Source organism: Mesorhizobium sp. B2-2-4 (genome assembly GCF_006442375.1).
In the GTDB taxonomy this organism is placed as follows: Bacteria; Pseudomonadota; Alphaproteobacteria; order Rhizobiales; family Rhizobiaceae; genus Mesorhizobium.
On the sequence record NZ_VFWB01000001.1, the window covers coordinates 280,076 to 336,326 of the forward strand.

The window sequence follows — 56,251 nt, forward strand, 5'->3', positions numbered from 1 at the left end:
CCCGCCGGCGTTCATCGGCGTTCTGGGCGCGGCCTTCGGCGATCTCGGCGATGCCGGAGAATTCGAGGCCGACAGCCGGGCCGCTCTTGGAGAAACGCTCGAAATAGCGGTCGGCGAGTTCTCTCTCGGGGCCGCTTTTCATCCGGCCCACGGCATGAACGGTAATCTTCATCCTCGCCTCAGAGGGCCGCCGATGCGTGTCGCCCGCAAATCGTCATTGGGCCTGGAACCACGGCACGCATCCAACCAACCGGCTCAGTGCAAGGTCTCTTCCTCGAGGTCCGGCGCCTGCCACATCTTTTCGAGATTGTAGAATTCGCGGACTTCGGGGCGGAAGACATGGACGATGATGTCGCCTGAATCGATCAGGACCCAGTCGGCGCCGGACAGCCCCTCGACGCGCGCCGTGCCGAGGCCGGCATCCTTCAACGCCTTGAGGAGATGATCGGCAACAGCCGAGACATGACGGTGCGATCGACCCGACGCGACGACCATGTAGTCGCCGAGGCTCGATTTTCCCTGAATGTCGATTGAGACGATGTTTTCGGCCTTGGAGTCTTCCAGACTGGCAAGGACTGTCTTGATGGCGCGGGACACGGCGTCGTTTACGCTGATCCCGGCCGGCGAAGGCACGATGTCGGCCTTCTTCCGCAGTGCTGTTCTCAGTGTATTTCCTTTCGCAGCAAGAACAACCAAATCACCCTGAAAGCAGGTGACACCGCTTAGATAGGCAGAGTTCCGTTGCAGTTTCAAGACGGAGCCCTACTTCCATGCGAACTCATTGAGCACCCGCTTGTTCCGCGCGACGCGCAAAAGATCGGAACCCAGGCGTTCCGCAGGGGTTATCGGCTGATTGATCAACCGGAATCCCACTATGCCGATCGACCCGCAAAATGCCCTCCTGACCGTCCAGGCGGGGCTCTCTCAGCTCAGCGCGCTCATTGTCTCCTATTCGCTTTCGGCGGTCGGCGCCGTCATCCTTCTGGTTGTCGGCTACATCGTCGCCGGCTTTGCCGAGCGCTCGATCTTTGCCGGCCTGGGCCACATCCACGGCTTTGACCAGACGCTGCGGCACTTCTTTTCCAAGATCGTCCGCTACGCCATTCTCGTTCTCGTCGTCATCATGGTGCTCGGCCAGTTCGGTGTGCAGACGGCCTCGATCATCGCCGCGATCGGCGCCATCGGCCTGGCCATCGGCCTGGCGCTGCAAGGCACGCTGCAGAACATTGCCGCCGGGATCATGCTTTTGGCATTGCGGCCGTTCCGCATCGGCGAATCCGTCGAAGTCGGGTCCATTGCCGGCTCGATCGAGGAAATCGGCCTTTTCGCCACCAAGCTCCGGAGCGCCGAAGGCGTCTACATCCTGGCGCCCAACTCGACGCTGTGGAACCAGCCGGTGCGCAATTTTTCGCGCAACGGCGTGCGGCGTGGCGACATCACCCTCTCGATCGGCTCCTGGAACGACATCGACCGCGCCCAGAAGACGCTGCTTGCGATCGCCGCCGCCGAGCGCCGCATCAGGCGTGAGCCGGCGCCGACCGCCTTTGTCGCGGCATTGGGCGAAAGCACCGTCTCGATCACCTTGCGTTACTGGACATCATCGGCGGATTTCTTCGCCACCCAGGCCGATCTCACCAAGCGGGCCAAGCAGGAATTCGACCGCGAACGCATATCGATCCCGCTGCCGCCACCGCAGGCTCCGGCCCCGGAAACCCGCCGGCAATAGTCAATCGCTCCTGTGCTGGTGCTGTTCGTCCGGCGCGAAGGCCAGTTCCACCGGCAGTGGCGCTTGCGCCGTCATCGGCGCGAAGCTGCCGGTTTCGGTTGCCGGCACCGGCCGCGTGGTGAACACGCGCAAAAGCACGAACAGGCAGAAGACGCAGGCGATGACCACAGTCACATAGATGAAGGCCTGCGTGCCGAAGACGGCCGACAACGCGGTCACGATGCCCGGCACGATGAAGCCGGACAGCGACCAGGCAAATAACAGCGAACTCGACAGCGCCACCATGTCGTCCTTGCCGGCGCGGTCGGCGGCGTGGGCACTGGCCAACGAGTAGATCGATTCCGAGGCGCCGTCCCACATCACATAAATCACCAGCAGCACCGCCAGCGTACCGCCGTCGAAGCCGAGCGCAAACATCCCTGCCGCCGCGGCGATCGCGGATGCCGCGACCAGCACATAGCGGCGATCGGTGCGGTCGGAAATCCAGCCGAGCGGAACCTGCAGGATCAGCGTGCCGAGCGGCATCACCGAAAGCAGCAGCGCCACGTCGGCCTGGCTGTACCCCTTCGCGGTGGCGTGGATCGGCGCGAAGCCGGAAATCGACATCGACAGGCCACCGACCGCCAGCATGCCGGCGACGCCGACCGGCGAAATCCGCCAGGCCCGGCGCAGCGCCACCGACGCCGCCTGCGGCGCCGGCGGCTGGGCCAGCCGGGTCATCCCGACGGGCAGGATGGATAGCGCGGTGAAGGCTATGCCGATCAGCGATGCATCCGCCGTCCTGATGTCGACCAGCGCCAGCGTCGCATAGCCGATGCCGAGCCCGCCGACATAGGCGACGTAGAAGACGGCCATTACCCTGCCGCGTATGGCGTTGGCCACGGCATCGTTGAGCCAGCTCTGCGCGACGATGAAAAGCCCGCATATGGCAAAGCCGTAGAGAGCGCGCGCCGCGATCCACAACAGGGGGTGCGGCCCGGTGCCGATTGCGGCATTCGACAGCGCGATCAGCGCCGACAGCACCATGAAGGCACGGGCATGGCCAACCCTGCGCACCAGCGGTCCGGTCAGGATGCAGCCGGCGAGACCACCCGCCGACAGACCGGTGACGATCAGACCGGCCCAGGTCGGATCGAAGCCTTCCACGCCGAGCCGGACGGGGATGTAGGCGAACATCAGCCCGTTGCCGATGGCGATCAGCGCCATCGACACCACGACGCTGGCAATCGCGATCAGCAGCGTGGGCGTGTCGCCGTGCCTCGGTTCCGTTTCGGTTTGGCTTTTCACGAGAGTGGTCATATCAGCGCAAGATCATCCATTCGATGACGAAAGGCCGCCGCAAAAGCGACATTGCCGGACTTGCCTTCCTCCTTGCGAAGAAAGGGCGCTGTGCGTACCGATCAGCCCTTCGCCTGCTCGCGGATAGCCGTCGACGACAGCGACGAGCGCGGGCCGTGGATGAAGGTCCACGCGGGCGCCTTCATGCGGGCGAGCCTTGGCGCATCGCCTTCGTCGATGCGGGCATAGTCGAAGGTCTTGGCCACGACCGACGACAGGAACGACAGCGTCGCGCCCGGACGATCGATGACCGCGATCGGGAAGGTCATGACGATTTCGCGCCAGCGCTGCCAGCGGTGGAAATCGCGCAAGCTGTCGGCGCCCATGATCCAGACGAAGTCGACGCCGGGATTGCGCGCCTTGACCAGCGCCAGCGCGTCGGCGGTGTAGCGCACATGATGCGCCGCTTCGAAGGCGGTGACCTTGATCTTCGGGTTCTTGGCGATCTTCTCGGACAGGCGCAGCCGTTCGGCCAGCGGCGCCAACTCGTGCGTGTTCTTCAGCGGATTGCCCGGGGTGACCATCCACCACAACTGATCGAGCGCCAGCCGCCTGAGCGCGATCTCGGCGACCAGCGCGTGGCCGGCATGCGGCGGATTGAACGAGCCGCCGAACAGGCCGACGGCAAGGCCTTTGCCGGCATGCGGCATTTTGAGGTAGCTGGACGGGATAGGTTGCTCAAGCAGGGAAAGCATTCGCTAGGCACCCCCCTCTGTCCTGCCGGACATCTCCCCCGCAAGGGGGGAGATTAGCAGCTTCGGTGAAGGCACAAATCTTGCAGCATTGAAGATCGGCGAAACCAAAAATGTCAGCCAATCTCCCCCCTTGCGGGGGAGATGTCCGGCAGGACAGAGGGGGGTGGCTGGGCGCAAGCTTCAGGCCCTTTGGACGAAAAGCGTCAAGGCCTCACCTGTCCCGAGCCGCGCACGCGGTATTTGAACGAGGTCAGTTGCTCGACGCCAACGGGCCCGCGCGCGTGCATCTTGCCGGTGGCGATGCCGATCTCGGCGCCCATGCCGAACTCGCCGCCATCGGCGAACTGCGTTGAGGCGTTGTGCAGCAGGATCGCCGAGTCGATCTCGTTGAAGAACCGTTCCACCGCCTGCGCGTCCTCGGCGACGATCGCCTCGGTGTGATGGGAGGAGAAAGTCTCGATATGCTCGATTGCGCCAGCGACACCGTCGACCAGCTTCACCGCGATGACGGCGTCGAGATATTCGGTGACCCAGTCGGCATCGGTCGCCGGCTTGGCGTCGAAGAACAGCTTCAGCACCTCGGCATCGGCATGGATCTCGCAGCCCGCGGCGCGCAAGGCGTCGAGGATCGGCACCAGGTGGGTGGAGGCAACCGCACGGTCGACCAGCAGCGTTTCGGCCGCGCCGCAGACACCGGTGCGCCGCATCTTGGCGTTGACGGCGATGCCGACTGCCATGTCGAGCTTGGCCGAGCGGTCGACATAGAGATGGCAGATGCCTTCGAGATGCGCGAAGACCGGCACCCGGGCCTCGGTCTGCACCCGCTCGACCAGGCTCTTGCCGCCGCGCGGGATGATGACGTCGAGATTGCCGCCGAGGCCTTTCAGCATTTCGCCGACGGCGGCGCGGTCGGTGGTCGGTACAAGCTGGATGGCGTCCTGCGGCAGGCCGGCTGCCTTCAAGCCGTCGACCAGGCAAGCGTGGATCACCGAAGACGAGTTCAGCGAATCCGAGCCGCCGCGCAGGATCACCGGGTTGCCGGCCTTGAGGCAGAGCGCGCCGGCATCCGCCGTGACGTTCGGCCGGCTCTCATAGATGACGCCGATGACGCCTAGCGGTGTGCGCACGCGTTCGATCCTGAGGCCATTCGGCCGCTCCCAACTGGCGATCACGTCGCCGACGGGATCGCCGAGTTCGGCAATTTCGCGAATGCCGTCGGCCATGGCGCGGATGCGGGCTGGATTGAGCTTCAGCCGGTCCATGGAGGACGCCGACAGGCCGGCTTCATGCCCGTTCGCGATGTCGATGGCATTGGCGTCAAGTATGGCTCGCTCGCGGGCGATGATCGCCTCCGCCATGGCGGCAAGTGCCGCGTTCTTGGCGGCTGTCGTAGCGATGGCCAGCGGTCGTGCGGCGGCGCGGGCACGGCGGCCGAGGTCGGCCATCGTCGCCACTGTATCGTTCCGGGATTTTTCATGCAGCTTCAGCATGGCTCATCCTCCGCTCGTTACTTGGTCGCCCGCGAGGCTGACCACAAGGTCGTCGCGGTGGATCATCGCCGAACGCGCCTCGTAGCCGAGCACGGTCTCGATTTCGGTTGTCTTCAGGCCTGCGATCCTTACGGCATCCGCGGCATCATAGGCAACCAGCCCGCGGGCGATCTCGCGACCCTCGGGCGACAGGATCGCCACCGTATCGCCGCGCGAGAAATTGCCGCTGACCAACTTGACACCGGCCGGCAGCAGCGACTTGCCCGATGTCAGCGCCCCGACGGCGCCGGCATCGACGGTGAGCCTTCCCGCCGGTTCGAGCTGGCCGGCGATCCAGCTCTTGTAGCCTTTCACCGGGTTGGCGCTCGGCCGGAAGAAGGTGGCGCGCTCGCCGCGCTCGATCGCCATCAGCGGCGAAAGCCGCGTGCCGGCGGTAATGATCATGGCCGTGCCGGCCGCAGTGGCGATCTTGCCGGCGTCGAGCTTCGTGCGCATGCCGCCGCGCGACAGTTCGGAAGCCGCGGCACCCGCCATCGCTTCGATCTCAGGCGTGATGCGATCGACCACCGCGACGAATTTGGCCTCCGGGTCACGCGCCGGCGGCGCGGTGTAGAGACCGTCTATATCCGAGAGCAGCACCAAAAGGTCGGCGCCCATCATCGTCGCCACCCGCGCGGCCAGCCGGTCATTGTCGCCATAGCGGATCTCGGAGGTCGCCACGGTGTCGTTCTCGTTGATGACCGGCACCGCCTTCATCTTCAAGAGCGTCGAGATCGTCGCCCGGGCGTTGAGGTAGCGGCGGCGCTCCTCGGTGTCGCCAAGCGTGAGCAGGATCTGGCCCGATTTCAACCCGCCCTTGCCAAGCGCATCCGACCAGGCGCCGGCCAGCGCGATCTGGCCGACGGCTGCGGCCGCCTGGCTCTCCTCGAGCTTCAGCGCCCTTTTTCCAAGATCCAGAATGGTACGGCCCAGCGCGATGGCGCCCGACGACACGACCAGGATTTCCGCGCCGCCTTGAGCCAGCACGGCGATGTCGTCGGCCAGCGACGCCAGCCAGTCGCGCTTCAGCCCAGCGGTGCGGTCGACCAGAAGCGCCGAACCGATCTTGACGGTGATGCGTCGGTATTTCTTCAGCGACTGCACGGTCATGCTATTTTTCCCAGCGCGTGTCGACCGGCGCCGCGATCGCGTCGCGCGCTTCGGCCACCACCGCCATCAGCGCGCGCAGCACCGCTTCGACCCCTTCGCCGGTGACCGCCGACAGAAGCATCGGCGCACGGCCGGCGGCGCGCTTCAGCGACGCGACCTTCTTCTTGCGCTCATCCGCATCAAGCGTGTCGACCTGCGAAAGGGCCAGTATCTCGGCCTTGTCGGTCAAGCCATGGCCATAGGCTTCGAGTTCGGCGCGCACGGTCTTGTAGGCCTTGCCGGGGTTCTCCTCCTGCGCCGACACCAGGTGCAGTAGCACGCGCGTGCGCTCGACATGGCCAAGGAAGCGATCGCCGATGCCGACGCCCTCATGCGCGCCTTCGATGAGGCCGGGAATGTCGGCGATGACGAATTCGCGCGCATCGATGCGTGCCACCCCCAGGCCGGGATGCAGCGTGGTGAAGGGATAGTCGGCGATCTTCGGCTTGGCGGCGGTGACGGAGGCGAGAAAGGTCGATTTGCCGGCATTGGGCAACCCGACCAGCCCGGCATCGGCGATCAGCTTCAGCCTGAGCCAGATGTTGAGCTCCTCGCCGGGCTGACCCGGATTGGCGCGGCGCGGCGCCTGGTTGGTCGAGGTCTTGAAATGCTGGTTGCCGAAGCCGCCATTGCCGCCCTTGGCCAGCAGGAAGCGCTGGCCGACCACGGTGAGGTCGCAGATCAGCGTCTCGTTGTCCTCTTCGAACACCTGCGTTCCAGCCGGCACTTTCAGCGTGACGTCGGCGCCCTTGGCGCCGGTCATGTTGCGGCCCATGCCATGAGTGCCGGTCTTGGCCTTGAAATGCTGCTGGTAGCGGTAGTCGATCAGCGTGTTCAGCCCGTCGACCGCTTCCAGCCAGACGTCGCCGCCGCGGCCGCCATCGCCGCCGTCCGGTCCGCCGAACTCGATGAATTTCTCGCGCCGGAACGACACGGAACCCGCGCCCCCGTCGCCGGAGCGGACATAGACCTTGGCTTGATCGAGAAATTTCATCGGACAGCAGTTTCTTTATTGGCCTTGCGGCATTGCTCTAAACCTTGCGCCTTGCTCTAAACCAAGGCGCGGCGAAGGGCGAGGCCGTTTTGTGACAGTGGCCGCGTGGGGTTGGCCGGAGATGTCGGCATGAAGCTTGTAACCTACAACATCCAGTACGGCATCGGCCTCGATCGGCAGTACGATGTCGGGCGTATCGCCGACGCCGTGCGCGGCGCCGATGTCATCGCACTGCAGGAGGTCACCCGCAACAATCCCAGGAACGGCGGACGCGACATGGTCGCCGAGATCGGCGAAGCGCTGCCCGACTATTTCGCCGTCTATGGCAGCAATTTCGAGGCCAATATCGGCTCGCGCATCGAAAACGGCCGCGCCATCACCACCACCTTCCAGCTCGGCAACATGGTGTTGTCGAAGACGCCCATTCATCTGTCGCGCAACCTGCTCCTGCCGCGCAGCCGCAGCTTCGAGATGATGAACTTCCAGCGCGGCGCGCTGGAGGCGCTGATCGAGACGCCGCTTGGTTTCATCCGCTTCTATTCCATCCATCTCGATCACCGCAGCCCGGTCGAGCGCGCCAGCCAGATCCAGTTCCTGCGCCGGCGCCTGTTGAACTATGCGCTTGAAGGCGGCGCGCTGTCCGGCGTCGCCGAGATCGGCCTGCCGGAACTGCCGCACCCCGAGGCCTTCGTCGGCATGGGCGACTTCAACATGCTGGCCGGATCGCCCGAATATGTCGAACTCGCCGGCCGGCCGGACCACGAATTCGGCATGCCGCTGACCGCTGATTTCGCCGTCGACGCCGCCGTGCGCCTCAATGTCGCCGGCGACGATCTCGTCAGCTGGGTCGACCCCAAGGACCCCGGCAATACCGACCGCCACAAGCGTATCGACTATATCTTCACCAGCGCCTCGCTTGCCCGGTCGCTGAAGCGCCTGTGGGTCGACCGAAAGGCTGTTGGCTCGGACCATCTGCCGGTATGGGCCGAATTGGGCTGAGCCCAAATCGATGCACGATTCTTTCCGAACCTTTGACCAGAGGCCCAGCGCCGATGTGTGCTGAGATTCAGGTCAGGCCGAGCCGAAAACGTTGGTTTTCGAGAACCGGAGCGGAGCGTACTTAAAGTACGCGAGCACCGGAAGCGCAGAAAATCAGCGTTTGCAGGCCGGCCTCACCTGAATATCGGCACACATCAAAAATGCACCCAGTTGCGCAGGCTGGTCCATGTCTTCCGGTCGAGGCGGTAACGCTCGACCGGCACCTGGCCGGCGACGATCGAGTTCAGCATGCCCTGGCCGGCATACTGGAAGCCGCATTTGTGGATCACCCGGCGCGAGGCCGGATTGATGACCCGCGTCGAGGCATGCAGCACCTGGATGTTTGTCCGCTGGAACGCGAGATCGACCAGGGCGTGCGACGCCTCGGTGGCGAAGCCGCGCTTCCAGTAGGGTTCACCGATCCAGTAGCCGAGCTCCAGTCCGCGGTCGGTGGTGTTCAATCCGGCGCAGCCGACGAAAGTTTCGGTGCCTGCCAGCGTCAGCGCATAGGCGATGCCGGCGCGGCGCGACTTGGTCATGGCCAGGAAAGCGCGTGCCTCGGCCTCGCCATAGGGATGCGGCATGCGCGCCAGCATCTCGGCGACATGACGGTTGTCGGCGAGCTCGACCAGTTGCGCGATGTCGCTTTCGCGCGGAGCCCGCATCACCAGCCGCTCGGTGACCAGCACCGGGCAATCGATTGCATAACTTTCGTCTTCTGAGTCTTCCGCTTCGGCAACCATGTCAAAGTCCTCCAGGCACAAGAAAAAAGGGAGATGGAAACCCATCTCCCTTGATCCTTTTCCTGGCTTTGCCAAACCTTCTGGCTTCCAGACACCGGTTCCCGAGATGGGCTGCCGGTGTTGTGGTGCGGAACCGGCTACTCCGCTGCTTTGGTAATCGGGTTGACCGATACGTAGGTTCGGCCGTTGGCTTTTTTGTTGAACGTCACGGCGCCGGCTTCGAGCGCGAAAAGGGTGTGATCCGTGCCCATGCCGACATTGACGCCGGGATGCCAGGTGGTGCCGCGTTGACGAATGATGATGTTGCCCGGGATGACGGCTTCGCCGCCGAACTTCTTCACGCCCAGACGCTTGGAATGCGAGTCGCGACCGTTGCGCGACGAGCCGCCAGCTTTCTTGTGTGCCATCTAACTAACTCCGATGCGCCCAAGGGCGCTTGAATGGTCTTATGAACGCGTTCGCGTTCCGTTTCAAGTCCGATCCGGCGACGTTTCGCGCCGGTTCGCCTTACTTCTTTGCCAGTTCCTTGGCCTGCTCGCGCCAGTCCTTGATCTGCTCGGCGCTGAACGGCATGTTCTCGTCGATCTTGGCCACATCCTTCTCGGTCAGCTTGGCGAGCTGGGCGAAGGTGATGATGCCCTGTTCGTTGAGATCCTTGGCGGCGACCGGGCCGATGCCCTTGATCACGGTCAGATCGTCCGGCTCGCCCTTCGGCGCCTTGAACAGCGGCGCTGCCGCGGTCTCGGCCTTTGCCTCTTCCTTCGGGGCGTCCTTCTTGGCCTTGGCTTCCTTCGGCGCCGCGTCGGCGGCTACCTCGGCCTTGGCTTCCGCCTTGGCAGCGGTCTTCTTGGCCGGCTTGGCGCCGCCCAGCAGGATCTCGGAGATCCTGACCGTGGTCAGCAACTGGCGATGGCCGATCTTGCGGCGCGAATTCTGGCGGCGGCGCTTCTTGAAAGCGATGACCGTGCGGTTCTTGCCCTGCTCGACGACTTCGGCGGTGACGACCGCGCCGTCGACGAACGGCGCGCCGAACGTGACATTCTCGCCCTCGCCATGCGCGAGCACGTGGCCGATCTCGACGATGTCGCCGACATTGGCTTCGACTTTTTCGATCTTCAGGAGATCGTTGGCGGCGACGCGATACTGCTTGCCGCCCGTTTTGATGACTGCGAACATTTTTTGCCTTTCGCTGTTCGGTCGGCCTCGATGAACCGCCTGTGGCGGTTCGGCCGTCTTTTTGTCAGTCTGCGGGTTCAAAAAACAAGCGGCGCGGAAGAACCCTCCACGCCGATTGCGCGCTGTCCCTAACCGAAGGTTTGTCGCGAGTCAAGGCAAACGGCCAGATTCTCAGGGCAACGAATCCGGGCTAACGGGTTCCTTCGGAGCCTTCGTCGGGGCGCTGGTGATGGAGCCTTGAACGGAAAAACCCGCCTGTGCGGCGGGTCCCTGGCGCAACTCAGCACCATGACCAGATATCTACCATAGTTGCCTTCACCCCGTCAAGAAAAAATTCCTATTAGGAGGTCGCCGGCACTGCCGGACTGGCGTCCTCAGGCCTCGTTAACCCGAGTTCGAAATCTTGGCCGGATTGCTGGCCGGCGAAGTGTCCGGCATCGTCTACCGCGGTCGGGACGGCGTCGCTCCGGGCCAGCCTCTGACGCAAGCTGAGTTTCCGGCCGATTTGGCCTTGTAACCTGCCCGTTCAGCCGTTATCTAGTGCGCCGCGCCGGCAACGGCTGACCATGACCGCGGAGAGGTGGCAGAGTGGTCGAATGCACCGCACTCGAAATGCGGCATGGGTGCAAGCCCATCGGGGGTTCGAATCCCTCCCTCTCCGCCATCCTGCTTCTGTATAGCCCGGAGACATGGGTAACAGTTTGCCCGCTGTAGCCAAGGCGTGACGCGCCAACCGGTTCAGCTCAATTCGGATGATGTCCCGCGATTGCGCCCAGAAAAATTTCCCCGAATTCCCTAAGCTTTGCCGCTCCCACGCCATTCACCTCGGCGAACGCGTCGAGATCGCGCGGGCGGCGTTCGGCCATGTCGATCAGCGTGCGGTCGGAGAACACGACATAGGCCGGCACCTGCCGCTCCTTGGCCAGCCGCAGCCGCAGCGCCTTGAGCGCGCCCAGCAGCGATGCATCCACACCCTCGGCGCCGGCGGCGGAGCCTTCCCCGGATCGCTTCCTGCCGCGCGCGAGAGGGTCCCGCATCTCGACGCGATAATGGAACGCAACCTCGCCGCGCCCGAGGGCGCGGCCGCTTTCGGAAATGGCGAGGCCGCCATGGCCGTCCGGATCCGGCACAAGGAATCCGCCGGCGACCAGTTGCCGGATAAGCGACAGCCAGACCGTTTTCCTATGCGCCGCGCCGGCCCGGAAACTGGTCAGCGTTTGATGGCCTCTCGCCAGTACTTTCTCCGTCTCGTGGCCGAGCAGTATGTCGATGATATGGGCGGCGCCGAAGCGCTCGCCGGTCTGCGCGACGGCCGTCAGGATGATCCGCGCTTCCGCTCCGCCATCGGCGCGCGGCGCCTGGTCGAGGCAGTTGTCGCAATTGCCGCAGGGCGCTGCCTGTTCGCCGAAATAGCCGAGCAGGATCTGCCGGCGGCACTGTACCGCCTCGCAATAGCCGATCAACGTATCGAGCCGGCGATGCCCGCGCCTCTTGTGTTCAGGTGATGATTCTTCGTCGTCGATGAACAGGCGCCGCATGCGGATGTCGCCGAGCCCGTAAAGCATATGCGCCTCGGCTGCCCGCCCGTCGCGGCCCGCGCGGCCGATCTCCTGATAATAGGCTTCGAGGCTGCCCGGCAGGTCGGTGTGGAAGACATAGGCGACGTCGGGCTTGTCGATGCCCATGCCGAAGGCGATGGTCGCCACCATGACGACGCCGGAGAGCGTCATGAAGGCGTTTTGGTTCGCCTCTCGCGTCTCCTTGCTCATCCCGGCGTGATAGGCGAGCGCGGTGACGCCGTTCTTCTCGAGGAAGGCCGCCATCTCCTCGGTCTTCTTGCGCGACAGGCAGTAGACGATGCCGCTTTTGCCTGCGTGACGCTCGACGAAGCGCAGCAACTGGCGCTTGCTGTCCTGCTTGGCCTCAAGGGCAAGCTTGATGTTCGGCCGGTCGAAACCCAGCACCACGGTTTCCGCGCGCCCGGCGAACAGACGCGCTTCGATATCGATGCGGGTAGCCTCGTCCGCCGTCGCCGTCAGCGCGATGATCGGCACTTGCGGGAAAATGGAGCGCAGCCGCGACAGATCCTCATATTCGCGCCGGAACGCCGGACCCCATTGCGAGATGCAATGCGCCTCGTCGATGGCGATCAGGCTGACGTCGAGCCTGGCCAGCGCGTCGAGCATCCGCTCCGTCATCAGCCGCTCCGGCGCGAGGTAGAGCAGGCGCGTCTGGCCGGAGGCGACACGGCGCCATGCCGCCACATTGGCCTCGCGCTCGATCGAGGAGTTGATCGTATCGGCTGCCACGCCGGCAAGGCGCAACGCCGCGACCTGATCCTGCATCAGCGCCACCAGCGGCGAGACGACGATCGCAAGGCCGCCCAGGACCAGCGCCGGAACCTGGTAGCAGAGCGATTTGCCCGCACCCGTCGGCATGACGGCCAGCACATGGCGTCCGCCCAGCAGCGCGTCCATGATTTCGGCCTGGCCGGGACGAAAATCGTCGAAGCCGAACACGTCCTTCAGCACGCGTTGCTTGCGGTCTGGTGCATCCGGCGGAACACTTGCCGTCGATGTTGGCATCTCGCAATGGTCCCCGGTTTGGCTGAGGCAACGTTCTTAAAGCGAAGATCGCCGGAACGCTATCCGTGGATGCGCGGGGTGGCATGTCCACCGGCTCCAATTCGCGCCTTCCCCTGCGACATCAGCACCCCTGCTGGATTCCCTCACGTGCTGCGATGTAAGCTTGCCCGGGACGACCAGGGAGAGAGCGATGCTGCAGACCAGACAGGATGCTCTCGGCGAACGCTTCAAGCAGCAGCGCGCCGCATTCGAGGCGCAGCCCTTTCCGGGCCTCGATGTCCGCAAGGATCGCCTCGCCCGGCTGCTGGCGCTCACGGAGAGGCATGAGGCCGACATCTGCGCGGCGATCGACACCGACTTTGGCGGCCGCTCGGCTCATGAGACCCGCCTTGCCGAGCTGTTCGTGGTGCGGGCCGGCATACGCCACGCACTGTCCCACCTGAAAGGCTGGATGCGGGAACGGCGCGTCGCCACCACCTTGCCGTTCCTGCCGGGCAGGAACCGCCTCGTCCCGCAGCCGCTCGGTGTCGTCGGCATCGTATCGCCCTGGAATTACCCTTTCCAGCTCGCCGTCGCGCCGGTCACCGCGGCGCTCGCCGCCGGCAATCGCGTGCTGGTCAAACCCTCCGAATTGACGCCCGCCTTTTCAGCGCTGCTGGCGCGCCTGGCCGCCGAGCATTTCGCACCGGACGAACTCGGCATCATCACCGGCGACGCGGAGGTCGGCAAGGCTTTCGTGTCGATGCCTTTCGATCACCTGCTGTTCACCGGTTCGACGGCCGTCGGCCGCCAGGTCGCATTGGCCGCCGCGGCCAACCTCACTCCAGTCACGTTGGAACTCGGCGGCAAGTCGCCGGCAATCTTCGACCCCTCATGCGACCTCGATGCGGCGGCGGCCAGCGTCGCCTATGGCAAGCTCCTCAATGCCGGGCAGACCTGCATCGCGCCGGACTACCTGCTGGTGCCCAAGGGACAGGCGGAAACGGTCGCCGCCAAGCTCGCAACGGCTATGGCGAAGCTCTACCCCAGCTTGCGCGACAATCCGGACTATACCGCCATCGTCAGCAACCGGCATTATCAGCGCCTGCGGGCCATGATCGCGGAGGCCCGCGACGCCGGCGCCGATGTCATCGAAATCAACCCGGCCGGCGAGGCGTTCGGCGCCGCAGGCCGCAAATTGCCGCCGACCCTGGTCAGGAACGCCGATCCCGACCTGCGGCTGATGCGCGAGGAGATTTTCGGGCCGGTGCTGCCGATCCTCGAATATGCCGGGATCGACGACGCCATCGCCCATGTCAACCGGGCCGACCGGCCGCTGGCGCTCTACTGGTTCGGGAGAGACGGCGGCAACCGGCAACGCATCCTGCACGAGACCATCGCCGGCGGCGTCACCATCAACGATTGCATGCTGCATCTGGTGCAGGAGAACCAACCCTTCGGCGGCGTCGGCGCCAGCGGCATGGGCGCCTATCACGGCGAATGGGGCTTTCGCACCTTCAGCAAGGAGAAGCCGGTTTTCCTGCAGTCGCGCTTGAGCGCGGGAAGCCTTCTGCGTCCGCCCTACGGCAAGACCTTCGAACGGCTTTTCGGCCTGCTCAGGCACATGACTTGAGCGCCGTGCACCGCCCGCCGCCGGCGACGCGATCACATGCCGGCGCAATCACATGGTCCGCGCGTTAAGCCAATCTTCACCATGATTCGGCAGGCTCCATCTCCTGCGGCCACGTTTCGAGTACCGCGGCGCGCAAGCGCCCAGGGAACAGACCCGCGCCTCTCCTGAGGCGCGGGTTTTTTCGTTTGGAAAACAGCGCGCCGAAACGAGCGTCCATCGCTCATCGCATGGCCGGCCCTCAGGCGAGGAAATCGGCGCGGTGCGGCGTAAAGCTGTCGACCAGCCGGCCGGCTTCGAGCGCCTTGACGCCATGCACCAGGCCTGACGGCACGATGAAGCTGCCGCCTGTCTCGATGATTTCGGTCCGGCCGTCGATGGTCACCTCGAAGCGGCCTTCGGCGACGTAGCTTGCCTGTACATGCGGATGCGAATGCAGGGCGCCGACGCCGCCCTTGTCGAAGGCGAACTCGACCATCATCAGTTCATCCGTGTGCAGGAGAACGCGCCGCCTGTTGCCGTCCGGCGTCGCCGTCCAGGCGCCCGCGCCGGCCTGCGAGAAAATTTTCGTTTCGCTCATCGCAATTATCCTCACCGCGCCAGCCAGCCGCCGTCCACCGGCACCACCGCGCCATGCATATAGTCCGACGCCGGCGCCAGCAGGAAGGCCGCCGCATCGCCAATATCTTCCGGCCGGCCCCAGCGGCCGGCCGGAATGCGCGCCAGGATCGAGGCGCTGCGGTCGGGATCGGCGCGCAGCGCCTGCGTATTGTTGGTTTCGATATAGCCCGGCGCGATGCCGTTGACGTTGATGCCTTTCGCTGCCCATTCGCAGGCGAGCAGCCGGGTGATGCCGAGCACGCCGTGCTTCGAGGCGGTGTAGGACGCGACGCGGATGCCGCCCTGGAAACTCAGCACCGAGGCGATGTTGACGATCTTGCCCCTGCGTCCGCCGGCAAGGACGCGCCTGGCGAAGCCTTGGCAGAGCAGAAAAGCCGTCTTCAGGTTGAGGTCGAGCACCTCGTCCCAATCGGCTTCCGAGAGATCGACGGCGTCGGCGCGCCGGATGATGCCGGCATTGTTGACCAGCCCGTCGAGCGGCCCGCTTTCGTCCCAGACGCGCTCCAGCATCGGACCTGCGGCGGATGTGTCGGCAAGGTCGGCCGCGACCGCCTCGAACCGCCCGCCCGCCGCGGCGATCCTTGCGGCCGTCTCATCCATCGAGGAACGGCCGACCCCGACGACCATGCCGCCGGCGCGCGCGATCGAGACGGCAATGCCCTGGCCGATGCCGGTGTTGGCGCCGGTGACGAGGATGCGTCGACCGGTCAGGCTGAAGGCGGAGAGATCGCTCACCGCAGGTCTTCCATCGCCACCGGATCCACATCGGTGTAGTCGACGTTGTCGCCGGCCATCGCCCAGACAAAGGCGTAGTTGGAGGTGCCGGCGCCTGAATGGATAGACCAGCCCGGCGACAGCACGGCCTCCTCGTTGCGCATGACGATGTGTCGGGTCTCGTCCGGCTCGCCCATGAAATGGAAGACGCGCGCCGCCTCCGGCAGGTCGAAATAGAGATAGGCCTCCATGCGCCGGTCGTGCACATGGCATGGCATGGTGTTCCAGATGGAGCCCGGCGCAAGTTGCGTCATGCCGACGACGAGCTGGCAGGTCCTGGCCCCGTCGGCATGGATGAACTGGAAGATGGAGCGTTCGTTGCAGGCCTCCTTGCTGCCGAGATCGAGACGCCTGGCGTCACCGATGCGAATCAGCCGGCTGGGAAAGGTTTGATGCGCCGGCGCGCTGAGCAGATAGAACTTCGCCGGCGCCGCCTTGTCGACTGAGGCAAACGACACATCCTGCGTGCCCATGCCGAGATAGAGCATGTCGCGTGCCTGCAACTCATGGAGCTGGCCGCCGGCTTCGATCGTGCCGTCGCCACCGATATTGACGGCGATCAACTCGCGGCGCTCGAGAAAGCCTTTCGTTCCGGTCGGCTTGATTGCCTCAAGCCGAAGCGGCGCGCCGGCCGGCATCGCGCCGCCCACGATCATGCGGTCGTAATGTGTGTAGGTCAGGCTGACGCGGTCGGGCTGGAACAGGTCTTCGATGTGGAAATTGTGGCGCAACTCGTCGGTCCCCATGGCCGCGGCGGCGGCGGGGTCGATGGCAAAACGCGATGTATAGTCGGTATGGTTCTGGCTCATTGCTGTCCTGACTTGAGATGGATCATTCGCCGCCGGCCGCCTTGACCGAGTCGGAATAATAGACCTGCCGCGCATGCAGGCGCTCGCGATAGCGCTGCTGGCTGGCCGAGAGGTGCGTGCGCATCGCCTCGCGCGCGGCTTCGGCATCGCCCGATGTGATCGCGTTCAGGATCACCAGATGCTCGCGCTGCAGCCCACGCTGATAGCTGTCGGACTGCACAAGCTCGGTCGACCAGGGCGAGGTCACGTCGCACGGAATGGCGCGCCGGCCGAGCACGTCGAGCATCTCGACATAGAACGGGTTATTGGTGGCGCTGGCGATGGCGCGATGGAAGGCGAGATCGGCCGGACCGGTCGGCTCGCTGGCGAGCAACAGCCGCTCGAACTCGAAGAAGGCTTCCTGGATCGCCGCCTCCTGGGCCGCGTTGCGGCGGATGGCGGCAAGCCCGGCCGATTCGATCTCGATGGCGAGCCGCACTTCGAGCACGTTGAGTGCGATCGAATCCTTGCTGCCCATATCGGCCGCGAGCGCCCCGAACATCGTCGAGATGTGCTCTGTGACGAAGACGCCGGCGCCCTGCCGCGGCTCGACCAGGCCGTCGGCGGCGAGCTTGGCCAGGGCTTCGCGGATGACGGTGCGGCTGACGCCGAAGGTTTCGGTCAGCTGGCCCTCGGTCGGCAGTTTGTGGCCGGGCAGGATCTCGCCGGCCTGAAGCTGCCTGCGGATTGCCGCGACGACGGTCTCCGACAGTTTGGGTTTTCTCTCGACCCTGAGGTCGGTTGCGCTATCCAATGCCATGTCGTCCTCTATTTGAACACGCTCGGCAACCAGAGCGAGATGGCCGGAATATACGTCACCAGCCCGAGAACCACGATACCGGCGCCATAGAACGGCCAGATCGAGCGCATCGCTTCCCAGACCGTGATCTTGCCGACGGCGCAGGCGACGAACTGCACCGTGCCGACCGGCGGCGTGTTCAGCCCGATGCCGAGATTGAGAATGGTGATGACGCCGAAATGCACAGGATCCACGCCATAATGCGTGACAAGCGGCAGGAAGATCGGCGTGCAGATGATGATCATCGGCCCCATGTCCATGAAGGTGCCGAGCACCAGCATCAGGACATTGAGCAGCAGCAGCACGACCAGCGGGTCGGTGGAGATCGCATTCATGCCGGCGATCAGCAGCACCGGTACTTTGAGATAGGCCATCAGCCAGCTGAAAGAAGCCGCCGTACCGATGATCAACAGCACCATCGAAGTGGTGCGCACGGCGCCCTTGGTGGCGTGGACGAAATCGCTCCAGCCCATCGAACGATAAACGAGGACGGTAACAAGCAAGGCGTAGAGAATGGCGATGCACGAACTCTCCGTCGCTGTGAAGATTCCGGAGCGGACGCCGCCGAAGATGATGCCGATCAGGAGCAGTCCCGGAATAGCGATGAGCGCCAGCTGCCCGACGCGCGAAAAACCGGGGAAGGCCTCGACCGGATAGCCGCGGCTGCGGGCGACGAAATAGGCGGTGACCATCAGCGAGGCGGCGAACAAAAGGCCCGGTAGTATGCCGGCGGTGAACAGGTCGGCGATCGAAATCTTGCCGCCCCCTGCGATCGAATAGATGATCATGTTCTGCGATGGCGGCAAAAGCAGCGCGATCAGCGCCGCCATCGAGGTGACGTTGACGGCATAGTCGGCGCCATAGCCGCGTGCCTTCATCTGCGGGATCATCAGCCCGCCGACGGCCGCGGCCTCGGCCACGGCCGAGCCGGAAATGCCGCCGAACAGCGTGCCGGCGATGATGTTGACCTGGCCCAGGCCGCCCCGGACATGGCCGACCAGGGAGCCGGCAAAGGAAACGATGCGCTGCGCGATGCCGCCCCGCACCATCAGATCGCCGGCATAGATGAAGAACGGGATCGCCATCAGGGAGAACGCGCTCATGCCCGATTTCATCTGCTGGAACACGACCAGGGGCGGCAGGCCGAGATAGAGGATGGTGGCGAAGGAGGCCGCACCAAGACAGAACGCGATCGGCGTGCCGCCGAACATCAGCAGCGTGAAGACGCCGAACAGGATCCAGAGCTCCATCTAGGCCTCCTGCACCGCCGGCATCTCCGGCACGTCCTCGAGATTGATGTCCTTGTCGATATCGACGCCCGACCAGCGCAGCGCGATGCGCTCGGCCGAGAACAGGCAGATCAGCACGCCGCCGGCGACCAGCGGCAGATAGTCGAAGCCGCCCGGCAGTTCGAGCGCCGGGATGATGGTGTGCCAGGTCAGGCCGACAAGCTTGCAGCCGTACCAGACCATGCCGAATCCGAAGCCGAGCGCGATCAGGTCGGACAGCGTGCGCAACGCTCCCTTGCTGCCTTTCGGCAGGATATAAAGCAGCACGTCGAACCCCATATGGTAGTTCTCCCGCACGCCGACGGCGGCGCCGAGGAAGATGAACCAGTTCATCAGCATGATGGCGCTGGTTTCGGTCCAGCTCGGCGACGAATTGAGCACGAAGCGGAAGAAGACCTGATAGGCGACGAGCGCGGTCATGGCGACCAAGCCGATGCCGGCCAGGTAGAGTGCCCCGTCGCAGATCCTCGAAAGCACGACGCTGAACCGTGGCGGCGCCGCGCTGCTTGTCATTGTCGCCATCTGATCCTCCCGATCGCCGGCCGGTCACGAAGGCGCGGGACGGCGTGCATTGCCCGCCCCGCGGCCGACTTCACTTGGTTGCCTGGACGCGGGCGGCGAGGTCCTTCAGCGCCGGCGTCGACAGGTATTTGTCGTAGACCGGCTTCATCGCGTCGATCAGCGGCTGCTTGTCGATCTCGCTGACCTTGACGCCTGCCTTTTCGACGATGTCGCGGGATTTCTTCTCCTGCGCGTCCCACAGTTCGCGCATCTTGACGACGCTGTCCTTGGCCGCCTGGCGCACGATCGCCTGGTCTTCCGGCGAGAGCTTGTCCCAGCTCGCCTTCGCCATCACCAGCACCTCCGGAACGATCTGGTGCTGGTCGAGCGTGTAGTGCTTGGCGACCTCATAGTGCTTGGCGGATTCGAAGCTCGGCCAGTTGTTTTCCGCGCCGTCGATGACGCCGGTCTCAAGTGCCGAATAGACTTCGCCATAAGCCATTGGCGTGGCGTTGGCGCCCAGTGCGTTGACCATGTCGACGAACACGTCCGACTGGATGACGCGGAATTTCATGCCCTTCAGATCGGCGATCGAGGCGATGTCCTTCTTGGTGTTGTAGAAGGAGCGCGCGCCGGAATCGTAGAAGGCCAGACCGACCAGGTCATGTGCCTCGAAAGCTTTCAGGATGTCGTCGCCGATCGGCCCGTCCATGACATGGCGCATATGTTCGACCGAGCGGAATATGTAGGGCAGCGACGGCACCGCGGTTTCCGGCACGATGCCGTTGAACGGCCCCATCGAGACACGGTTGAGGTCGATGACGCCGGTCTGGGTCTGCTCGATCGTGTCCTTCTCCTCGCCGAGCTGCGCCGAATGATAGACCTCGACCGAATAGCGGCCATCGGTGCGCTGCTTGATCAGCTCGCCCATGTATTTCACCGCCTCGACCGTCGGATAGCCGTCGGGGTGCGTGTCGGCCGACCGCAGCACGGTTTGCGCGTTGGCGATGCCAATCAGCAGCGAGCCGAACGCGAATGTAGCCGCCGTCAATTTCGAAAAATGCAACATGACTTTCCTCCCTTTTTCAAAAATCAAGGCGCCGGCTCAGAGCCGGCGCATCACCAGCCCGTCATCCCTGCTCAATCTTGGCCATTTCGGTCAGCATCCGGTGCGGGCGAGCGAGCGTGGACGCGCGTCGGTGCTAAGCAGCAAATCCGCATCTGTCAGTGCCACGGTGACCCTCCCATGAGGCGTTATCGGTAGGGTCGCAAGGAAATAATGTCAACATACAAAAAATGGATTGTTGTATGATGACTTTGGATCGGCAACCGGCCATTGTGCCGGACGGCACTGGATGTTACGCCGCTGCCGTTTTCCTTCGCCGACCCTACGGGGCGGCTCCCAAAGGCCAATCGGGGACTTCGCACAGCAATGAACAGGCGTCTTTCGAAGGATACGATCGCGACGTTGCCGGCCAGGATCGCCGTGCCGCGTTTTGATCGCGCATCGGTCACGCAAGGCATCGTGCATCTGGGGGTCGGCGCCTTTCATCGCGCCCACCAGGCAGCCTATGTCGACGATTGCCTGGCTGCCGGAGAAACGGATTGGGGCATCGTCGGCGTGTCGCTGCGCAGTGCCGAGACGCGCGATGCGCTGGCGCCGCAGGACGGGCTCTACACGCTGGCGATCCGCAGCGGGGGCGAGGAAAGTCTTCATGTCATCGGCTCCATCGGCGCGATGCTGGTGGCGCCGGAAGATCCCGCTGCCGTGCTGGCCGCGCTGACCGATCCGCGCACCCGCATCGTGACGCTGACCATCACCGAGAAAGCCTATCTGCGGGCCGCCGGCGGCGGGCTCGACGCAGCCCACCCTGATATCGCCCACGATCTGGCGAACCCGCATCTGCCGAAGACCGCGCACGGTTTTCTGGCCGAGGCGCTTGCACGCCGTCGCGCGGCCGGCTTGCAGCCCTTCACCGTGCTCTGCTGCGACAACCTGCCTGCCAACGGGGCGACCTTGCACAGGCTGCTGGTGGAATTCGCCACGCTGCGCGATGCCAGCCTCGGTGAGAAGGGCGCTACCAGGCTTGCCGGCCATATCGCCGACGAGGTCGCGTTTCCCTCGAGCATGATCGATCGCATCGTGCCGGCCACGACCGATGCCGACCGGGCGCGGATCGCTCTCGAGCTCGGCGTCGACGACGCCTGGCCGGTCATGACCGAGCCGTTCCGCCAGTGGGTGGTCGAGGACAATTTTCCGGCAGGCCGCCCGGCCTGGGAAAAGTTCGGCGTCACCATGGTCGGGGATGTCAGGCCCTTCGAGGACATGAAGCTGAGACTGCTCAATGGAGCGCATTCGGCCATTGCCTATCTCGGCCTGCTCAGCGGACACGCCACCGTCGACCGCGCCTTCGCCGATCCGGCGATCAGGCGCTTTGTCGATGCGCTGTGGGCCGAGGCAATCCCGACGCTGCCCACCGATGCCGGGCTGGATACCGCGAGCTATACGGCAGAGCTTGCCCAGCGTTTCTCCAATACAGCACTTGCCCACCGCACCGCGCAGATCGCCAATGACGGCAGCCAGAAACTGCCGCAGCGCATCATGGCCTCCGCGATCGAGCGCCTCCATTCAGGCGCCGCGCCCGGACATCTCATGCTGGCGGTTGCCGCCTGGATCGCCGCCTGCGAAGCGCGCGGCAAATCCCTGCCCGACGGCCATTTTACCGACCCGCTCGACATGCCGATGACGGCGATCATTGACCGGAATCTGCCCGCTGCCGAAACCGTCGCGGCAGTGTTCGATCTCGCCGGCTTCGCGACCGGGGCGCCTGAGCGGCCAGGATTGATGGACCTTGCGGCCGTCCATCTCGAGCAGTTGCGCCGTGGCGGACCGACTCAGGCCTTCGCGGCATTGGGCATTTAAAAACAAAAAGCGAGGCAAGGCCCCGCTTTTCCGTCGAGTACTGGTGCCAGCCTCAAGCCGGCAGGATGGCGCCTTCCAGCGTGGTGAGCTCGCTGAGGAATTGTTCGGCCTTCGTGCGCGACCGGTCGTCCTTGGCGTCGGCGGCGTCTTCCCTGGCTTCCTGGATGCGGCGCGCGAGATCGGCGCGGTCGACATCCTTCACCGCGACAGCCGATTCCGCCAGCAGCGTGCAGCCGGCCGGAACGATGTCGGCGAAACCGCCGAAGACGACGTAACGCTCTTCACCGCCCGATGCAGCCTTCACCGTGACGACGCCCGGCTTGATCGTGGTCATGACCGGTGCGTGATGCGCCATCACGGTCATCTCGCCTTCCGCACCCGGAATAACGACTGCCTCGACCTCTGCGGAAACCAGCAGGCGCTCCGGCGAGACCAGTTCGAACTTGAAAGCTTCTGCCATGATCAATTTAGCGAGTAGGGAATAGTGAGTAGGGAAGTAGGGGAAAGGGCAATTGCGCCCGGTCACCTGCCTGCCATTCACTACCGACTACTGACTACTCCCTATTCCCTTGATTAAGCCGCTTCAGCCGCGAGACGCTGTGCCTTCTCGACCGCTTCCTCGATGCCGCCGACCATGTAGAAGGCGGCTTCCGGCAGGTGGTCGTAGTCACCGTTGCAGAGGCCCTTGAAGCCCTTGATGGTGTCGGCGAGGTCGACCAGCTTGCCCGGCGCGCCGGTGAACACTTCGGCGACGAAGAAGGGTTGCGACAGGAAGCGCTCGATCTTGCGGGCGCGAGCCACCGTCTGCTTGTCCTCTTCCGACAACTCGTCCATGCCCAGGATGGCGATGATGTCCTGCAGCGACTTGTAGCGCTGGAGGATCGACTGCACCTGGCGCGCGACGGCATAATGCTCTTCGCCGACCACCAGCGGGTCGAGCATGCGCGAGGTCGAATCCAGCGGATCGACGGCCGGATAGATGCCCTTTTCGGCGATCGAGCGGTTGAGCGTCGTCGTCGCGTCGAGGTGGGCGAACGAGGTCGCCGGCGCCGGGTCGGTCAAGTCGTCGGCCGGCACGTAGATGGCCTGCACCGAGGTGATCGAGCCCTTGGTGGTGGTGGTGATGCGTTCCTGCAGGGCGCCCATGTCCGTGGCGAGCGTGGGCTGGTAGCCCACGGCCGACGGGATACGGCCAAGCAGCGCCGACACTTCCGAACCGGCCTGCGTGAAGCGGAAGATGTTGTCGACGAAGAACAGCACGTCCTGGCCCTGGTCGCGGAAATATTCGGCGACCGTCAGGCCGGTCAGGCCGACGCGGGCACGCGCGCCCGGCGGTTCGTTCATCTGGCCATAGACCAGCGCCGCCTTGGAGCCTTCGCCGCCGCCCTTCTTGTTGACGCCGGATTCGATGAACTCGTGATAGAGGTCGTTGCCCTCGCGAGTGCGCTCGCCGACGCCGGCGAACACCGAATAGCCGCCGTGCGCCTTGGCGATGTTGTTGATCAGTTCCTGGATCAGCACCGTCTTGCCGACGCCGGCGCCGCCGAACAGGCCGATCTTGCCGCCCTTGGCGTAAGGTGCGAGCAGGTCGAGCACCTTGATACCGGTGATCAGGATCTGTGCTTCCGTCGATTGTTCGATATAGGCCGGGGCCGGCTGGTGGATCGAGCGCAACTCGACCGCGTCGACCGGGCCTGCTTCGTCGACCGGCTCGCCGATGACGTTGATGATGCGGCCGAGCATGCCCGGACCGACCGGCACGGCGATCGGGCCGCCGGTGTCGCGCACTTCCTGGCCGCGCACCAGGCCTTCGGTGGAATCCATGGCGATGCAGCGCACGGTGTTTTCACCCAGATGCTGGGCAACTTCGAGAACCAGGCGGTTGCCGACATTGGTGGTCTCGAGCGCATTCAGGATCGGCGGCAGGTGATCGCCGAACTGCACGTCGACCACGGCGCCGATGACCTGCCGGACCTTGCCGACGATGCCGGTGGCTTTGCTGGCCACGGCCGGGGTTTTTACCGCGGCGGCCCTGGTCGGCGCTGCCGCTTTCTTGGCCGGAGCCGCCTTAGCTGCTGCGGCCGGAGCCTTTGCCGGTGCCGCCTTGGCCGGGGCTGCTGCCTTGGGAGCCGCCGTCTTGGGGGTCGCTGCTTTCGCCATCGTCTTTACCCTTTTCGTCCTTTGTTTCTCGCGCGGTCGGATCGAGGTCGTTGACCCCGGGAAACCGTGCCTAGAGCGCCTCGGCGCCCGAAATGATTTCGATCAGTTCCTTGGTGATCTGCGCCTGGCGCTGGCGGTTGTAGGTGATCGACAGCTTGTTGATCATCTCGCCGGCGTTGCGCGTGGCGTTGTCCATCGCGCTCATCTTGGCGCCCATTTCGCCAGCCGCGTTTTCGAGCAGCGCGCGGAAAATCTGCACCGCGATGTTGCGCGGAATGAGCTCGGACAGGATTTCACCCGGCTCGGGTTCGTATTCGTAGACGGCGCTGGCGCCGTCAGCAGCCTCGGCCGGAGCTGACGAAGCAGCGGCCGGAATGATCTGCTGCGCGGTCGGAACCTGGCTGATCACCGACTTGAACTGCGAATAGAACAGCGTGCAGATGTCGAAGCCGCCCTCGTTGAACAGGTGGATGACCTTGCGGGCGATCGTGTCGGCATTGACGAAGCCGAGCGTCTTGACCTCGCGCAGGTCGATCCGGTCGAGGATCATCGACGCATAGTCGCGGCGCAGGATATCGAAACCCTTCTTGCCGACGCAGATGATCTTGACCTGCTTGCCGTCGGCCAGGAGCCTGCGGATGTGGTCACGGGCAAGACGGGCGATCTGCGAATTGAAGCCGCCGCACAGGCCGCGCTCGGCCGTGCAGACAACAAGCAGGTGCACGTCGTCCTTGCCGGTGCCGGTCATCAGCGCCGGGGCATCGCCGCCACCGCCGATTGCCTGGGTGATGTTGGCCAGCACGGAACCCATGCGCTCCGAATAGGGGCGCGCCGCTTCCGCGGCCTCCTGTGCACGGCGCAGCTTCGCCGCGGCGACCATCTGCATCGCCTTGGTGATCTTCTGCGTCGCCTTGACCGAGGCGATACGGTTACGAAGGTCTTTTAATGAAGGCATGCTTCAAACCTGATCCCGTCTTGTCTCATCCGGACTGGCGCTTCGCTCAGGCGAAGGTCTTGGCGAAAGCGTCGATCTCGGCCTTCAGCTTGCCGCGCAGATCGTCCGACAGCGCCTTTTCCTTGCGGATGGCGTCGAGGACGTCCTTGCCGGCCGAACGCATGTGGCTGAGCAGGCCATGCTCGAACTTGCCGACCTGGTTGACCGGCAGCTTGTCAAGATAGCCGTTGACGCCGGCGAAGATCACCGCGACCTGCTCTTCCGTCTTCAGTGGCGAGAACTGCGGCTGCTTCAGGAGCTCGGTCAGGCGCGAACCGCGGTTGAGCAGGCGCTGCGTGGCGGCATCGAGATCCGAGCCGAACTGCGCGAAGGCCGCCATTTCGCGGTACTGCGCGAGCTCGCCCTTGATCGAGCCGGCAACCTGCTTCATCGCCTTGATCTGCGCCGAGGAGCCGACGCGCGACACCGACAGGCCGACATTGACGGCTGGACGGATGCCCTGGAAGAACAGGTTGGTTTCGAGGAAGATCTGGCCGTCGGTGATCGAGATCACGTTGGTCGGGATATAGGCCGACACGTCGTTGGCCTGGGTTTCGATGACCGGCAGCGCCGTCAGCGAACCGTTGCCCATGTCGTCATTGAGCTTGGCGGCGCGCTCGAGCAGGCGCGAGTGCAGGTAGAAGACGTCGCCCGGATAGGCTTCGCGGCCCGGCGGGCGGCGCAAGAGCAGCGACATCTGGCGATAGGCGACGGCCTGCTTCGACAGATCGTCATAGCTGATCAGCGCATGCATGCCGTTGTCGCGGAAATACTCGCCCATGGTGCAGCCGGCGAACGGCGCCAGGAACTGCATCGGCGCCGGATCGGAAGCGGTGGCGGCGACGATGATCGAATATTCGAGCGCACCGCGCTCTTCCAGCACCTTGACGAACTGCGCCACGGTCGAGCGCTTCTGGCCGACGGCGACATAAACGCAGTAGAGCTTTTCCTTCTCGGGGCCGTTGTCGTGCACCGACTTCTGGTTGAGCATCGTGTCGAGGATGATGGCGGTCTTGCCGGTCTGGCGATCGCCGATGACCAGCTCGCGCTGGCCGCGGCCGACCGGGATCAGCGCGTCGATGGCCTTGAGGCCCGTCGACATCGGCTCATGCACCGACTTGCGCGGAATGATGCCGGGCGCCTTGACGTCGACGCGCTTGCGTTCGGTCGCCTTGATCGGGCCCTTGCCGTCGATCGGGTTGCCGAGCGCGTCGACGACGCGGCCGAGCAGGCCCGGACCGACCGGAACGTCGACGATCGCGCCGGTGCGCTTGACGGTGTCGCCTTCCTTGATGTCGCGGTCGGCGCCGAAGATGACGACGCCGACATTGTCGGCTTCGAGATTGAGCGCCATGCCGCGGATGCCGCCGGGGAATTCGACCATCTCGCCGGCCTGGACATTGTCGAGGCCGTAGACGCGGGCGATACCGTCACCGACGGACAGCACCTGTCCGACTTCGGAGACCTCGGCCTCCTTGCCGAAATTCTTGATCTGGTCTTTCAGAATTGCGGAAATTTCCGCGGCGCGGATGTCCATCAGCCGACCTCTTTCAGTGCAAGCTTGAGCGAATTGAGTTTGGTTTTGAGCGACGTATCGATCTGGCGCGAGCCCATCCTGACCACCAGCCCGCCGAGCAGCGACGGATCGACGGTGACGGAGATGGAAACGTCCTTGCCGGCAACGCTCTTCAGCGCCGCCTTGAGTTCAGTCTGCTGGGCAGCGCTCAATTGGTGAGCCGATGTTACCTCGGCGGTCGTCTCGCCACGATGCTCGGCGGCGATCTGGCGGAATGCCCTGATCATGCCGGGCACGGCGAACAGCCGGCGGTTCTTGGCGACGACGCGCAGGAAATTGCCGGTCAGGCCGGTGATCCCGGCCTTGTCGGCGATCGCCGCGATGGCCTTGGCCTGGTCCTCGCTGGAGAACACCGGGCTGTTGATCAGCCGGGTCAAGTCGGCGCTGCCCGCGAGCATCGCCTCGAAACTGTTGAGGTCGGCTTCGACCTTGGCGACGGAATTCGCCTGCGATGCCAGTTCGAACAGCGAACCCGCATAGCGTTCTGCGACACCTGAGATTGGCGATGACGATTGGGCCACGGACCGTCTTTTCTCTTGTCTGACAGGCCGCAGATTGTTGGCGCGAGCGAAAACTCTGGCTAAATCTTTGACCTTACTGCATTTTTTCAAGCACGGAGGCGCGGCTTCCGCTATCCCCGGCCGAAAGTCGATTGCCGTCTAGCACAGGCCTTTTAAGACCGCAATGCGTCGTTCCGCATGGTTTTCAGGCACTATTGTCGCATCCGGGGACGAAGTCCCTGGATTGCCTGCGGATTCAGGGCAGGAAGCCGAAGGCAAAGGCAAGCGGCAACGCCGCCAGCGCCAGTTCCACGACGATGGAAACCCAGTTGAAGGGCGTGTTGGCGCCATCCGACATCATCGACAGCAACCGGCCGAAGGCGGTGAACAGCCAGGAGAAGCCGAGCGCCATGTAGATCAGCGGCTGCGCCAGCAGGATGCAGCACAGGCCGACGCCGAGATAGAAGCCCGACATGCGGCCGCGCCCTTCGGCGATCGCCGCCGCCTTCTCCGGCTTGACCTGCAAGCGCAGAATGCGGAAGGCAAGCCCCGGCGCCAGGAAAAGCACCAGGCCTAGCAGCACCGTGACGACGGCGCTCGACCAGGCCAGCCATTCGCCCTGGCTCACCGGCCATGGAAACGCAAAATCCATAGTGTCCCCTCGTAAATGCCGCTCTGAAATCGCGGGCATTCTAGCGGAGGAAAAGCCGCGCGCCAGATGGCGGCCGGCACTTTAGGCCAAACGCATCAGGAGAGCGCGAAGGCGACCGCCGCTTCAGCATGGATGCGCGTCGTGTCGAAGACCGGAATGTCGAAATCCTGCTGGCCGATCAACATCGTGATTTCGGTGCAGCCCATGATCACGCTGTCGACATTTTCATCGCGCCGCAGGCGGTTGATCTCGGCGATATAGGCGGTTTTCGATGGCTCGGTGACGATGCCCTGGCAGAGCTCGTCATAGATGATGCGATGGACCATGTCGCGTCCTGCCTGGTCCGGCACGATCGGCTGCAATCCATATGTGTCGGCAAGCCGGCGCTTGTAGAAATCCTGCTCCATGGTGAACCGCGTTGCGAGCAGCGCCGGGCGCCGCATGCCGGCCGCCTTGACCGCGGCTGCGGTGGCGTCGGCGATGTGGGTCAGCGGGACCGATACCGAGGCCTGCACCTGGTCGGCGAGCTTGTGCATGGTGTTGGTACACAAAAGCAGGCCTTCCGCGCCAGCTGACTCGAGCTTGCGCGCGGCATCGACCAGAAGCGCGCCGGCGCCGTCCCAGTCCCCGTGATGCTGCAGCTCGGCGATCTCGGCGAAGTCGAAGGACCACAGCAGCAATTTCGCCGAATGCAGCCCGCCGAGACGCTGCCTCACGAGATCGTTGAGCAGGCGATAATAGATCGCCGTCGATTCCCAGCTCATGCCGCCCAGAAGGCCAAGGGTTTTCAAAACGGTTTCCTTTCCTTGCAGCGACTTATGATACAGTCCAAGGCGATGTTGAGGGCTACTCGATGAAAACAAAATCCAGCAGCAAAGCACGCAGCGAACTGTGCGCCGTGGTCGCTGAAGCCAGCAAAGGCAGCCCGACAACAATCACCAAGCGGGGACGCCCCGTGGCCATAGTGATATCGATCGAGACGCCCGTCGACTCTATCCTGAAGAGTTTAGGCAACGTCCCGAACTGAAGGACACGACCAGCAATCCGCGCGAACGCTGAGCGACCTTACAAAAAGCTCTGCGGATCGATGTCGACCTGCACCCGGACCGAGCCGCGCTGCTTCGGCCCGTTGGCGAGCATGGTCCGGATAAACCTTTGCATGTCGGCGCGGCGCTCGCCCTGGATCAGCAGGCGGAAACGGTGACGGCCGCCGAGCAGCGACAGCGGCGCTTCGGCCGGCCCGAGCACGAACAGGTCGGATGCCTCGGGCGCGGCACGGCGCAGGGCGCGGGCATGGCCCTCGGCTTCCGCCCGCGTCACCGCGCTGACGATGACGCCGGCGAGCCGGCCGAAGGGTGGCAGAGCCGCCCGCTCGCGCTCGGAAATCTCGCGCTCGTAGAACGCATCGGCATCGCCGGAGACGATCGCCCGCATCACCGGATGGTCGGGCTGGAAGGTCTGCAACAGGCCGAGGCTCTTCTTGCCGGTGCGCCCGGCGCGGCCGGTCACCTGGCTAAGCAGCTGGAAGGTGCGCTCGGCGGCGCGCGGATCGCCATTGGCAAGGCCGAGATCGGCATCGACGACACCAACCAGGGTCATGTTGGGGAAATTGTGCCCCTTGGCGACGAGCTGCGTACCGATGACGATGTCGGCCTCGCCATTGGCGATGGCTTCCAGCTCCAGCCGCAGCCGCCGCACGCCGCCCATCAGATCCGACGACAAGACGATGGTGCGCGCATCCGGGAAATGGGTGACGACTTCCTCCGCGATGCGCTCGACGCCCGGCCCGCAGGCGACCAGATGATCGAGCGTGCCGCATTCCGGACAGGCTTCCGGGCGGCGCTCATTGTGCCCGCAATGATGGCAGACCAGTTGGCCGCGAAAGCGGTGCTCGACGAGCCAGGCCGAGCAGACCGGGCAACCAAAGCGGTGACCGCAGACGCGGCACAGCGTCAGCGGCGCATAGCCGCGCCGGTTGAGGAACAAAAGCGATTGTTCCTTCCTCTCCAGCGTCCGGCGCATATGGTCGAGCAGCACCGGCGACAGGAAGCCGCCGCGCGCCGGCGGCGCGCGCCGCATGTCGATCGCTTTCAGGTCGGGAAGTGCCGCCTCGGCGAAGCGGGCGGACAGCACCGCCCTGGCGTAGCGGCCCTGGCTGGCATTGACGCGGCTCTCGACCGATGGCGTCGCCGATGCCAGCACCACGGGGAAGCCACCTATATGGCCGCGCACGACAGCCATGTCGCGGGCATTGTAGAAGACGCGGTCTTCCTGCTTGTAGGCGGGGTCGTGCTCCTCGTCGACGACGATCAGGCCAAGCTCCTTGAACGGCAGGAACAGCGCCGAGCGCGCGCCGGCCACGACCCGCACGCCGCCTTCCGCCACCTGCCGCCAGACGCGTTCGCGCATCCTCGGCGGCAGGTCGGAGTGCCATTCGGCGGGCTTGGCGCCAAAACGCTGCTGAAAACGTTCGAGGAAAGCGTGGGTCAATGCGATTTCGGGCAGCAGGATCAGCACCTGCTTGGCGCGGTCCAGTGCCGCCGCCACCGCCTCGAAATAAACCTCCGTCTTGCCCGAACCGGTGACGCCGTCGAGCAGTGCGACGTTGAAGCCGCCGCCCGCGACATTGGCGCGCAGCAGCCTTGCGGCTTCGTTCTGGTCGGGCATCAATTCCGGCGCGGCGTAGGCTGGATCAGGCTCCGCCACCACGGGCCGCGGCGGGATCATCACCGTTTCGAACACGCCTTGCGCCTTCAGCCCCTCGATTACCGTCGACGACACGCCGGCCGCATGGGCAAGGCCGGATCGCGTCCAGGCCAGTCCGCCCTCGGCCGTCTCCAGCACGCGGGCCCGCGCATCCGTCATCCGGTCCGGAACGGCCGCGGTTCGCTGCAATCCCTCGATCCACGGTTCCGGATCGAAGGCCTCCGGCGCCCTCAGCAGCATGCGCGCCACCATGCCCGGCGCCGACAGCGTATACTGCGCCACCCAGTCGACGAAACGGCGCATCGCCCGATCGATCGGCGGGCAATCGAAGACCTGTTCGATCGGGCGCAGCTTTTTCGCGTCTACCGTCTCGACCGCGCCGTCCCAGACGATGCCGGCGACCTGGCGAGGCCCGAGCGGCACGCGCACGATCGAGCCCGGCACCACCCGCATGCCGGCGGGCACGGCATAGGTGTAGGGGCGTTCGGCCGGCATCGGCACCAGCACCGGTGCGGCTGCGACAAAGGGCGAATCTTCGATCATGAGGCGTGACCTTGCCCCGACTTTGCTCTAGATCAAAGGGCAACGCTGAACGTGCCTTCCCAAGCACGACGAAATCGTCAGGAGACCGCCATGAAATTTTTTGCCGACACAGCCGACATCAAGGAAATCCGCGAACTGATCGATCTGGGGCTGCTCGATGGCGTCACCACCAATCCTTCTCTGATTCTCAAATCGGGCGGCAAGATCTCCGAGGTTACCAAGCAGATCTGCGACATCGTCGAAGGCCCGGTCTCCGCGGAGGTCGTGGCGACCGAATACAAGCAGATGATGGCGGAGGCCGAGGTGCTGGCCAAGATCGCGCCGAATGTCGCCATCAAGGTGCCGTTGACGCTGGACGGACTGAAGGCCTGCAAGACGATCCGCACCGAGATGAACCGCATGGTCAATGTCACGCTGTGCTTCTCGGCCAACCAGGCGCTGCTCGCCGCCAAGGCAGGCGCCTCCTTCATCTCGCCCTTCGTCGGCCGCATCGACGATACCGGCTCGGACGGCATGGAAGTGATCCAGGAGATCCGTCAGATCTACGACAATTACGATTTCCAGACCGAGATCCTGACGGCTTCCGTGCGCACCGTGAACCACGTCAAGCAGGCGGCGCTCATCGGCGCCGATATCGTCACCGCGCCGCCCGCGACACTGAAGGCGCTGGTCAATCACCCGCTGACTGACAAGGGTCTTGCCGCCTTCCTCGCCGACTGGGCCAAGACCGGCCAGAAAATCGGCTGAGCGAGCTTATATCCGACACGAAAAAAGGCCGGGCAACCGGCCTTTTTCATGCGCTGCGGATCAAGAGGCCCGGTCAATCCGTGCCGTCATCCTCAACTGCGGTTACCGGCGGGCGCCGGCCCATGATGATCTCGCGCTTGCCGACATGGTTTGGTGCACCGACCAAACCCTCCTTCTCCATGCGCTCGACCAGGGACGCGGCGCGGTTGTAGCCGATGCCGAGGCGGCGCTGAATGTAGGACGTCGAACACTTCTTGTCGCGCAACACCACCTTGACCGCCTCGTCATAGCTGGTATCGCCGTCCTCCGACGCAACGGCGCCCTTGTCGAAGACCGCGCCCTCATCGCCTTCGTCTTCCTCTTCATCCTCGTCGGCCGTCACGGTTTCCAGGTATTCGGGGCGACCCTGCGCCTTCAGATGCGCCACGACATGCTCGACCTCCACGTCGGAGACGAAGGGGCCGTGCACGCGGGCGATGCGCCCGCCGCCCATCATATGCAGCATGTCGCCCTGACCCAGCAGCTGCTCGGCGCCCTGCTCGCCAAGGATGGTGCGGCTGTCGATCTTGGAAGTGACCTGGAAGGAAATCCGCGTCGGAAAATTGGCCTTGATCGTGCCCGTGATGACATCGACCGAGGGGCGCTGCGTCGCCATGATCAGGTGAATGCCGGCCGCGCGCGCCATCTGCGCCAGGCGCTGGATGGCGCCTTCGATCTCCTTGCCGGCGACCATCATCAGGTCGGCCATCTCGTCGACGATCACGACGATGTAAGGCATTGGCGCGAGGTCGATTTCCTGCTGCTCGAAGAGCGGCTCGCCGGTGCCTTTTTCGAAGCCCGCCTGCACGGTCATGACGACCGTCTCGCCGCTTTCGCGGGCTTGGGCGGCGCGTTGATTGTAGCCGTCGATATTGCGCACGCCGAGCCTCGCCATCTTGCGATAGCGGTCCTCCATCTCGCGCACCGCCCATTTGAGCGCGGTAACGGCCTTTTTTGGATCGGTGACGACCGGGGTCAGAAGATGCGGGATGCCGTCATAGACGGAGAGTTCGAGCATCTTGGGATCGACCATGATCAGCCGGCATTCCTCCGGCTTCAGCCGGTAGAGCAGCGACAGGATCATCGTGTTGATGGCAACCGACTTGCCGGAACCGGTGGTGCCGGCAACGAGCAAGTGGGGCATCTTTGCCAGTTCGGCGATGACAGGCTCACCGCCGATCGTCTTGCCGAGGCAGAGCGCCAGCTTGCAGCCGGTCTTGCGGAAGCCCTCCGATTCGATCAGCTCGCGGAAATAGACGGTTTCGCGCGCCTCGTTCGGAAGCTCGATGCCGATGACGTTGCGGCCCGGCACGACGGCGACGCGCGCCGAGATCGCCGACATGGAGCGGGCGATGTCGTCGGCGAGACCGATGACGCGGGAGGATTTGACGCCCGGAGCCGGCTCGAATTCATAGAGGGTGACGACCGGGCCGGGTCGAACATGGATGATCTCGCCGCGCACGCCGAAGTCCTCGAGCACGCTTTCCAGAAGGTCGGCATTCTGCTCGAGCCGCTCCTGCGACATGTAGAAGCCTTGTCCCTCCGGCGGCTGCTGCAACAATTCTTCCGAGGGAAGTTCGTACGTCTCGCCCGTCGCGGTCGGCACGATCCTGCGGACCAGTGGTGCTCGCGACGATGCGCGCGCGGCCGGAGCCGGTACGGCTTGCTCCAAACTTTGCGTGACCAGTGCCGGAACGGCATTGCTTGCGACGGCGGGAATTGCGGCCGGAGTCCGGGCTTGCTGCGGCACGCGGTTCGCCGCCGGCTGAACCGCGGCCTGGTTGGAGTTGGCCGGACGGACATCCGGCGCGGCGGACGGAGCTGGCGACCCCGGAAGGCATTCGATGACACGGAACAACGCGGTCGGATCGGCCGTTGGCGCGTGGCGGTTGTCGATCCGCTCGGTGACCACAGGCGCGGTCGTGCGTGCAACCGGAACGGCCCGCGGCGCGGGTGACGGGCCCTCGACCAAATAGGGCGCCATGACCTCGAAAAAGACGTGATCCGACAGATAGGGCCAGCGCACATTTTCGCGCCCCGTCGTCTTGACCGGGGCTGTCGCTGCTTGGGCGGACGCTGCCGGTGCGGATGCCCGCGCCGCCGCAGTCATCCTGTGGCCCGCAGGCGTAGCGGCGGCCCGCGCCTTTTCGCCGGCATGCCCTGACGGAACCGGCGCCGGGGCCGGTTGCACCACGGCTCTGTTGCCGACGGGCGGCCTGGCGGCGCCCGAAGAAAGGTTTCGGCTTGGTATTGGCGCCGATGAAGACGTCCCAGCCGCGGTGGATTGGCCAGGTGCCTGCGGTGCTGGTGATTCGCTTTGCTCGACGGCAATCGCCTCGTCCCGCGGCCGGCGCGTGCTGGCTTCATAGTCCGGCGTGCGCGTAAACCGCACATTGGGCGCCAGGAAGAAATAGTCTTGCCAGGCAGGGCTTTCGTTGCCGCCGAGATCAATAGGGGATGGGGAAGGGCCGGCTCCTGCCGCTCTTGTCCGCTGGCTGTCGGGCTTGTTGTCCACACCCGTGAAACGCTTCACCCCGGGGTCATCGGGCGACGCTGCCTTCAATGAACTGACCCGAGGAAAACGCTTGGATTCCATGCTCAAGACTCACGCTGAAATGTCTGCTGAGCAATAGAGAGCGAGTGGTTAACAGTTGCTTCCCGTCGGCCCCCCAAGAGCGGCGAAGCGTGACTTTCACAGCGGTGTCGGACGATCGGACCCGTGCGGCCGATCGTCATCCCACGATCGTCAACACACCCGCGTGCTTCGGCTAAAGGCGAGCGGAGAACCGGCTCCGGAGCCGTGGCAAAGGCGGCCTTCAGGCACCAGATTGTTATGCCACCATGAAACGGAGAGCGGCGCTAACCGGCCGTCTTGCCGTGCCGTGCGAGATCCTGGGCGATGGACAGTTGCAGCGCGTTGGCAAGCTCGCGCGCGGCGCGGTTCTCGGCATCGATCTGTGCCCGGTACGCGGCGAATTCCTGGCGCGGCCTGTCGAAGGACGAAGTGATCGCCCGCTTGCCGGTCGCGATCACCGCCCCGGTTTTGGCATCGGTCAGCCTGTAGCCGGCGGTCAGCGTCACCGAACCGGCGGTCGGCTCGTCCTGGTCGGTTCCGACCTGCACGAGCGCCGAGGATTCAACGGCTTCGGTCACGCCGAGGTCGAGCGAGTAGGCCGGCGATGCCGGTTCGCCGGCGCCGCGCCCAAATCCGAAGATCAAATTGTTGCGCACCTGCTGGCCGTAACGCGTCCTGACCGGTTTGATGGCGATCGACGCCAGTTCGGCATTGGCGCTCGAGCCGGTCGACAGCGGCGCGCTCGAGTAGAGCGGCCGCACCTGGCAGGCCGAAACGAGCGCAAGCGAGCCGACAAGGCCGGCAAGCGCGACACGGCGCAGCAAACGGCTCAGCTCTGTCTTTTCCCGATCAGGCAACGACATTGACGATCCTCTGCGGCACGATGATCACCTTGCGCGGAGCCTTGCCTTCGAGCGCCTTCTGCACGAAGTCGAGAGCGAGCACGGCTTTTTCGACCGCACCTTGGTCCGCGTCGCGGGCAATTGTCAAATCCCCGCGCTTCTTGCCGTTGACCTGGACCGGATAGGTGACCTCATTGTCGACGACCAGCGCCGGGTCGAAGATCGGCCACGGCCGTTCGGCGACCAGATCGGCACCGCCGAGCGCCTCCCAGCATTCCTCGGCCAGATGCGGCATGATCGGCGCGATCAGGTGCACGAGCACCTCCACGGCCTCCCGGCAGGCGCCTTTGAGCGCGGTATCGGCCTTGCCTTCGGCCACGTCATTGAGCGGCGTGGTCAGCACGTTGGCGAGTTCATAGATGCGGGCGATGGCGCGGTTGAATGCGAGTTTCTCGATGTCCTCGCCGACCGCTTTCAGGATCTTGTGCGTGGCCTTGGAAACCGCCCCGGCTTCACCGCCACTGCCCGCTATGGGTGCGATGCCGGCCAGCGATTCGGCCGCGGTCGAGACCAGGCGCCAGATGCGCTGCATGAAGCGGTGCGCGCCGGCGGCGCCGTCGTCGGTCCATTCGACGTCGCGTTCCGGCGGCGAATCCGACAGCATGAACCAGCGCGCGGTGTCGGCGCCGTAGCCGTCGGTGATGTCTTCCGGGCTGACCGTGTTCTTCTTCGACTTCGACATCTTTTCCAGGGAGCCGATCTCCGCCGTCTCGCCCGTGGCGATCTCGACGGCGCGGCGCTTGCCGTCGACGTCCTCCAGCCGCACCTCGGTCGGCGCCAGCCAGCGCCCGTTCGATGCCGATCCCACGCGATAGGTCTCGTGCACCACCATGCCTTGCGTGAACAGGCCCTTGAACGGCTCGGCCAGGTCGAGATGGCCGGTCTCGCGCATGGCCCGGGTAAAGAAGCGCGAATAGAGCAGATGCAGGATCGCGTGCTCGATGCCGCCGATATACTGGTCGACGGCCAGCCACTCGTTCGCCGCCTTCGGGTCGGTCGGCTCATTCGCCCAGGGCGCGGTGAAGCGGGCGAAATACCAGGACGAATCGACGAACGTGTCCATCGTGTCGGTTTCGCGCCGCGCATCCTTGCCGCATTGCGGGCATTTGACATGCCGCCAGGTCGGGTGGCGGTCCAGCGGGTTGCCTGGGCGGTCGAACTCGACATCGTCGGGCAGCTTCACCGGCAGGTCTGCCTTCGGCACCGGCACCACGCCGCAATCCTCGCAATGGATCATCGGGATCGGGCAGCCCCAGTAGCGCTGGCGCGAAATGCCCCAGTCGCGCAGGCGGAAGTTGACCTTGCGCTCGGCCATCGGCCGGTTGCCGATCGTCTTCTGCTCCAGCAGCTTCGCCACCTCGTCGAACGCCCGCTCTGGCTTCATGCCATCGAGGAAGCGCGAATTGATCATCACGCCGTCGTCGACATAGGCTTCCTCGATGACCTGGAAGGTCTTGGGATCAGCCCCTTCCGGCATCACCACCGGGATCACCGGCAGGCCGTATTTGTTGGCGAAATCGAGGTCGCGCTGGTCGCCGGACGGGCAGCCGAAGATGGCGCCGGTGCCGTAGTCCATCAGCACGAAATTGGCGACGTAGACCGGCAGCGTCCAGTTCTCGTCGAACGGATGCACGACGCGGATGCCGGTGTCGAAGCCCTTCTTCTCGGCCGTCTCCAGCGCCGCCACCGAAGTGCCCATATGGCGGACTTCGTCAATAAAGCTCGCCAGCGCCGGATTGGTCTCGGCGGCCTTCCTGGCCAGCGGATGGTCGGCGGCGACCGCCATGAAGGAGGCGCCGAAGATGGTGTCGGGCCTCGTCGTATAAACTTCCAGCTCCTGCTCGCCGGCGACGGGAGCCGCCAGCGGCCAGCGGATCAGCAGGCCTTCCGAACGGCCGATCCAATTGTGCTGCATCAGCTTGACCTTCTCGGGCCATTCGTCGAGGCGATCGAGCGAATCCAGGAGATCCTGCGCAAAGTCGGTTATCCTGAAGAACCATTGCGTCAGCTCGCGCTGTTCGACCAGCGCGCCCGAGCGCCAGCCGCGCCCGTCGATGACCTGCTCGTTGGCGAGCACCGTCATGTCCTCCGGATCCCAATTGACCTTCGAGGATTTGCGCGTCACCAGGCCCTTCTCGACAAAGTCGAGGAACAGCATCTGCTGGCGGTGGTAGTAGTCGACATCGCAAGTCGCGAATTCGCGCGCCCAGTCCAGCGACAGGCCCATGACCTTGAGCTGTTCGCGCATGGTGGCGATGTTCTGGTAGGTCCATTCCTTGGGATGGACCTTGTTCTGCATCGCCGCGTTCTCGGCCGGCATGCCGAAGGCGTCCCAGCCCATCGGATGCAGCACGTTGAAACCCTTGGCCCGCTTGTAGCGCGCCACCACATCGCCCATCGTATAGTTGCGCGTATGCCCGATATGGATGCGTCCCGATGGATAGGGGAACATCTCCAGCACGTAGTATTTCGGGCGCGGATCATCGTTGTGCGCCTCGAACAGCTTCCTGTCGGCCCAGGCCTTCTGCCATTTGGGCTCTGACGCGCGCGGATTGTATCGTTCGGTTGCCATGGGACGTTTTTCACTTAAAAAGCATGCGGACTGCGGGCGACAGCTCGGCAGTCCATTGGATGTGGTCCGGGTGTTCACCATGGTTTGGCAAACCCGTCAACCATATGGGTATCGCGTCTGGAAAAAACGCGGTCAAAACAGCGGGATTTGGACATGGGCGACGCCGTTCAGCAGGTTTTAGCGGTCAAGGCGAAGATCGCCGCCGCCGAGCGCGAAGCCCGGCGCGACGCTGGCGCGGTGACGCTGGTCGCCGTTTCCAAGACCTTTGACGCCGCCGACATCAGGCCCGTCATCGAGGCCGGCCAGCGCGTCTTCGGCGAGAACCGGGTGCAGGAAGCGCAGGGCAAGTGGCCGGCGCTGAAAGAGGCTTTCCCCGATGTCGAACTGCATCTGATCGGACCGCTGCAATCGAACAAAGCCAGGGAAGCCGTGGCGCTGTTCGACGTCATCGAGACGGTCGATCGTGAGAAGATTTCCGCCGAACTCGCCAAGGAGATCGCCCGGCAAGGCCGGGCACCGAAACTCTACGTCCAGGTCAACACCGGCTCCGAGCCGCAGAAGGCCGGCATCGAGCCGCGCGAGGCCGTGACCTTCGTCGCCCGCTGCCGCGATGTCCACGGCCTCGCCATCGAAGGCCTGATGTGCATTCCGCCGGCGGACGAGAACCCTGGCCCGCATTTCGCCCTGCTGCAAAAATTGGCGCGGGAGGCAGGCGTCGCCAAACTGTCGATGGGCATGTCCGGCGATTACGAGACGGCCATCGCCTTCGGCGCCACCAGTGTCAGGGTCGGTTCGGCGATCTTCGGCAGTCGATAAAGCCGTCCGCCCTGGGTTGGCCCTGTCGTCTGTGAGTTCTAAGCCCATGATACACAGACGGACTGAACACATCTTGCGAGTTAAGCGAGGAGTAGTCTTCTTGAGCTGGCAGCTGCGGGACGCAAGAAACAACCTCTCGAAGCTGGTAAGACAGTCGCGCGAAAAAGGGCCGCAAACCATTACGGTGCGAGGGCAGCCATCTGCCGTGGTGCTAGCGGTTGAGGACTACGAACGGTGGGTTGGCGCAAAGCCCTCCCTTGCGCAATATCTTCTCTCCGTCCTCGTCTGGGATGACGAATTTGTCGAGGAGGTCAATCGCCGCCCGAACACAATGATCCGAGCGGTCCATCTCTGACAAGTTTCTGTCACCGGCAAGATGGTCCAGTTCTACCGGCTGATTACGCCAGTGCTGGAAACGAAACGTACCGTTCCTATTTGATCTGTGTCATCACAAATCTCTGGAGCTTTCGCCATGCATTACAACCAGCTTGGAAATACGGGGATGTTCGTCTCCGAACTCTGCCTCGGCACCATGACCTTCGGTGCAGCCGGCCAGAATGCCCAATGGGGCCTGATCGCCAGTCTCGACCAGAAAGGCGTCAACGAGATCGTCGGCCGCTCGCTCGCCGCCGGGGTCAATTTCTTCGACACGGCCGATGTCTATTCCTTCGGCGAATCCGAGCGCCTGCTCGGCCAGTCGCTCAGGGATCTCGGCGTTGACAGGTCGAGCGTGGTCGTCGCCACCAAGGTTCACGGCGCCATGGGCGAAGGCCCGAACCAGCGCGGCTCCTCGCGCGGCCACATCATGGACTCGGTCGATGCCAGCCTGGAACGGCTGCAGCTCGATCATATCGATCTCTATCAGTTGCACGGAACCGACGCGGTGACGCCGATCGATGAGACGCTCAGGGCACTGGACGATCTCGTCGCCAGCGGCAAGGTCCGCTATGTCGGCGTATCCAACTGGCAGGCCTGGCGCATCGCCAAGGCGCTTGGCATAGCCGACCGCAAGGGCTTTGCCCGCTTCGAGACCATCCAGTCCTATTACTCGATCGCCGGTCGTGATCTCGAGCGCGAGATCGTGCCGCTGATCAACGAGGAGAAGCTCGGTCTTATGGTCTGGTCGCCGATGGCCGGCGGACTGCTGTCCGGCAAATACGGCCCTGGTGCGCCCGGCAATGGCGAGGGCCGCCGCGCCTCCTTCAACTTCCCACCGGTCAACGAGGACCGCGCCTGGGCGGCGGTCGCGGTCATGCGCGAGATCGCCAAAAAGCATGACGTCAGCGTCGCTACCGTGGCACTAGGCTATGTCCTGGCCAAGCCCTTCGTGATGAGCGTGATCATCGGCGCCAGCCGCATGGATCAGCTCGAACAGAACCTTGCCGCCACGAACCTCAAACTTGATACCGATGATCTCGCCAGACTGGACGAGGTGAGCGCGCTGCCGGCCGAATATCCCGGCTGGATGCTGGAGCGGCAGGCCGTCGGCCGGCGTCCGGCGCCGTTCGTGCCGAAGGCCTGATCGTTTTTCGAGCCTGCTTCGAAGCCGCGTGCCTTAGGTACGCGGCTTCTCAGTTAGTCTAGAGGCGAACGGCCTCTGAGAGAAAATCGAGAAAGGCCCGCACCCGCGCAGGCAGATGCTTGCCCTGGCCGACATAGACGGCATGGGTGGCCTCCTCGTCGCCCGGGTTGAATTCCTCCAGCAACGGGACGAATGCCCCCGCGTCCATGTCCGGCTGGACATGCCAGCGCGCCAGCCGAGCGATTCCGCCTCCCGCCAGCGCCATCCGCCGCATCGCCTCGCCGTCGGTCAGCGTTGCGTTTCCGACAACCGGGACGATGACCGGCGCACCTGCCGCATCGACAAAAGGCCAGCCGTCTATATGCCGCGCAAAGCCGAAGGCCAGCATATTGTGACGCCCGAGATCGGCCAGCGTGCGCGGCGTCCCACGCGCTTCGACATAGGAGGGTGCCGCGACCAGCACCATCCGGCTCTGCCCCAGTTTGCGCGCTACCAGCCGTGACTCGCGCAAGGGTCCAGCGCGTATCGCCACATCGGCGCGCTCCTCCAGAAGGTCGATCACGCTGTCTGTCAGCACGGCGTCGACGGAAATCTCGGGATAACGCTCCAGAAACCGAGGCAGCAGCGACATCAGCCGGTGGTGGCCGAACGGCACGTAGCTGTTGACCCTCAACCGGCCGCGCGGCGCCGCCCCGGCGGCCGCCTCGCGCTCGGCCGCGTCCATGTCGGCGAGGATGCGCATGCCGCTGTCGTAGAAAGCAGTGCCTTCCGGCGTCAGTTGCAGCTTGCGCGTCGAGCGGGTGACCAGCCGCGCGCCGAGCCTGGCCTCCAGCCGCGCGATCAATTTGCTCACCGCGGACGGGGTCATGCGCAAGGCACGTGCCGCCGCCGAAAAGCTGCCCGCCTCGACGACGCGCACAAACACTTCGATCTCGCCGGAACGATTGATGTCGGATCTCGCCATCTGTGAATCTATTTCACAGAAAGTATGCCTGGAGCAAGTCTGGTTCACATCGCATGGCCACACGATCTTCCCGGTCGGGGCGCGGCCTGGACAGGGCGCCCGTCACCGCCGAAGTGGAAACATCATGCCTCTCGCTCTCTATGCTCTCGCCGCCGGCGCCTTCGGCATCGGCGTCACCGAATTCGTCATCATGGGCCTGCTCATCGACGTCAGCAAAGATCTCGGCGTCTCGATCTCGGCCGCCGGCCAACTGATTTCCGGCTATGCGCTGGGCGTCGTCATCGGAGCACCTCTGCTGACGATCGCCACCGGCAACTGGCCGCGCAAGACGGTGCTTCTGGCGCTGATGGCGATCTTCACCATTGGCAATCTGGCCTGTGCGCTGGCGCCTGATTATTGGACGTTGATGGGCGCGCGCGTCATCACCGCCTTTGCCCATGGCACCTTCTTCGGCGTCGGCTCGGTGGTCGCCACCGGATTGGTCGCGCCCAACAAGAAGGCGTCGGCGATCGCGCTCATGTTCACCGGCCTGACCATCGCCAACATTCTCGGCGTTCCCTTCGGCACCTGGCTCGGCCAGGCTTTCGGCTGGCGCGCCACCTTCTGGGCGGTGACCGCGGTCGGTCTCGCGGCCTTTGCCGTCATCCTGGCATTGGTGCCGCGCAATCGGACAGCTCCCGAGAAGAGCGACCTGCGCGCCGATCTCGCCGTGCTGCGCCGCACGCCCGTCCTGCTCGGCTTCGCCACCACCGTTCTCGGCTATGCCGGCGTCTTCGCCGTCTTCACCTACATCGCCCCGTTGCTGACCGAGATCAGCGGCTTCCAGGAAGCGGCCGTTTCGCCGATCCTGCTCGTCTTCGGCGGCGGCCTCATCGCCGGCAATATCGCCGGCGGCAAGATCGCCGACCGCTGGCTGGTGCCGGCGGTGCTCGGCAGTCTTGTGGTGCTCGCCCTGGTTCTGGCGACCATGAGCTTTGCTATCCACAGCCAGGTGTTGGCCGTGATCTATGTCGGCCTGCTGGGCGCCGCCGCCTTCGCCACCGTGGCGCCTTTGCAGATGTGGGTGCTGGAAAAGGCCCAAGGTGCTGGCCAGAGCCTCGCCTCGTCCTTCAACATCGCCGCCTTCAACCTCGGCAACGCGGCCGGCGCTTGGCTCGGCGGCGCGGTCATTGCCCAAGGTCTTGGCCTGGGTTCGCTCACCTGGGTCGCCGCGCTGCTGCCGGTCGCGGCACTCGCCGTGGCGGGACTGGCCCTGCGTCTCGACCGCGGCACCGCGCTCGGCGCGCCCGTCTGCGTTCGGTCGTGAAGCTCGCCGGCAAAGCCGGATCGATTCGACTTCTTTCAAAATCACAAGGAGTAAGAAAATGGACTATCGAAATCTTGGCGCATCGGGCCTGAAGGTGCCGGTGCTCTCGTTCGGAGCGGGAACCTTCGGCGGTTCCGGCCCGCTGTTCGGCGCATGGGGCAACAGCGACGCCAGGGAAGCGCGGCGGCTGGTCGACATTTGCCTCGAGGCCGGCGTCAATCTGTTCGACACCGCCGATGTCTATTCGAACGGCGCCTCGGAAGAGGTGCTCGGCGAGGCGATCAAGGGCCGGCGCGATGCCGTGCTGATCTCGACCAAGACCTCGCTGCCGATGGGCGACGGGCCGGCCGACTATGGTTCCTCGCGTTCGCGGCTGATCAAGGCCGTCGACGCCGCGCTGAAGCGGCTCGGCACCGATTACATCGACCTGTTGCAACTGCACGCCTTCGATGCCGGCACGCCGATCGAGGAAGTGCTATCGACGCTGGACGGCCTCGTGCGCGCCGGCAAATTGCGCTATGTCGGGGTCTCCAATTTCTCCGGCTGGCAGGTGATGAAATCGCTCGGGCTGGCCGACAGGCACGGCTATCCGCGCTATGTCGCGCATCAGGTCTACTATTCGCTGGTCGGCCGCGACTATGAATGGGAGCTGATGCCGCTTGGCCTCGACCAGGGCGTCGGCGCGCTGGTCTGGAGCCCGCTCGGCTGGGGCCGCCTGACCGGCAAGATCCGTCGCGGCCAGCCATTGCCCGACAAAAGCCGGCTGCACGACACCGCGAGCTTCGGACCGCCGGTCGAGGACGAGCATCTCTACCGGGTCATGGAGGCCCTCGATGCGGTGGCGCAGGAGACCGGCAGGACCGTGCCGCAGATCGCCATCAACTGGCTGTTGCAGCGCCCGACCGTGTCGTCCGTCATCATCGGCGCCCGCAACGAGGAGCAGTTGCGTCAGAACCTCGGCGCCGTCGGCTGGACGTTGACGCCGGAGCAGATCGGGAAGCTCGATGCGGCAAGCGAGGTCACCGCGCCCTACCCTTATTTTCCCTACCGCCGCCAGGAGGGCTTTGCCCGGCTGAGCCCGCCGGCGGTTTGAGCGTGTCCGACCGCTAGAGCCGAAGGTTAGCGGGGCAGCGCCCGCCTCTGTCCTGCCGGACATCTCCCCCACGGGGGGAGATTGGATGTCACCTCGGCTTTCGCCAATTTCCAACGTGAAGGGATGGCGCTGTTAGCTAAGCTGCCGATCTCCCCCCTCGTGGGGGAGATGTCCGGCAGGACAGAGGGGGGCGCCGTAGAGTGCCGACCTTACGGCCTCGAAGCAGCGGCCCCTAATGCAGCACGAATTCGCCGTCGACCTTGCGCCACTCGTTGGGCGCGATGAGCTTCTGGTGCGTGTAGCTGACCGAATGCAGCGGCCCCTCGAGCTTGGTCTTCCAGAACTCGATGAAGCGGATCAGCACCGGAAACTTCGGCGCGATGTCGTAGTCCTGCCATATGAAGCTCTGCAACAGATGCGGATGGTCTGGGAAATGATAAAGGATATTGGCCGTAGTCAGGCCATAGCCCCGCAGCATCAGGTCCATTTCAAGCTGGTCGCGCATTTTTGCTCCCCGGGTTGATTCTCCTTCCTCCCAACAATGGATTGTGCGCGCGGTTGCTTAACCGTCTATTGATTTTTTCTTGATCGAAACCGGCTTTAGCACGCGAAAACATGAAGTTAGCAGCGGTCCGGTGCAAGTGCTGACAGCAGCCGCGGACCCATGTGCGGCATCCCGCCGCGCAAACCCAACGTCTAATGTTGCCGTCATCGCGGAACTGTTAATAATGCGCGCGAATTCGCGGCCGCGTCGCCGCGATCCCGCTGGCGGTTCAAGCCGGCGTTAGTTTCGGGAGGAAAAGCAGGAAATGTCCGAGGTTCATGTCCACCGCGTTCAGCCGGCCTGGAAGAAGAATGCGCTGATCGACAACGACACCTATCTCAAATGGTACGCCGACAGCGTGAAGAATCCGGACAGGTTCTGGAGCAAGCACGGCAAGCGCATCGACTGGTTCAAACCCTTCTCCAAGGTCAGGAACGCCTCCTTCGACGGCAAGGTCTCCATCAAATGGTTCGAGGACGGCCAGACCAATGTTTCCTACAACTGCATCGACCGCCACCTGAAGAAGCGCGGCGACCAGACCGCCATCATCTGGGAAGGCGACAACCCCTACGACGACCGCAAGATCACCTACAATGAGCTCTATGCGCATGTCTGCCGCTTCGCCAACGTGCTGAAGAAGCACGGCGTCAAGAAGGGCGACCGCGTCACCCTCTATATGCCCATGATCCCGGAAGCGGCCTATGCGATGCTCGCCTGCACGCGTATCGGCGCCATCCACTCGGTCGTCTTCGGCGGCTTTTCGCCCGACGCGCTCGCCGGCCGCATCGACGATTGCAAGTCAACCATCGTCATCACCGCTGACGAGGGCCTGCGCGGCGGCAAGCCGATCCCGTTGAAGGAGAACACCGACAAGGCAATCGAGATCGCGGCAAAAGCCGGTACCAGGGTCGAAAAGGTAGTGGTGGTCCGCCGCACCGGCGGCAAGATCGGCTGGGCGCCGGGCCGCGACGTCTGGTACCACGAAGAGGCCGCGACCGTTAAGGCTGAGTGCAAGCCGGAGAAGATGAAGGCGGAGGATCCGCTGTTCATCCTCTATACGTCGGGTTCGACCGGCAAGCCGAAAGGCGTGCTGCACACCACGGCGGGTTATCTCGTCTACGTCTCGATGACGCACCAATATGTCTTCGACTATCATGATGGCGACATCTACTGGTGCACCGCCGATGTCGGCTGGGTCACCGGCCACAGCTACATCGTCTACGGGCCGCTCGCCAACGGCGCCACCACGCTGATGTTCGAGGGCGTACCCAACTACCCCTCGCAGTCGCGCTTCTGGGAAGTCATCGACAAGCACCAGGTCAACATCTTCTACACCGCGCCGACGGCGCTGCGCGCCCTGATGGGCGCCGGCGACAACCACGTGAAAAAGGCGTCGCGCAAATCGCTGCGCGTGCTGGGCTCGGTCGGCGAACCGATCAATCCGGAGGCATGGGAGTGGTATTTCAACGTCGTCGGCAACGCCAAGGTGCCGATCGTCGACACCTGGTGGCAGACCGAGACCGGCGGCATCATGATCACGCCGCTGCCGGGCGCCACCGACCTCAAGGCTGGCTCGGCCACGCGGCCCTTCTTCGGTGTCAAGCCGCAACTGGTCGACGGCGAGGGCAAGGTGCTTGAAGGAGCCGCCGACGGCAATCTATGCATCACCGAGTCATGGCCCGGCCAGATGCGCACCGTCTATGGCGATCACGACCGCTTCGTGCAGACCTATTTTTCGACCTACAAGGGCAAGTACTTCACCGGCGACGGCTGCCGCCGCGATGCCGACGGCTATTACTGGATCACCGGCCGCGTCGACGACGTCATCAACGTCTCCGGCCACCGCATGGGCACGGCCGAGGTCGAATCCGCATTGGTCAGCCATGACAAGGTTTCGGAAGCCGCCGTCGTCGGTTATCCCCACGACATCAAGGGCCAGGGCATCTACTGCTACGTCACGCTGATGGCCGGCGAGACGCCGAGCGAGGACTTGCGCAAGGAACTCCTCGCCCATGTCCGCAAGGAGATCGGCGCCATTGCCACGCCCGACAAGATCCAGTTCGCACCCGGCCTGCCTAAGACCCGCTCGGGCAAGATCATGCGGCGCATCCTGCGCAAGATTGCCGAGGACGATTTCGGCGCCCTTGGCGATACCTCGACGCTCGCCGATCCGGCCGTCGTCGACGACCTCGTCGCCAACCGCCAGAACAAGAAAGGCTGACACCGGCCATGGCCGCGATAGGCAGCGTTGCCGAACTCTGGCGCTATCCGGCGAGTTCGCTCGCCGGCGAACGCCTGGAGACGATCGCGGTCGGCACCGAGAGCATCGAGGGCGACCGGATGTTCGGCCTGGTCGATGCCTCCGACAATGAGATCGCCCGTCCCGATCGCGAGCCGAAGTGGCACAAGGTGCCGCGCATCCGCACCCGGCTGACTGGCGACCGCAGGCTCGAGATCGCGATTCCCGGCGCGGATTGGCTGGCGGCGCCCGGCGCCGAAAGCGACCGTGCCGTTTCCGACTATCTAGGCTTTCCGGCCTCGATCCGTCCGTTCGGCCTGGAGAACGCTCCGCCGGCCTATTCCGGCCCGTTGACCGAGGCGCGCTACCGCAAGGCGCCGATCCATCTGTTGACCACCGCCTCCCTGGCGCGCCTGAAGGCGCTGCATCCGCAAGGCACTCCCGATCCGCGCCGCTTTCGTCCCAACATCGTCATCGACATGGCGGCGGTCGAAGGCACTTTCCCCGAAACCGAATGGATCGGCAGGAAACTCGCCGTCGGCGACCTGCTGTTGACCATTTCCGAGCCGTGCCGCCGCTGCGGCTTCACCATCATCGCCCAGGACGGTTTCGACGACGATCCGGCGATCCTGCGCAATCTGGTGCGTCATAACGCGCACAATCTCGGCGTCTACTGCACCGTCGACCGCGCGGCCAGCGTCAAGGTCGGCGACGGGATGCGATTCGCCTGAATTACCGGTAAAGGTCCGCCCGCGTCGGCGGCAAGCCGCTCGGGCCCCGCGTCCGCTTGGTGGCGACCGTCTGGAAAATCTGCGCCGAGGCACGATCGAAGGCGATCGAACAGCCGGCCAGGTAAAGCAGCCACAGCCGCGCCTTGGCTTCTCCCACTTCGGCGATGGCCTCGTCGAAGCGCGCATGCAGGCGCTCTGCCCACAGCCGGCAGGTGCGGGCGTAGTGCTCGCGCAGATTCTCGACGTCGTGGACGAGGAAGCCGTGTGCTTCCAGATTGCCGCACGTCATGCCGATCGTGTCGATCTCGCCACCCGGGAAGATGTATTTGATCAGCGCCTTGTATTCCGAGCCCTTGCGCAAGGTCTTCTTCATGCTGCCCTTGCTGCGCCTGGTGATGGCATGATGCAGATAGATGCCGCCCGGCTTGAGCAGGCGATGGACGGTCGAGAAGTAGGCGGCGTGGTTGGCCAGCCCCAGATGCTCGAACATGCCTATCGAGGATATCTTGTCGAAGCTTCCGGTGAGCTCGGCATAGGATTTTATCTCGATTGTGATCCGGTCCTCCAGCCCCTCGGCCCGAATGCGTTCGCGGGCGAGTCCGGTCTGGGCCTCCGACAACGAGACGCCATGGCCGACGACGCCATGATGCTTCGCCGCATGGATCAGCATCGCGCCCCAGCCGCAGCCGATATCGAGCAGGCGGTCGCCGGGCTTCAGCCGGAGCTTGCGGCAGATATGCTCGAGCTTGTCGGCCTGGGCCTGGTCGATGTCATTGGCGAAATCCTTGAAATACCCGCAGCTGTAGACCATGCGCTCGTCGAGGAAGAGCCGGTAGAAGGCGTTCGATATGTCGTAGTGATGCTGGATCGCCTGCTTGTTGGAGCCGCTGACAAAGGGATTTTGCCCGGCGAGATCGGCGCGTTGCGTCATCTGCCTTCGCGAGAACAGCACGGCCGGCAGGTCGCGCATGATCGCGAGCTTCGGCAGCGCCTTGAACCGCAGCTTGCCTCGTGAAGGCAGCGCGTAGAGGTCAAACAGCGACCCCTCCTCCACGTCGACCGCCTTGGAAATCCACATCTCGACCAGCGTCGAGAAATTTGGCCGGCGGGCCAGTTGCCAGACGATGTCCTGGTCGTTGATGGCAAGCACCGGGCCGCCGGCCGGACCGATGCGCTCGCCGGTCCAAAGCCTGACGGCAAAGCCCGGCTTCAACGCCTCGACGACCGTGCGAACGATGCGTGCTGCTCTTTCGGTAGCGTCCATGCCGTCCCCCCTGCATTCGGTAGGCCGATCTTGTCCGCTTGAACCCCTGGCCGCAACCCGCTTGCACGAAAGGACGCGGCCAAGCCGGAAAAACGTCTTTTTCCATCCGGCGTCTTGTCTTTTGCTGCAACGCACCCCATCATCAGTGCGTGTTCAACAAACTGAAAGGAGGTGATCCGATGTCGAGTGATTTCGTTTTCCAGAACGTGGCCTCAGCGGATTGCACTTTCGGGAAGCAGTCTTCCCGTTAAGGCGCGAGATGCGCGGCGGGCGACCCCTCGGGTTGCCGCCAGGAGCCGCGCCATGGACGGAAACACGGAAGGCCGCCGGCTTCGAAAGAAGCGGCGGCCTTTTCCTTGTGCGGCCTACTGCGTCAGCGCGACCTTTTCGGTGTTGCGGATGATTTCCTGAAAGGCGGCGTCCAATTCCACCCCGGTCGACACCTCGAAATAATGTTTTTGAGCGGCGGAGGCATCTTTCGACGAACAGTCCTTCAGCACCGCCTTTGCCTGATCCCGCTCGGTTGCCGACATGTCCTTGTTGTTCAGGTCGAAGCCGATGGTGAAAATCTCGATGCCGTCATTTTTCATGTTGCCGCACAGCGTTTCGGCGTTGCCGCGCGCAAGATTGCCCTGGCTGTTGTAGCGGCCCCCGGCACCGGCGAAGGCGGTATTGAACTGGCCATCGGTCATCAGGATCGCGACCTTGGCGATCTTCTTCGCGTTGACGTCCGAGGCGCCGTTGCCGAGGCCGGCATTCTTGATCGCAGCGCGCCATTGCGGCGACAGCATATAGTAGGTCCACTGAATGGCGATCGCGCCGGCGGTATAACCGTCAGCCTGGAAGTCGTCGATCGAATCAAGCAATGCGCCGGAATCGGCGGTCAGCGGGATCACTTCCGCATCGGGGCACTTGTTCATTCCGCCGCCATCGAGATGATCATCCCGGTTGACCAGGGCGTAGTACTTCTTGCCGTTCTTGTCCGTGCGAACCGTATCTGGGCCGTCGGCAGTCAAATCCGCATCGCCGTTTTTGTCCTTGCGCTCCGTGGCGCAATTATCGGGGCGTGGCATCGCCGCGCCAACAATGGAAATGTAGTCGCTGAAGGACGGCAGAAGAGTTTTGCCCGTCTTGGCGACGAGAAGCGAACTGCCGGCCACGGGTGGCAGCTCAGAGCTCGCCGGCTTCTCGGCATAGACGTTTTCGGCCAGCTTGCCGGCGTTCACGCCGGAGGCGTAAGGCACAATCGCGACGCGGATGCGGGGGTTCTTCGGATCCTGGTTCCGGAGCATCGTCCGAACGGCGTTTTTCGCTGCTGCTTTCAGATCGCCGATCTTGTCGACCTTGCCCCGCTTCGCCATCGAGCCTGTTATGTCGAGCATCATGGCCACCTCGATCTGCTTGTCCGAATAGAGCGCTGTCGTCGAGGCGGGAACGCGCTGCATGTCGCGCGTGCCGAACAGCGGGAAATAGAAGGCGACGTCGGCATGGGCCTCCGCCTGCACCGTCCTGGCGGTCCTGTCGACCGTCAGCCTGTCGAGCACGATCTGGTTGGCCTGCAGGATGCCGGCCGTGCTGTTGGCGTCGAGGAAGGCCTGCACCGATTTGTTGGCGTCGGCCTCCTTGATCACGCCGGTCGTCAGGTCCCGCGCCGTCGACGTCACCGCGGCGTCGACCACGCTCTGCAGGCTCGATTTGGCGTTGTAGAGCTGGGTGATGTTGACGGCGAAGCCGACGCCCAGCGCCAAGACCGAGGCGGCGAATCCGAACAGGATGGCGAAATTCCCACCGCGATGCCTGGCAAAGTCGCCGGCCGCGTCCACAAGACCCCCGAAAATCCGCATCGTTCTCTCTCCGCTCGCCCCGGCCTCGTCGCCGGGCAAACGGATCGATGCAGGATTCCGGCCGGGCGCGGCCAGCGGCCGCGCACCAGGAACTAGATTATTGTTTTTGCTTCGCTTTCAAGAATGGAAAGGTGAATGACCGGTAAACGCCGATGCTGCGTTCGCGCGGCATTACCAAGCGCTTACCACGATCTTGCACGTCGCGGCACAGGGCGCGCGGCCGTGTCCCGCCACGGCACAGCGGCACCTGTGCCAGAGCGAGGCAGTATGGGGATACATGGAAACCCGGCTCAGGCCAGCATCTGCGCGGTGACCGTCCTGTCGATGGCGTGGTAGGGCGGGTTGAACAGATTGTTCTCCTGTTCGTAGGTCCATACCTTGAACAGGCTGAGCCGGTGCGGGCCGAAACTGTGCAGCAACGGCACGTCGGTGGCATCGCGTCCGCGCGCGATGACGATGCGGCCGATCCTCGGAACATTGTGGCGGGGGTCGAACGTGTACCACTTGCCGTCGAGAAACACTTCCATCCAGGCCGAGAAATCCATCGGCGCCGGATCGGCCGGCACGCCGATGTCGCCGAGATAGCCATTCACATAGCGTGCCGGAATGTTCATGCAGCGGCAGAGCGTGATCGCCAGATGGGCGAAGTCTCGGCAGACGCCGACCTGCTCCTCATGCGCCTGCGCCGCGGTGCGGGTCGAGCGGGCATAGCCATAGCCGAAGGACAGCCGGTTGTGGACGTAATCGACGATCGCCTGCACCCTCGCCCAGCCGGACGGCAAACGGCCGAAAAGCTCCCAGGCGAGCTGGCTCAGGTGATCGGTCTCGCAATAGCGGCTGCCCAGCAGATAAAACAGCACCTCGTCGGGCAGCTCGGCCACCGGCACCTCGCGTGCCAGCGTGTTGACCTCGTCCGTCTCGCCGCTGTCCTCGACCACGGCATCGTAGAGGATGCGAAAAGTGCCGGCGGGTGCGGTAAAGCGGCGGCACGAATTGCCATGCAAATCGCTGTAGAGCCTGGTCGGAACCGCGGGCGACGTCAGCATGCGCGTCTGCCGTTTGATGTCGGCCTGCCTGTCCCTGTGGATCTCGAGCATTGAAATCACCGGCGTGGCTCCAGCGCATTCAATGGCCATTTCGTAGCCGAGCCGAATCAGCATCGCGTCCCCCTTCGATGGTCGTGGAAAAGCAGCGAAGTTGAAACGCCGGAGGCGGATCGCGGTTCCCTGACTTGCGGAAAAGGGGACTGACCGAAAAGGTGGCCGCGCGGCTTCCAATGCCGGCGCCGGGACGTTACCATCGGCCCTCCCTCGAAAGACCTCCCCGAAATCAAGGAAAATCATGTACGCAGGCAGAAAATTCGCCGCCTTCCTCTTCGACATGGACGGCACGCTCATCAATTCCATTGCCTCGGCCGAACGGGTGTGGAGCGACTGGGCGCGGCGGCAAGGGCTCGACGTCGCCGCCTTCCTGCCGACGATCCATGGCGTGCGGGCGATCGAGACGATCGCCGGTCTGGCGCTCCCGGGCGTCGATCCGGCGCATGAGGCCGACCTCTTGCTCAAGGCCGAAGCCGCCGATCTGGAGGGCATTGTTCAGATCGCCAGCGCCGCCGCGTTTCTCAACGCGCTCCCGCCGGGGCGCTGGGCGATCGTAACCTCGGCACCGCGCGAACTGGCGCTCTTGCGCATGAAGGCCGCCGGCATCCCCGTCCCTGCCGTCCTGGTCGCGGCGGAAGATGTTTCACGCGGCAAGCCGGCGCCCGACTGCTTTCAGCTCGGCGCGACGCGGCTCGGTGTCGATGCGCGCGATTGCCTCGTGTTCGAGGATGCCCCGGCGGGCATCACGGCGGCCGAGGCGGCGGGCGCAGCGGTCATGGTCATAAACGCCACCCACCGGCATCCCCTGGCGACGCGGCATGCCGCGATCGCTGGCTACGACGCCATCGGCGTCACCGTCGACGAGCGCGGCTGGATCGCGCTCCAGCCGCAGCGAGCGGCGGCAGCGGCCTTCTAGGCTCTGGCGACAATCAAACACCCGATTGCCGGCAAATGAGCTGTTTGCTGGGCCGGCATATTAGAAATCGCTGGTCAGGCCCTTGATCTCCCAGTCGCCGTAGCGGCCGGGCTCCTTGCCGCCGCGGCCGCCGACTTCCTTCGGCACCGCGGCTTCCTTGCGGCGGTAGTCCTCGCGCCGCGCCGCGGCCTCTTCAAGCGCGCGGCGGGCGGCGGGCGTCAGCGTCTTCAGCCGCGCTTCGTCATCAGTGGCAGGTGTTTTACTGGTCTCGTCGTTCATGCGATATTCCGGCGGATTGAAACAGGCCGATTGAAACGGGTACCGGCGTTTCCCATCATATAGCGATGAGCCCACGAGGATCGACCCCCTTACATCACGACCAGGACGGGAGCAGACGATGAACACACTTCGCACCGCCATGCTTCTTGCCGCGATGACCGCGCTGTTCATGGGCGTCGGCTTCCTGATCGGCGGCACGGGCGGCATGATGATCGCCTTCCTGATCGCCGCCGCCACCAATCTGTTCAGCTATTGGAACGCCGACAAGATGGTGCTGTCGATGAACCGCGCCGTCGAGGTCGACGAGAAGAACGCGCCCGAATATTACGCCATCGTGCAGGCACTGGCCGAGCAGGCAGGCCTGCCGATGCCCAGGACCTACCTGATCGACAATCCGCAGCCCAACGCCTTCGCCACCGGCCGCAACCCGCAGAACGCGGCTGTCGCCGCTTCCACCGGCCTTTTGCAACGGCTGACGCATGAGGAAGTGGCCGCGGTGATGGCGCACGAGCTCGCCCACGTCCAGCACCGCGACACCTTGACCATGACGATCGTCGCGACCTTCGCCGGCGCCATCTCGATGCTTGGCAATTTCGCCTTCTTCCTCGGCGGCAACCGCGACAACAACAGCCCGTTCGGTTTTGTCGGCGTGCTGGCGGCGATGATCGTGGCGCCCTTTGCGGCGATGATCGTGCAGATGGCGGTCAGCCGCACCCGCGAATACGAGGCCGACCGGCGTGGCGCCGAAATCTGTGGACACCCGCTATGGTTGGCCTCGGCGCTTGACAAGATCGCCCGCGGCGCCGAACGCATACCTAATCCGGATGCCGAGCGTAACCCGGCGATGGCTCATCTCTTCATCATCAACCCGCTGCACGGCGAGCGCATGGACAGTCTGTTCTCCACCCACCCGAGCACCGAGAACCGCATCGCCGCGCTGCAAGCGATGGCGCAGCGCATGGACGGTGGTGTATCGCGGTCCCCGCAGCGCCAGGCGCCAGTGCCGCCGCAGGCCGACGAGCCGCAATCGGCAGGACCGTGGGGCAAGCCGGCCGCGCCGGAACCGCCGGCAGAGCCCAAATCCAATCCATGGGGTCGCAATCCGACCGGGCCCAAGGGCCCGTGGTCGTGAGCGTGGCGGGCAGAGCACCTCGACGCACAGGTGGTCAGGAAGACAAAAAGGACGGCGAGTTCGTTGCCGGCCTTGCCGCCCGCAAGGCGGCGGCGCGCCTGCTGGCCGCTGTCATCGATGCGAGGACGCCGCTCGACGGCCTGACCGACCATGAAAACGGCCATCCGCAATACAAGGCGCTAGACCTGCGCGATCGCGGTCTTGTGCGCGCCATTCTGGTCACCGCGCTGCGCTATCGCATGACCATTGCCGGGCTGCTGGCGCGGCGTCTGGAAAAACCGCTGCCGGCCAATGCCACCGCGCTGTCGCATATTTTGCATGTGGCGGCCGCGCAGATCCTGTTCCTCGACATTCCAGACAGCGCCGCGGTCGACCTCGCCGTCACCCATGCCAAGTCCGATCCCCGCACATTGCGCTTTGCCGGCCTGGTCAACGGTGTGCTGCGCACGCTCGCGCGGATCAAGGAGGCTGAACTTCCAGAGGCCCTTGCTACCACCGACGAAGCGCCGAAATGGTTTTCCGACCGTTTGAAGGCCGCCTATGGCGTGGACGAGGCCGGACGGATACTCGCCGCCCACCGCCAGGAGGCTCCGGTCGATTTCTCGATCAAGGCCGATCCGGAGCACTGGGCCGAAAGGCTCGGCGGCATTGCCCTGCCGACCGGCACGATTCGGGTGGAGAAGCTTGCCGGCCCGGTCACCGAACTGCCTGGCTTCGCCGAAGGCGCCTGGTGGGTCCAGGATGCCGCAGCCGGCCTGCCTGCCCGGTTGCTCGGTGATGTCGGCGGGCTTCGCGTCGCCGATCTCTGCGCCGCGCCCGGCGGCAAGACCGCCCAATTGATCGTGGCCGGCGCACGCGTCACCGCGATCGACACCTCGAAGAACCGGCTGGCGCGGCTGGCGCAGAATCTCGAACGCCTCCGCCTGTCGGCGGACGTCGTGCAGGCCGATCTCCTCCAGTACGAGCCGGACGAGCTGTTCGACGCCGTCCTCCTCGACGCGCCCTGCTCCTCGACCGGCACGGTGCGGCGGCATCCCGACGTGCCATGGACCAAGACTGTGGCTGATGTCGAGAAGCTCGCCGATCTCCAGCGCCGGCTGCTCGCGCGCGCCGTCACCCTGGTTAAGCCGGGCGGAAGGATCGTCTTTTCGAACTGTTCGCTCGACCCACTCGAAGGCGAGGAGCTTTATCGTGGCTTCCTCGCCGCGACGCCTGGCGTCGTTGCCGACCCGCTTCGCGCCGGCGAGATCATCGGCATCGATCCCTTCCTGACGCAGGAAGGCACGCTGCGCACCACACCTGCCGACCTCGATCTCGGCTCGCCGCAACGTTCCGGTCTCGACGGCTTTTTCGCCGCGCGCATGCGTCGCGCCAGCTAAGGCAAGTCCACGAAAGCTGCGTGACGATTCTCCGTCCGGAATTACGTGGAACAAGGATCTGGAGCGGAGTATGGATGCCCATCGGGCGCTGAACCGCTCAGGGGTTTAAGCATAGGAAGTTGCTGACTTTTTTGGGGAGCCTCCGCGGCAAAGCCAGGCGCAGCGTCACCGCTCGCGGGAATTCGCCTTCGCATGAATCGTTGAATCAGATAAGCTTGCCCTTGGGATAGAGGACGATCAGGAGGGGTTTTGGCACTTGCTGCCGGCAACACGACGCGTCTGTGGGCGCTTGTCGCGAAGGAGTTTTGGCGCAAAACGCGCCGGCGCCTGCGTGCCGGACCGGTTTATCGCTGGCGCTATTCCGGCCGCACGCCCGAACGGGTGCTGATCGCGCCGCCGGACCTGCGGCTGGCCGACCCGCAGATCGCGCTTGAGATCTACTATGGCCGCTATCCCTTGTCGGGACATATGGTCGAGACCGGCGGCAAGTCGCCCTTCCAGATCAGCGTTCCCAATTACGGCTGGCAGAAGACGCTGCATGGCTTTCGCTGGCTGCGTCACATGCGCGCCGCCGGCACCGAGCTTGCCGCCGCCAATGCGCGTGCGCTGGTGTCCGACTGGATCGCCACGCATGGAAACAACATTTCCGGCATTGCCTGGGAGCCCGGCACGGCTGCCAAGCGCATTATCGCCTGGCTGCAGCATTCCTCGATCGTGCTGCAAGGCGCTGAATTCCCGTTCTACCGCGCCTTCCTGAAATCGCTGGCCGTCCAGATCCGCTACCTCAGGTCGATGGCGCGCGAAATGCCTGACGGCAAG

The 56,251-nt window shown here is 64.5% G+C and carries 52 protein-coding genes and 1 tRNA gene (2 of these 53 cut by a window edge); 18 read left to right on the forward strand and 35 right to left on the reverse strand.

The window, feature by feature from the left end; translation table 11 throughout:
- Both rlmH and rsfS read right to left on the reverse strand, forming a co-directional pair.
- Positions 1-172 carry the start of a 23S rRNA (pseudouridine(1915)-N(3))-methyltransferase RlmH gene (gene rlmH / locus FJ959_RS01450; RefSeq protein ID WP_140517517.1) on the reverse strand. Its footprint begins 311 nt before the window's first position, so only the first 172 of its 483 coding nucleotides appear in the window; it begins with the start codon at positions 170-172; the stop codon falls past the left edge of the window.
- 83 nt (positions 173-255) lie between these two features.
- Positions 256-633 (reverse strand): ribosome silencing factor, encoded by a 378-nt coding sequence (rsfS, locus tag FJ959_RS01455; RefSeq protein WP_135902362.1) that lies wholly within the window; start codon positions 631-633, stop codon positions 256-258.
- Positions 634-874: 241 nt separating this feature from the next.
- Here rsfS and FJ959_RS01460 point away from each other — a divergent pair, with 241 nt between their 5' ends.
- The gene (locus tag FJ959_RS01460; RefSeq protein WP_140560770.1) at positions 875-1,726 is read left to right on the forward strand and encodes a mechanosensitive ion channel domain-containing protein; all 852 of its coding nucleotides are present in this window, start codon (positions 875-877) and stop codon (positions 1,724-1,726) included.
- On the opposite strand, the gene FJ959_RS01465 is transcribed toward FJ959_RS01460, so the two are convergent.
- From FJ959_RS01465 to obgE, 5 genes are all read right to left on the reverse strand, one after another.
- Positions 1,727-3,025: an MFS transporter gene (locus tag FJ959_RS01465; protein ID WP_140628086.1), complete on the reverse strand. Its 1,299-nt coding sequence runs from the start codon at positions 3,023-3,025 to the stop codon at positions 1,727-1,729.
- A gap of 101 nt (positions 3,026-3,126) precedes the next feature.
- Positions 3,127-3,714 carry a nicotinate-nucleotide adenylyltransferase gene (locus FJ959_RS01470; protein WP_140493506.1) on the reverse strand — a complete coding sequence of 196 codons (588 nt, stop codon included), beginning with the start codon at positions 3,712-3,714 and terminating at the stop codon, positions 3,127-3,129.
- Between the two features lie 248 nt (positions 3,715-3,962).
- A complete protein-coding gene (locus FJ959_RS01475) occupies positions 3,963-5,249 on the reverse strand; it encodes a glutamate-5-semialdehyde dehydrogenase (RefSeq protein ID WP_140628089.1) in 1,287 nt (428 codons plus the stop codon).
- Between the two features lie 3 nt (positions 5,250-5,252).
- Positions 5,253-6,392 carry a glutamate 5-kinase gene (gene proB / locus FJ959_RS01480; protein ID WP_140517608.1) on the reverse strand — a complete coding sequence of 380 codons (1,140 nt, stop codon included), beginning with the start codon at positions 6,390-6,392 and terminating at the stop codon, positions 5,253-5,255.
- Positions 6,393-6,399: 7 nt separating this feature from the next.
- Complete coding sequence (obgE, locus tag FJ959_RS01485; protein WP_140493021.1) at positions 6,400-7,431, reverse strand: GTPase ObgE; 1,032 nt, start codon at positions 7,429-7,431, stop codon at positions 6,400-6,402.
- A 129-nt stretch (positions 7,432-7,560) separates the two neighbouring features.
- Here obgE and FJ959_RS01490 point away from each other — a divergent pair, with 129 nt between their 5' ends.
- Positions 7,561-8,430 carry an endonuclease/exonuclease/phosphatase family protein gene (locus tag FJ959_RS01490; RefSeq protein ID WP_140628091.1) on the forward strand — a complete coding sequence of 290 codons (870 nt, stop codon included), beginning with the start codon at positions 7,561-7,563 and terminating at the stop codon, positions 8,428-8,430.
- Positions 8,431-8,624: 194 nt separating this feature from the next.
- Here FJ959_RS01490 and FJ959_RS01495 read toward each other — a convergent pair whose 3' ends face one another.
- The 3 genes from FJ959_RS01495 to FJ959_RS01505 all read right to left on the reverse strand — a co-directional run bounded on the left by FJ959_RS01495 (position 8,625) and on the right by FJ959_RS01505 (position 10,388).
- Complete coding sequence (locus FJ959_RS01495) at positions 8,625-9,212, reverse strand: GNAT family protein (RefSeq protein WP_140729415.1); 588 nt, start codon at positions 9,210-9,212, stop codon at positions 8,625-8,627.
- Positions 9,213-9,349: 137 nt separating this feature from the next.
- Positions 9,350-9,619 carry a 50S ribosomal protein L27 gene (gene rpmA / locus FJ959_RS01500; protein WP_140493012.1) on the reverse strand — a complete coding sequence of 90 codons (270 nt, stop codon included), beginning with the start codon at positions 9,617-9,619 and terminating at the stop codon, positions 9,350-9,352.
- A 100-nt stretch (positions 9,620-9,719) separates the two neighbouring features.
- Positions 9,720-10,388, reverse strand: coding sequence for a 50S ribosomal protein L21 (locus FJ959_RS01505; protein ID WP_140525010.1), 669 nt, complete (start codon positions 10,386-10,388; stop codon positions 9,720-9,722).
- A gap of 574 nt (positions 10,389-10,962) precedes the next feature.
- On the opposite strand from FJ959_RS01505, the gene FJ959_RS01510 reads away from it, so the two are divergent.
- Positions 10,963-11,052: transfer RNA gene (locus FJ959_RS01510), tRNA-Ser, on the forward strand.
- A gap of 79 nt (positions 11,053-11,131) precedes the next feature.
- Here the strand turns inward: FJ959_RS01510 and recQ are convergent.
- A complete protein-coding gene (recQ, locus tag FJ959_RS01515) occupies positions 11,132-12,973 on the reverse strand; it encodes a DNA helicase RecQ (protein WP_140628097.1) in 1,842 nt (613 codons plus the stop codon).
- A 190-nt stretch (positions 12,974-13,163) separates the two neighbouring features.
- Between recQ and FJ959_RS01520 the strand changes: the two genes are divergently transcribed.
- Positions 13,164-14,585 carry a coniferyl aldehyde dehydrogenase gene (locus FJ959_RS01520; protein WP_140628099.1) on the forward strand — a complete coding sequence of 474 codons (1,422 nt, stop codon included), beginning with the start codon at positions 13,164-13,166 and terminating at the stop codon, positions 14,583-14,585.
- Between the two features lie 238 nt (positions 14,586-14,823).
- Here the strand turns inward: FJ959_RS01520 and FJ959_RS01525 are convergent, their stop codons facing one another.
- The 7 genes from FJ959_RS01525 to FJ959_RS01555 all read right to left on the reverse strand — a co-directional run bounded on the left by FJ959_RS01525 (position 14,824) and on the right by FJ959_RS01555 (position 20,483).
- Positions 14,824-15,162 (reverse strand): cupin domain-containing protein, encoded by a 339-nt coding sequence (locus FJ959_RS01525; protein ID WP_140518251.1) that lies wholly within the window; start codon positions 15,160-15,162, stop codon positions 14,824-14,826.
- A gap of 11 nt (positions 15,163-15,173) precedes the next feature.
- On the reverse strand, positions 15,174-15,938 hold the full coding sequence (gene kduD / locus FJ959_RS01530; RefSeq protein WP_140628102.1) for a 2-dehydro-3-deoxy-D-gluconate 5-dehydrogenase KduD: 765 nt from the start codon (positions 15,936-15,938) through the stop codon (positions 15,174-15,176).
- A complete protein-coding gene (gene kduI, locus FJ959_RS01535) occupies positions 15,935-16,786 on the reverse strand; it encodes a 5-dehydro-4-deoxy-D-glucuronate isomerase (RefSeq protein ID WP_140628104.1) in 852 nt (283 codons plus the stop codon). Before kduI ends, kduD begins: the two co-directional genes overlap by 4 nt.
- 22 nt (positions 16,787-16,808) lie before the next feature.
- Positions 16,809-17,585, reverse strand: a complete 777-nt coding sequence (locus FJ959_RS01540) for a FadR/GntR family transcriptional regulator (protein ID WP_140518248.1) — start codon at positions 17,583-17,585, stop codon at positions 16,809-16,811.
- A gap of 8 nt (positions 17,586-17,593) precedes the next feature.
- Complete coding sequence (locus FJ959_RS01545) at positions 17,594-18,874, reverse strand: TRAP transporter large permease (RefSeq protein WP_140628107.1); 1,281 nt, start codon at positions 18,872-18,874, stop codon at positions 17,594-17,596.
- Positions 18,875-19,426 carry a TRAP transporter small permease gene (locus FJ959_RS01550; RefSeq protein WP_140628806.1) on the reverse strand — a complete coding sequence of 184 codons (552 nt, stop codon included), beginning with the start codon at positions 19,424-19,426 and terminating at the stop codon, positions 18,875-18,877.
- A 79-nt stretch (positions 19,427-19,505) separates the two neighbouring features.
- A complete protein-coding gene (locus FJ959_RS01555; RefSeq protein WP_140492983.1) occupies positions 19,506-20,483 on the reverse strand; it encodes a TRAP transporter substrate-binding protein in 978 nt (325 codons plus the stop codon).
- A 363-nt stretch (positions 20,484-20,846) separates the two neighbouring features.
- On the opposite strand from FJ959_RS01555, the gene FJ959_RS01560 reads away from it, so the two are divergent.
- A complete protein-coding gene (locus FJ959_RS01560; protein WP_140628110.1) occupies positions 20,847-22,337 on the forward strand; it encodes a mannitol dehydrogenase family protein in 1,491 nt (496 codons plus the stop codon).
- Between the two features lie 52 nt (positions 22,338-22,389).
- Here FJ959_RS01560 and FJ959_RS01565 read toward each other — a convergent pair whose 3' ends face one another.
- The 7 genes from FJ959_RS01565 to FJ959_RS01595 all read right to left on the reverse strand — a co-directional run bounded on the left by FJ959_RS01565 (position 22,390) and on the right by FJ959_RS01595 (position 29,010).
- Positions 22,390-22,797: a F0F1 ATP synthase subunit epsilon gene (locus FJ959_RS01565; protein ID WP_140628113.1), complete on the reverse strand. Its 408-nt coding sequence runs from the start codon at positions 22,795-22,797 to the stop codon at positions 22,390-22,392.
- Positions 22,798-22,910: 113 nt separating this feature from the next.
- A complete protein-coding gene (gene atpD / locus FJ959_RS01570) occupies positions 22,911-24,497 on the reverse strand; it encodes a F0F1 ATP synthase subunit beta (protein WP_181165201.1) in 1,587 nt (528 codons plus the stop codon).
- A 70-nt stretch (positions 24,498-24,567) separates the two neighbouring features.
- Positions 24,568-25,452: a F0F1 ATP synthase subunit gamma gene (locus FJ959_RS01575; RefSeq protein WP_140492974.1), complete on the reverse strand. Its 885-nt coding sequence runs from the start codon at positions 25,450-25,452 to the stop codon at positions 24,568-24,570.
- Between the two features lie 46 nt (positions 25,453-25,498).
- Positions 25,499-27,028, reverse strand: coding sequence for a F0F1 ATP synthase subunit alpha (gene atpA, locus FJ959_RS01580; protein WP_140492971.1), 1,530 nt, complete (start codon positions 27,026-27,028; stop codon positions 25,499-25,501).
- Entirely contained in the window at positions 27,028-27,588 is a 561-nt protein-coding gene (locus tag FJ959_RS01585) for a F0F1 ATP synthase subunit delta (protein ID WP_140492968.1), read from the reverse strand. Before FJ959_RS01585 ends, atpA begins: the two co-directional genes overlap by 1 nt.
- A 235-nt stretch (positions 27,589-27,823) precedes the next feature.
- Complete coding sequence (locus FJ959_RS01590) at positions 27,824-28,219, reverse strand: DUF4345 family protein (RefSeq protein WP_140518245.1); 396 nt, start codon at positions 28,217-28,219, stop codon at positions 27,824-27,826.
- Between the two features lie 95 nt (positions 28,220-28,314).
- The gene (locus FJ959_RS01595) at positions 28,315-29,010 is read right to left on the reverse strand and encodes an aspartate/glutamate racemase family protein (protein WP_140628116.1); all 696 of its coding nucleotides are present in this window, start codon (positions 29,008-29,010) and stop codon (positions 28,315-28,317) included.
- A gap of 62 nt (positions 29,011-29,072) precedes the next feature.
- On the opposite strand from FJ959_RS01595, the gene FJ959_RS01600 reads away from it, so the two are divergent.
- Positions 29,073-29,246, forward strand: coding sequence for a type II toxin-antitoxin system Phd/YefM family antitoxin (locus tag FJ959_RS01600; RefSeq protein ID WP_140524999.1), 174 nt, complete (start codon positions 29,073-29,075; stop codon positions 29,244-29,246).
- A gap of 38 nt (positions 29,247-29,284) precedes the next feature.
- Here FJ959_RS01600 and FJ959_RS01605 read toward each other — a convergent pair whose 3' ends face one another.
- Entirely contained in the window at positions 29,285-31,468 is a 2,184-nt protein-coding gene (locus FJ959_RS01605) for a primosomal protein N' (protein WP_140628118.1), read from the reverse strand.
- 90 nt (positions 31,469-31,558) lie between these two features.
- Between FJ959_RS01605 and fsa the strand changes: the two genes are divergently transcribed.
- Complete coding sequence (gene fsa / locus FJ959_RS01610) at positions 31,559-32,215, forward strand: fructose-6-phosphate aldolase (protein WP_140492952.1); 657 nt, start codon at positions 31,559-31,561, stop codon at positions 32,213-32,215.
- Positions 32,216-32,288: 73 nt separating this feature from the next.
- Here fsa and FJ959_RS01615 read toward each other — a convergent pair whose 3' ends face one another.
- The 3 genes from FJ959_RS01615 to leuS all read right to left on the reverse strand — a co-directional run bounded on the left by FJ959_RS01615 (position 32,289) and on the right by leuS (position 38,303).
- Complete coding sequence (locus FJ959_RS01615; protein ID WP_140628121.1) at positions 32,289-34,850, reverse strand: DNA translocase FtsK; 2,562 nt, start codon at positions 34,848-34,850, stop codon at positions 32,289-32,291.
- Positions 34,851-35,113: 263 nt separating this feature from the next.
- Positions 35,114-35,692 carry an LPS assembly lipoprotein LptE gene (gene lptE, locus FJ959_RS01620; protein ID WP_140628125.1) on the reverse strand — a complete coding sequence of 193 codons (579 nt, stop codon included), beginning with the start codon at positions 35,690-35,692 and terminating at the stop codon, positions 35,114-35,116.
- Complete coding sequence (gene leuS / locus FJ959_RS01625) at positions 35,679-38,303, reverse strand: leucine--tRNA ligase (protein WP_140628128.1); 2,625 nt, start codon at positions 38,301-38,303, stop codon at positions 35,679-35,681. The genes lptE and leuS overlap by 14 nt, the downstream gene beginning before the upstream one ends.
- 153 nt (positions 38,304-38,456) lie before the next feature.
- Here leuS and FJ959_RS01630 point away from each other — a divergent pair, with 153 nt between their 5' ends.
- The 3 genes from FJ959_RS01630 (at position 38,457) to FJ959_RS01640 (ending at position 40,641) form a co-directional block, all read left to right on the forward strand.
- Entirely contained in the window at positions 38,457-39,119 is a 663-nt protein-coding gene (locus FJ959_RS01630) for a YggS family pyridoxal phosphate-dependent enzyme (protein ID WP_140624951.1), read from the forward strand.
- A gap of 100 nt (positions 39,120-39,219) precedes the next feature.
- Positions 39,220-39,474: a type II toxin-antitoxin system Phd/YefM family antitoxin gene (locus FJ959_RS01635; protein WP_140492937.1), complete on the forward strand. Its 255-nt coding sequence runs from the start codon at positions 39,220-39,222 to the stop codon at positions 39,472-39,474.
- 117 nt (positions 39,475-39,591) lie between these two features.
- A complete protein-coding gene (locus tag FJ959_RS01640; RefSeq protein ID WP_140624950.1) occupies positions 39,592-40,641 on the forward strand; it encodes an aldo/keto reductase in 1,050 nt (349 codons plus the stop codon).
- A 58-nt stretch (positions 40,642-40,699) separates the two neighbouring features.
- Here FJ959_RS01640 and FJ959_RS01645 read toward each other — a convergent pair whose 3' ends face one another.
- A complete protein-coding gene (locus FJ959_RS01645) occupies positions 40,700-41,605 on the reverse strand; it encodes a LysR family transcriptional regulator (protein ID WP_140518234.1) in 906 nt (301 codons plus the stop codon).
- 124 nt (positions 41,606-41,729) lie between these two features.
- On the opposite strand from FJ959_RS01645, the gene FJ959_RS01650 reads away from it, so the two are divergent.
- Together FJ959_RS01650 and FJ959_RS01655 are read left to right on the forward strand one after the other, a co-directional pair.
- Positions 41,730-42,911, forward strand: a complete 1,182-nt coding sequence (locus FJ959_RS01650) for an MFS transporter (RefSeq protein WP_140628131.1) — start codon at positions 41,730-41,732, stop codon at positions 42,909-42,911.
- Positions 42,912-42,969: 58 nt separating this feature from the next.
- A complete protein-coding gene (locus FJ959_RS01655) occupies positions 42,970-44,004 on the forward strand; it encodes an aldo/keto reductase (RefSeq protein WP_140628133.1) in 1,035 nt (344 codons plus the stop codon).
- A 232-nt stretch (positions 44,005-44,236) separates the two neighbouring features.
- On the opposite strand, the gene FJ959_RS01660 is transcribed toward FJ959_RS01655, so the two are convergent.
- On the reverse strand, positions 44,237-44,509 hold the full coding sequence (locus FJ959_RS01660; protein ID WP_140492921.1) for an usg protein: 273 nt from the start codon (positions 44,507-44,509) through the stop codon (positions 44,237-44,239).
- Between the two features lie 304 nt (positions 44,510-44,813).
- On the opposite strand from FJ959_RS01660, the gene acs reads away from it, so the two are divergent.
- Together acs and FJ959_RS01670 are read left to right on the forward strand one after the other, a co-directional pair.
- Positions 44,814-46,769, forward strand: coding sequence for an acetate--CoA ligase (gene acs, locus FJ959_RS01665; protein WP_140518231.1), 1,956 nt, complete (start codon positions 44,814-44,816; stop codon positions 46,767-46,769).
- Positions 46,770-46,777: 8 nt separating this feature from the next.
- Positions 46,778-47,518, forward strand: a complete 741-nt coding sequence (locus tag FJ959_RS01670; RefSeq protein WP_140492915.1) for an MOSC domain-containing protein — start codon at positions 46,778-46,780, stop codon at positions 47,516-47,518.
- 1 nt (position 47,519) lies between these two features.
- Here the strand turns inward: FJ959_RS01670 and FJ959_RS01675 are convergent, their stop codons facing one another.
- The 3 genes from FJ959_RS01675 to FJ959_RS01685 all read right to left on the reverse strand — a co-directional run bounded on the left by FJ959_RS01675 (position 47,520) and on the right by FJ959_RS01685 (position 51,786).
- A complete protein-coding gene (locus FJ959_RS01675) occupies positions 47,520-48,782 on the reverse strand; it encodes a cyclopropane-fatty-acyl-phospholipid synthase family protein (RefSeq protein WP_140492912.1) in 1,263 nt (420 codons plus the stop codon).
- Positions 48,783-49,147: 365 nt separating this feature from the next.
- Positions 49,148-50,626 (reverse strand): TadE/TadG family type IV pilus assembly protein, encoded by a 1,479-nt coding sequence (locus FJ959_RS01680; protein ID WP_140628136.1) that lies wholly within the window; start codon positions 50,624-50,626, stop codon positions 49,148-49,150.
- Positions 50,627-50,916: 290 nt separating this feature from the next.
- Positions 50,917-51,786, reverse strand: a complete 870-nt coding sequence (locus tag FJ959_RS01685) for a transglutaminase family protein (protein WP_140524987.1) — start codon at positions 51,784-51,786, stop codon at positions 50,917-50,919.
- 181 nt (positions 51,787-51,967) lie between these two features.
- Here FJ959_RS01685 and FJ959_RS01690 point away from each other — a divergent pair, with 181 nt between their 5' ends.
- On the forward strand, positions 51,968-52,642 hold the full coding sequence (locus FJ959_RS01690) for an HAD-IA family hydrolase (RefSeq protein ID WP_140624943.1): 675 nt from the start codon (positions 51,968-51,970) through the stop codon (positions 52,640-52,642).
- Positions 52,643-52,702: 60 nt separating this feature from the next.
- Here the strand turns inward: FJ959_RS01690 and FJ959_RS01695 are convergent, their stop codons facing one another.
- Positions 52,703-52,921 carry a DUF1674 domain-containing protein gene (locus FJ959_RS01695; RefSeq protein ID WP_140518225.1) on the reverse strand — a complete coding sequence of 73 codons (219 nt, stop codon included), beginning with the start codon at positions 52,919-52,921 and terminating at the stop codon, positions 52,703-52,705.
- A 118-nt stretch (positions 52,922-53,039) separates the two neighbouring features.
- Between FJ959_RS01695 and htpX the strand changes: the two genes are divergently transcribed.
- From htpX to FJ959_RS01710, 3 genes are all read left to right on the forward strand, one after another.
- Complete coding sequence (htpX, locus tag FJ959_RS01700) at positions 53,040-54,053, forward strand: zinc metalloprotease HtpX (RefSeq protein WP_140518224.1); 1,014 nt, start codon at positions 53,040-53,042, stop codon at positions 54,051-54,053.
- Positions 54,050-55,432, forward strand: coding sequence for an RsmB/NOP family class I SAM-dependent RNA methyltransferase (locus FJ959_RS01705; protein WP_246674859.1), 1,383 nt, complete (start codon positions 54,050-54,052; stop codon positions 55,430-55,432). The genes htpX and FJ959_RS01705 overlap by 4 nt, the downstream gene beginning before the upstream one ends.
- A 249-nt stretch (positions 55,433-55,681) precedes the next feature.
- Positions 55,682-56,251: the beginning of a heparinase II/III family protein gene (locus tag FJ959_RS01710; protein WP_140628139.1), read on the forward strand. The gene runs 1,155 nt beyond the window's last position; 570 of the gene's 1,725 nt are visible here — the first part of the coding sequence; its start codon is at positions 55,682-55,684; its stop codon lies off the right edge, out of view.

Excerpts from the sequence above, each read along its gene's own strand:
- FJ959_RS01460 (WP_140560770.1), top strand. The coding sequence starts at position 875 with ATGCCGATCGACCCGCAAAATGCCCTCCTGACCGTCCAGGCGGGGCTC.
- FJ959_RS01465 (WP_140628086.1), bottom strand. The coding sequence starts at position 3,025 with ATGACCACTCTCGTGAAAAGCCAAACCGAAACGGAACCGAGGCACGGC.
- FJ959_RS01470 (WP_140493506.1), bottom strand. The coding sequence starts at position 3,714 with ATGCCGCATGCCGGCAAAGGCCTTGCCGTCGGCCTGTTCGGCGGCTCG.
- FJ959_RS01475 (WP_140628089.1), bottom strand. The coding sequence starts at position 5,249 with ATGCTGAAGCTGCATGAAAAATCCCGGAACGATACAGTGGCGACGATG.
- obgE (WP_140493021.1), bottom strand. The coding sequence starts at position 7,431 with ATGAAATTTCTCGATCAAGCCAAGGTCTATGTCCGCTCCGGCGACGGG.
- FJ959_RS01490 (WP_140628091.1), top strand. The coding sequence starts at position 7,561 with ATGAAGCTTGTAACCTACAACATCCAGTACGGCATCGGCCTCGATCGG.
- FJ959_RS01495 (WP_140729415.1), bottom strand. The coding sequence starts at position 9,212 with ATGGTTGCCGAAGCGGAAGACTCAGAAGACGAAAGTTATGCAATCGAT.
- rpmA (WP_140493012.1), bottom strand. The coding sequence starts at position 9,619 with ATGGCACACAAGAAAGCTGGCGGCTCGTCGCGCAACGGTCGCGACTCG.
- FJ959_RS01505 (WP_140525010.1), bottom strand. The coding sequence starts at position 10,388 with ATGTTCGCAGTCATCAAAACGGGCGGCAAGCAGTATCGCGTCGCCGCC.
- recQ (WP_140628097.1), bottom strand. The coding sequence starts at position 12,973 with ATGCCAACATCGACGGCAAGTGTTCCGCCGGATGCACCAGACCGCAAG.
- FJ959_RS01520 (WP_140628099.1), top strand. The coding sequence starts at position 13,164 with ATGCTGCAGACCAGACAGGATGCTCTCGGCGAACGCTTCAAGCAGCAG.
- FJ959_RS01525 (WP_140518251.1), bottom strand. The coding sequence starts at position 15,162 with ATGAGCGAAACGAAAATTTTCTCGCAGGCCGGCGCGGGCGCCTGGACG.
- kduI (WP_140628104.1), bottom strand. The coding sequence starts at position 16,786 with ATGAGCCAGAACCATACCGACTATACATCGCGTTTTGCCATCGACCCC.
- FJ959_RS01540 (WP_140518248.1), bottom strand. The coding sequence starts at position 17,585 with ATGGCATTGGATAGCGCAACCGACCTCAGGGTCGAGAGAAAACCCAAA.
- FJ959_RS01545 (WP_140628107.1), bottom strand. The coding sequence starts at position 18,874 with ATGGAGCTCTGGATCCTGTTCGGCGTCTTCACGCTGCTGATGTTCGGC.
- FJ959_RS01550 (WP_140628806.1), bottom strand. The coding sequence starts at position 19,426 with ATGACAAGCAGCGCGGCGCCGCCACGGTTCAGCGTCGTGCTTTCGAGG.
- FJ959_RS01555 (WP_140492983.1), bottom strand. The coding sequence starts at position 20,483 with ATGTTGCATTTTTCGAAATTGACGGCGGCTACATTCGCGTTCGGCTCG.
- FJ959_RS01560 (WP_140628110.1), top strand. The coding sequence starts at position 20,847 with ATGAACAGGCGTCTTTCGAAGGATACGATCGCGACGTTGCCGGCCAGG.
- FJ959_RS01565 (WP_140628113.1), bottom strand. The coding sequence starts at position 22,797 with ATGGCAGAAGCTTTCAAGTTCGAACTGGTCTCGCCGGAGCGCCTGCTG.
- atpD (WP_181165201.1), bottom strand. The coding sequence starts at position 24,497 with ATGGCGAAAGCAGCGACCCCCAAGACGGCGGCTCCCAAGGCAGCAGCC.
- FJ959_RS01575 (WP_140492974.1), bottom strand. The coding sequence starts at position 25,452 with ATGCCTTCATTAAAAGACCTTCGTAACCGTATCGCCTCGGTCAAGGCG.
- atpA (WP_140492971.1), bottom strand. The coding sequence starts at position 27,028 with ATGGACATCCGCGCCGCGGAAATTTCCGCAATTCTGAAAGACCAGATC.
- FJ959_RS01590 (WP_140518245.1), bottom strand. The coding sequence starts at position 28,219 with ATGGATTTTGCGTTTCCATGGCCGGTGAGCCAGGGCGAATGGCTGGCC.
- FJ959_RS01600 (WP_140524999.1), top strand. The coding sequence starts at position 29,073 with ATGAAAACAAAATCCAGCAGCAAAGCACGCAGCGAACTGTGCGCCGTG.
- FJ959_RS01605 (WP_140628118.1), bottom strand. The coding sequence starts at position 31,468 with ATGATCGAAGATTCGCCCTTTGTCGCAGCCGCACCGGTGCTGGTGCCG.
- fsa (WP_140492952.1), top strand. The coding sequence starts at position 31,559 with ATGAAATTTTTTGCCGACACAGCCGACATCAAGGAAATCCGCGAACTG.
- FJ959_RS01615 (WP_140628121.1), bottom strand. The coding sequence starts at position 34,850 with ATGGAATCCAAGCGTTTTCCTCGGGTCAGTTCATTGAAGGCAGCGTCG.
- lptE (WP_140628125.1), bottom strand. The coding sequence starts at position 35,692 with ATGTCGTTGCCTGATCGGGAAAAGACAGAGCTGAGCCGTTTGCTGCGC.
- leuS (WP_140628128.1), bottom strand. The coding sequence starts at position 38,303 with ATGGCAACCGAACGATACAATCCGCGCGCGTCAGAGCCCAAATGGCAG.
- FJ959_RS01630 (WP_140624951.1), top strand. The coding sequence starts at position 38,457 with ATGGGCGACGCCGTTCAGCAGGTTTTAGCGGTCAAGGCGAAGATCGCC.
- FJ959_RS01640 (WP_140624950.1), top strand. The coding sequence starts at position 39,592 with ATGCATTACAACCAGCTTGGAAATACGGGGATGTTCGTCTCCGAACTC.
- FJ959_RS01645 (WP_140518234.1), bottom strand. The coding sequence starts at position 41,605 with ATGGCGAGATCCGACATCAATCGTTCCGGCGAGATCGAAGTGTTTGTG.
- FJ959_RS01650 (WP_140628131.1), top strand. The coding sequence starts at position 41,730 with ATGCCTCTCGCTCTCTATGCTCTCGCCGCCGGCGCCTTCGGCATCGGC.
- FJ959_RS01655 (WP_140628133.1), top strand. The coding sequence starts at position 42,970 with ATGGACTATCGAAATCTTGGCGCATCGGGCCTGAAGGTGCCGGTGCTC.
- FJ959_RS01660 (WP_140492921.1), bottom strand. The coding sequence starts at position 44,509 with ATGCGCGACCAGCTTGAAATGGACCTGATGCTGCGGGGCTATGGCCTG.
- acs (WP_140518231.1), top strand. The coding sequence starts at position 44,814 with ATGTCCGAGGTTCATGTCCACCGCGTTCAGCCGGCCTGGAAGAAGAAT.
- FJ959_RS01670 (WP_140492915.1), top strand. The coding sequence starts at position 46,778 with ATGGCCGCGATAGGCAGCGTTGCCGAACTCTGGCGCTATCCGGCGAGT.
- FJ959_RS01675 (WP_140492912.1), bottom strand. The coding sequence starts at position 48,782 with ATGGACGCTACCGAAAGAGCAGCACGCATCGTTCGCACGGTCGTCGAG.
- FJ959_RS01680 (WP_140628136.1), bottom strand. The coding sequence starts at position 50,626 with ATGCGGATTTTCGGGGGTCTTGTGGACGCGGCCGGCGACTTTGCCAGG.
- FJ959_RS01685 (WP_140524987.1), bottom strand. The coding sequence starts at position 51,786 with ATGCTGATTCGGCTCGGCTACGAAATGGCCATTGAATGCGCTGGAGCC.
- FJ959_RS01690 (WP_140624943.1), top strand. The coding sequence starts at position 51,968 with ATGTACGCAGGCAGAAAATTCGCCGCCTTCCTCTTCGACATGGACGGC.
- FJ959_RS01695 (WP_140518225.1), bottom strand. The coding sequence starts at position 52,921 with ATGAACGACGAGACCAGTAAAACACCTGCCACTGATGACGAAGCGCGG.
- htpX (WP_140518224.1), top strand. The coding sequence starts at position 53,040 with ATGAACACACTTCGCACCGCCATGCTTCTTGCCGCGATGACCGCGCTG.